At 21.9% G+C, this 57,671-nt stretch carries 70 protein-coding genes and 3 pseudogenes (2 of these 73 running past the window's edge); 18 read left to right on the top strand and 55 right to left on the bottom strand.

The genetic code is table 4. The features are described 5' to 3' along the window. From AACL24_RS07180 to AACL24_RS07055, 26 genes are all read right to left on the bottom strand, one after another. Positions 1 to 98, bottom strand: the start of a protein-coding gene (locus AACL24_RS07180; RefSeq protein WP_422398085.1) for an Mbov_0401 family ICE element transposase-like protein. It extends 931 nt beyond the left edge of the window; the window shows 98 of its 1,029 coding nt (coding positions 1-98); its start codon is at positions 96 to 98; its stop codon lies off the left edge, out of view. 298 nt (positions 99 to 396) lie between these two features. Further along, complete coding sequence (locus AACL24_RS07175; protein WP_339046650.1) at positions 397 to 1,635, bottom strand: IS256 family transposase; 1,239 nt, start codon at positions 1,633 to 1,635, stop codon at positions 397 to 399. Between the two features lie 275 nt (positions 1,636 to 1,910). Then, entirely contained in the window at positions 1,911 to 2,234 is a 324-nt protein-coding gene (locus tag AACL24_RS07170; protein WP_339049284.1) for a hypothetical protein, read from the bottom strand. 14 nt (positions 2,235 to 2,248) lie between these two features. After that, positions 2,249 to 3,433 carry a hypothetical protein gene (locus tag AACL24_RS07165; protein WP_339049283.1) on the bottom strand — a complete coding sequence of 395 codons (1,185 nt, stop codon included), beginning with the start codon at positions 3,431 to 3,433 and terminating at the stop codon, positions 2,249 to 2,251. Between the two features lie 175 nt (positions 3,434 to 3,608). Further along, a complete protein-coding gene (locus AACL24_RS07160; RefSeq protein ID WP_339046650.1) occupies positions 3,609 to 4,847 on the bottom strand; it encodes an IS256 family transposase in 1,239 nt (412 codons plus the stop codon). An 82-nt stretch (positions 4,848 to 4,929) separates the two neighbouring features. Further along, complete coding sequence (locus tag AACL24_RS07155; RefSeq protein WP_339049282.1) at positions 4,930 to 5,211, bottom strand: hypothetical protein; 282 nt, start codon at positions 5,209 to 5,211, stop codon at positions 4,930 to 4,932. A gap of 17 nt (positions 5,212 to 5,228) precedes the next feature. Further along, positions 5,229 to 5,444 (bottom strand): hypothetical protein, encoded by a 216-nt coding sequence (locus AACL24_RS07150; RefSeq protein WP_339047972.1) that lies wholly within the window; start codon positions 5,442 to 5,444, stop codon positions 5,229 to 5,231. Next, positions 5,416 to 5,604 carry a hypothetical protein gene (locus tag AACL24_RS07145; protein ID WP_339049281.1) on the bottom strand — a complete coding sequence of 63 codons (189 nt, stop codon included), beginning with the start codon at positions 5,602 to 5,604 and terminating at the stop codon, positions 5,416 to 5,418. Before AACL24_RS07145 ends, AACL24_RS07150 begins: the two co-directional genes overlap by 29 nt. Positions 5,605 to 5,638: 34 nt before the next feature. Then, positions 5,639 to 5,797 carry a hypothetical protein gene (locus AACL24_RS07140; protein ID WP_281747961.1) on the bottom strand — a complete coding sequence of 53 codons (159 nt, stop codon included), beginning with the start codon at positions 5,795 to 5,797 and terminating at the stop codon, positions 5,639 to 5,641. A gap of 16 nt (positions 5,798 to 5,813) precedes the next feature. Beyond that, positions 5,814 to 6,638 (bottom strand): hypothetical protein, encoded by an 825-nt coding sequence (locus tag AACL24_RS07135; protein WP_339049280.1) that lies wholly within the window; start codon positions 6,636 to 6,638, stop codon positions 5,814 to 5,816. Further along, the gene (locus tag AACL24_RS07130) at positions 6,638 to 6,823 is read right to left on the bottom strand and encodes a hypothetical protein (protein WP_339049279.1); all 186 of its coding nucleotides are present in this window, start codon (positions 6,821 to 6,823) and stop codon (positions 6,638 to 6,640) included. Before AACL24_RS07130 ends, AACL24_RS07135 begins: the two co-directional genes overlap by 1 nt. 3 nt (positions 6,824 to 6,826) lie before the next feature. After that, on the bottom strand, positions 6,827 to 7,024 hold the full coding sequence (locus tag AACL24_RS07125; protein ID WP_339049278.1) for a hypothetical protein: 198 nt from the start codon (positions 7,022 to 7,024) through the stop codon (positions 6,827 to 6,829). A gap of 2 nt (positions 7,025 to 7,026) precedes the next feature. Continuing rightward, complete coding sequence (locus AACL24_RS07120) at positions 7,027 to 7,272, bottom strand: hypothetical protein (RefSeq protein WP_339049277.1); 246 nt, start codon at positions 7,270 to 7,272, stop codon at positions 7,027 to 7,029. Continuing rightward, positions 7,272 to 7,409, bottom strand: a complete 138-nt coding sequence (locus AACL24_RS07115; RefSeq protein WP_339049276.1) for a hypothetical protein — start codon at positions 7,407 to 7,409, stop codon at positions 7,272 to 7,274. Before AACL24_RS07115 ends, AACL24_RS07120 begins: the two co-directional genes overlap by 1 nt. 412 nt (positions 7,410 to 7,821) lie before the next feature. Further along, on the bottom strand, positions 7,822 to 8,229 hold the full coding sequence (locus AACL24_RS07110) for a transposase family protein (protein WP_339045908.1): 408 nt from the start codon (positions 8,227 to 8,229) through the stop codon (positions 7,822 to 7,824). A gap of 23 nt (positions 8,230 to 8,252) precedes the next feature. Continuing rightward, on the bottom strand, positions 8,253 to 8,675 hold the full coding sequence (locus tag AACL24_RS07105) for a transposase family protein (RefSeq protein ID WP_339045912.1): 423 nt from the start codon (positions 8,673 to 8,675) through the stop codon (positions 8,253 to 8,255). 40 nt (positions 8,676 to 8,715) lie between these two features. Beyond that, complete coding sequence (locus AACL24_RS07100; RefSeq protein WP_339046799.1) at positions 8,716 to 9,054, bottom strand: transposase family protein; 339 nt, start codon at positions 9,052 to 9,054, stop codon at positions 8,716 to 8,718. Between the two features lie 337 nt (positions 9,055 to 9,391). After that, on the bottom strand, positions 9,392 to 9,685 hold the full coding sequence (locus AACL24_RS07095; RefSeq protein WP_339049275.1) for a hypothetical protein: 294 nt from the start codon (positions 9,683 to 9,685) through the stop codon (positions 9,392 to 9,394). Positions 9,686 to 9,687: 2 nt separating this feature from the next. Beyond that, positions 9,688 to 10,152 (bottom strand): hypothetical protein, encoded by a 465-nt coding sequence (locus AACL24_RS07090; RefSeq protein ID WP_339049274.1) that lies wholly within the window; start codon positions 10,150 to 10,152, stop codon positions 9,688 to 9,690. A gap of 2 nt (positions 10,153 to 10,154) precedes the next feature. Beyond that, on the bottom strand, positions 10,155 to 10,421 hold the full coding sequence (locus AACL24_RS07085; RefSeq protein WP_339049273.1) for a hypothetical protein: 267 nt from the start codon (positions 10,419 to 10,421) through the stop codon (positions 10,155 to 10,157). A 991-nt stretch (positions 10,422 to 11,412) separates the two neighbouring features. Further along, entirely contained in the window at positions 11,413 to 13,410 is a 1,998-nt protein-coding gene (locus AACL24_RS07080) for a RelA/SpoT family protein (protein WP_339049272.1), read from the bottom strand. Between the two features lie 13 nt (positions 13,411 to 13,423). Further along, the gene (locus AACL24_RS07075; protein ID WP_339047219.1) at positions 13,424 to 13,945 is read right to left on the bottom strand and encodes an adenine phosphoribosyltransferase; all 522 of its coding nucleotides are present in this window, start codon (positions 13,943 to 13,945) and stop codon (positions 13,424 to 13,426) included. 9 nt (positions 13,946 to 13,954) lie between these two features. Further along, positions 13,955 to 17,119: a protein translocase subunit SecDF gene (gene secDF, locus AACL24_RS07070; protein ID WP_339049271.1), complete on the bottom strand. Its 3,165-nt coding sequence runs from the start codon at positions 17,117 to 17,119 to the stop codon at positions 13,955 to 13,957. Positions 17,120 to 17,240: 121 nt separating this feature from the next. After that, the gene (locus tag AACL24_RS07065; RefSeq protein ID WP_339047184.1) at positions 17,241 to 18,185 is read right to left on the bottom strand and encodes an AAA family ATPase; all 945 of its coding nucleotides are present in this window, start codon (positions 18,183 to 18,185) and stop codon (positions 17,241 to 17,243) included. A 268-nt stretch (positions 18,186 to 18,453) separates the two neighbouring features. Further along, on the bottom strand, positions 18,454 to 18,861 hold the full coding sequence (locus AACL24_RS07060; protein WP_339045908.1) for a transposase family protein: 408 nt from the start codon (positions 18,859 to 18,861) through the stop codon (positions 18,454 to 18,456). 23 nt (positions 18,862 to 18,884) lie between these two features. Continuing rightward, positions 18,885 to 19,307, bottom strand: coding sequence for a transposase family protein (locus AACL24_RS07055; protein WP_339049270.1), 423 nt, complete (start codon positions 19,305 to 19,307; stop codon positions 18,885 to 18,887). A gap of 227 nt (positions 19,308 to 19,534) precedes the next feature. Here AACL24_RS07055 and AACL24_RS07050 point away from each other — a divergent pair. After that, positions 19,535 to 20,363: pseudogene (locus tag AACL24_RS07050) on the top strand (IS5 family transposase). Positions 20,364 to 20,502: 139 nt separating this feature from the next. On the opposite strand, the gene ruvA reads toward AACL24_RS07050, so the two are convergent. The 5 genes from ruvA to obgE all read right to left on the bottom strand — a co-directional run bounded on the left by ruvA (position 20,503) and on the right by obgE (position 24,943). Then, positions 20,503 to 20,967, bottom strand: coding sequence for a Holliday junction branch migration protein RuvA (gene ruvA, locus AACL24_RS07045; protein WP_339049411.1), 465 nt, complete (start codon positions 20,965 to 20,967; stop codon positions 20,503 to 20,505). 83 nt (positions 20,968 to 21,050) lie between these two features. Beyond that, the gene (locus AACL24_RS07040; RefSeq protein ID WP_338987551.1) at positions 21,051 to 21,773 is read right to left on the bottom strand and encodes a YebC/PmpR family DNA-binding transcriptional regulator; all 723 of its coding nucleotides are present in this window, start codon (positions 21,771 to 21,773) and stop codon (positions 21,051 to 21,053) included. A 12-nt stretch (positions 21,774 to 21,785) separates the two neighbouring features. Next, entirely contained in the window at positions 21,786 to 22,532 is a 747-nt protein-coding gene (gene nadE, locus AACL24_RS07035; protein ID WP_252319142.1) for an NAD(+) synthase, read from the bottom strand. A 2-nt stretch (positions 22,533 to 22,534) separates the two neighbouring features. Next, positions 22,535 to 23,626: a DNA recombination protein RmuC gene (locus tag AACL24_RS07030; protein ID WP_339049269.1), complete on the bottom strand. Its 1,092-nt coding sequence runs from the start codon at positions 23,624 to 23,626 to the stop codon at positions 22,535 to 22,537. Between the two features lie 30 nt (positions 23,627 to 23,656). Continuing rightward, complete coding sequence (gene obgE, locus AACL24_RS07025; protein WP_339049268.1) at positions 23,657 to 24,943, bottom strand: GTPase ObgE; 1,287 nt, start codon at positions 24,941 to 24,943, stop codon at positions 23,657 to 23,659. Positions 24,944 to 25,347: 404 nt separating this feature from the next. On the opposite strand from obgE, the pseudogene AACL24_RS07020 reads away from it, so the two are divergent. The 8 genes and pseudogenes from AACL24_RS07020 to AACL24_RS06985 all read left to right on the top strand — a co-directional run bounded on the left by AACL24_RS07020 (position 25,348) and on the right by AACL24_RS06985 (position 28,976). Further along, positions 25,348 to 26,178 (top strand): annotated as a pseudogene (locus tag AACL24_RS07020) (IS5 family transposase). A gap of 272 nt (positions 26,179 to 26,450) precedes the next feature. Further along, positions 26,451 to 26,594, top strand: a pseudogene (locus tag AACL24_RS15550) (IS3 family transposase); the annotation flags it as partial. 791 nt (positions 26,595 to 27,385) lie between these two features. Further along, complete coding sequence (locus tag AACL24_RS07010; RefSeq protein WP_339048665.1) at positions 27,386 to 27,874, top strand: hypothetical protein; 489 nt, start codon at positions 27,386 to 27,388, stop codon at positions 27,872 to 27,874. Between the two features lie 131 nt (positions 27,875 to 28,005). Continuing rightward, positions 28,006 to 28,161, top strand: coding sequence for a hypothetical protein (locus AACL24_RS07005; protein WP_339046449.1), 156 nt, complete (start codon positions 28,006 to 28,008; stop codon positions 28,159 to 28,161). After that, positions 28,151 to 28,342, top strand: a complete 192-nt coding sequence (locus AACL24_RS07000; RefSeq protein WP_339046451.1) for a hypothetical protein — start codon at positions 28,151 to 28,153, stop codon at positions 28,340 to 28,342. Before AACL24_RS07005 ends, AACL24_RS07000 begins: the two co-directional genes overlap by 11 nt. Before the next feature lie 5 nt (positions 28,343 to 28,347). Next, complete coding sequence (locus AACL24_RS06995; RefSeq protein WP_339047252.1) at positions 28,348 to 28,554, top strand: hypothetical protein; 207 nt, start codon at positions 28,348 to 28,350, stop codon at positions 28,552 to 28,554. Positions 28,555 to 28,573: 19 nt separating this feature from the next. Beyond that, on the top strand, positions 28,574 to 28,753 hold the full coding sequence (locus AACL24_RS06990) for a hypothetical protein (protein ID WP_339047250.1): 180 nt from the start codon (positions 28,574 to 28,576) through the stop codon (positions 28,751 to 28,753). Then, positions 28,728 to 28,976, top strand: coding sequence for a hypothetical protein (locus tag AACL24_RS06985; RefSeq protein WP_339049267.1), 249 nt, complete (start codon positions 28,728 to 28,730; stop codon positions 28,974 to 28,976). The genes AACL24_RS06990 and AACL24_RS06985 overlap by 26 nt, the downstream gene beginning before the upstream one ends. Positions 28,977 to 29,210: 234 nt before the next feature. Here AACL24_RS06985 and AACL24_RS06980 read toward each other — a convergent pair whose 3' ends face one another. Further along, positions 29,211 to 30,341, bottom strand: a complete 1,131-nt coding sequence (locus AACL24_RS06980) for an Mbov_0401 family ICE element transposase-like protein (protein WP_339047938.1) — start codon at positions 30,339 to 30,341, stop codon at positions 29,211 to 29,213. Positions 30,342 to 30,706: 365 nt separating this feature from the next. Between AACL24_RS06980 and AACL24_RS06975 the strand changes: the two genes are divergently transcribed. After that, the gene (locus AACL24_RS06975; protein ID WP_339049266.1) at positions 30,707 to 31,249 is read left to right on the top strand and encodes a hypothetical protein; all 543 of its coding nucleotides are present in this window, start codon (positions 30,707 to 30,709) and stop codon (positions 31,247 to 31,249) included. Here the strand turns inward: AACL24_RS06975 and AACL24_RS06970 are convergent. The 15 genes from AACL24_RS06970 to AACL24_RS06900 form a co-directional block, all read right to left on the bottom strand. Beyond that, positions 31,246 to 33,357: a hypothetical protein gene (locus tag AACL24_RS06970; protein WP_339048226.1), complete on the bottom strand. Its 2,112-nt coding sequence runs from the start codon at positions 33,355 to 33,357 to the stop codon at positions 31,246 to 31,248. The two genes, AACL24_RS06975 and AACL24_RS06970, sit on opposite strands and share 4 nt — an antisense overlap. Further along, positions 33,308 to 34,549 carry a hypothetical protein gene (locus AACL24_RS06965; protein ID WP_339047482.1) on the bottom strand — a complete coding sequence of 414 codons (1,242 nt, stop codon included), beginning with the start codon at positions 34,547 to 34,549 and terminating at the stop codon, positions 33,308 to 33,310. Before AACL24_RS06965 ends, AACL24_RS06970 begins: the two co-directional genes overlap by 50 nt. Before the next feature lie 145 nt (positions 34,550 to 34,694). After that, positions 34,695 to 36,755, bottom strand: coding sequence for a hypothetical protein (locus tag AACL24_RS06960; RefSeq protein ID WP_339047932.1), 2,061 nt, complete (start codon positions 36,753 to 36,755; stop codon positions 34,695 to 34,697). A 3-nt stretch (positions 36,756 to 36,758) separates the two neighbouring features. Further along, the gene (locus AACL24_RS06955) at positions 36,759 to 38,474 is read right to left on the bottom strand and encodes a hypothetical protein (RefSeq protein WP_339047485.1); all 1,716 of its coding nucleotides are present in this window, start codon (positions 38,472 to 38,474) and stop codon (positions 36,759 to 36,761) included. A gap of 14 nt (positions 38,475 to 38,488) precedes the next feature. Continuing rightward, complete coding sequence (locus AACL24_RS06950) at positions 38,489 to 39,670, bottom strand: hypothetical protein (RefSeq protein ID WP_339047107.1); 1,182 nt, start codon at positions 39,668 to 39,670, stop codon at positions 38,489 to 38,491. Positions 39,671 to 39,689: 19 nt separating this feature from the next. Beyond that, positions 39,690 to 40,067, bottom strand: a complete 378-nt coding sequence (locus AACL24_RS06945; protein ID WP_339047109.1) for a hypothetical protein — start codon at positions 40,065 to 40,067, stop codon at positions 39,690 to 39,692. A 16-nt stretch (positions 40,068 to 40,083) separates the two neighbouring features. Further along, the gene (locus AACL24_RS06940) at positions 40,084 to 40,272 is read right to left on the bottom strand and encodes a hypothetical protein (protein ID WP_174480113.1); all 189 of its coding nucleotides are present in this window, start codon (positions 40,270 to 40,272) and stop codon (positions 40,084 to 40,086) included. A 40-nt stretch (positions 40,273 to 40,312) separates the two neighbouring features. Continuing rightward, positions 40,313 to 40,471 carry a hypothetical protein gene (locus AACL24_RS06935; protein WP_339047113.1) on the bottom strand — a complete coding sequence of 53 codons (159 nt, stop codon included), beginning with the start codon at positions 40,469 to 40,471 and terminating at the stop codon, positions 40,313 to 40,315. 16 nt (positions 40,472 to 40,487) lie between these two features. Beyond that, a complete protein-coding gene (locus tag AACL24_RS06930) occupies positions 40,488 to 41,309 on the bottom strand; it encodes a hypothetical protein (RefSeq protein ID WP_339047930.1) in 822 nt (273 codons plus the stop codon). A gap of 119 nt (positions 41,310 to 41,428) precedes the next feature. Beyond that, positions 41,429 to 41,674 carry a hypothetical protein gene (locus tag AACL24_RS06925; protein WP_339047117.1) on the bottom strand — a complete coding sequence of 82 codons (246 nt, stop codon included), beginning with the start codon at positions 41,672 to 41,674 and terminating at the stop codon, positions 41,429 to 41,431. Further along, the gene (locus tag AACL24_RS06920; protein WP_174480256.1) at positions 41,674 to 41,835 is read right to left on the bottom strand and encodes a hypothetical protein; all 162 of its coding nucleotides are present in this window, start codon (positions 41,833 to 41,835) and stop codon (positions 41,674 to 41,676) included. Before AACL24_RS06920 ends, AACL24_RS06925 begins: the two co-directional genes overlap by 1 nt. A gap of 3 nt (positions 41,836 to 41,838) precedes the next feature. Continuing rightward, positions 41,839 to 42,132, bottom strand: coding sequence for a hypothetical protein (locus AACL24_RS06915; RefSeq protein WP_338961240.1), 294 nt, complete (start codon positions 42,130 to 42,132; stop codon positions 41,839 to 41,841). Between the two features lie 2 nt (positions 42,133 to 42,134). Beyond that, entirely contained in the window at positions 42,135 to 42,599 is a 465-nt protein-coding gene (locus AACL24_RS06910; protein ID WP_339047926.1) for a hypothetical protein, read from the bottom strand. A 2-nt stretch (positions 42,600 to 42,601) separates the two neighbouring features. Next, the gene (locus AACL24_RS06905) at positions 42,602 to 42,904 is read right to left on the bottom strand and encodes a hypothetical protein (protein ID WP_339047924.1); all 303 of its coding nucleotides are present in this window, start codon (positions 42,902 to 42,904) and stop codon (positions 42,602 to 42,604) included. A gap of 134 nt (positions 42,905 to 43,038) precedes the next feature. Then, complete coding sequence (locus AACL24_RS06900) at positions 43,039 to 43,557, bottom strand: hypothetical protein (protein ID WP_339047123.1); 519 nt, start codon at positions 43,555 to 43,557, stop codon at positions 43,039 to 43,041. A 775-nt stretch (positions 43,558 to 44,332) separates the two neighbouring features. Between AACL24_RS06900 and AACL24_RS06895 the strand changes: the two genes are divergently transcribed. Both AACL24_RS06895 and AACL24_RS06890 read left to right on the top strand, forming a co-directional pair. After that, the gene (locus AACL24_RS06895; protein ID WP_339049265.1) at positions 44,333 to 44,779 is read left to right on the top strand and encodes a hypothetical protein; all 447 of its coding nucleotides are present in this window, start codon (positions 44,333 to 44,335) and stop codon (positions 44,777 to 44,779) included. 1 nt (position 44,780) lies between these two features. Continuing rightward, on the top strand, positions 44,781 to 45,161 hold the full coding sequence (locus AACL24_RS06890; RefSeq protein ID WP_339049264.1) for a recombinase RecT: 381 nt from the start codon (positions 44,781 to 44,783) through the stop codon (positions 45,159 to 45,161). A gap of 161 nt (positions 45,162 to 45,322) precedes the next feature. Here the strand turns inward: AACL24_RS06890 and AACL24_RS06885 are convergent, their stop codons facing one another. The 3 genes from AACL24_RS06885 to AACL24_RS06875 form a co-directional block, all read right to left on the bottom strand. Continuing rightward, positions 45,323 to 46,561 carry an IS256 family transposase gene (locus AACL24_RS06885; protein ID WP_339049263.1) on the bottom strand — a complete coding sequence of 413 codons (1,239 nt, stop codon included), beginning with the start codon at positions 46,559 to 46,561 and terminating at the stop codon, positions 45,323 to 45,325. Positions 46,562 to 46,726: 165 nt separating this feature from the next. Then, positions 46,727 to 47,134, bottom strand: a complete 408-nt coding sequence (locus AACL24_RS06880; RefSeq protein WP_339045908.1) for a transposase family protein — start codon at positions 47,132 to 47,134, stop codon at positions 46,727 to 46,729. Between the two features lie 23 nt (positions 47,135 to 47,157). Further along, on the bottom strand, positions 47,158 to 47,580 hold the full coding sequence (locus tag AACL24_RS06875) for a transposase family protein (protein ID WP_339045912.1): 423 nt from the start codon (positions 47,578 to 47,580) through the stop codon (positions 47,158 to 47,160). A 67-nt stretch (positions 47,581 to 47,647) separates the two neighbouring features. On the opposite strand from AACL24_RS06875, the gene AACL24_RS06870 reads away from it, so the two are divergent. The 6 genes from AACL24_RS06870 to AACL24_RS06845 all read left to right on the top strand — a co-directional run bounded on the left by AACL24_RS06870 (position 47,648) and on the right by AACL24_RS06845 (position 50,344). Beyond that, positions 47,648 to 48,130 (top strand): recombinase RecT, encoded by a 483-nt coding sequence (locus tag AACL24_RS06870; protein ID WP_339049262.1) that lies wholly within the window; start codon positions 47,648 to 47,650, stop codon positions 48,128 to 48,130. Positions 48,131 to 48,232: 102 nt separating this feature from the next. After that, the gene (locus AACL24_RS06865; protein ID WP_339049261.1) at positions 48,233 to 48,955 is read left to right on the top strand and encodes a hypothetical protein; all 723 of its coding nucleotides are present in this window, start codon (positions 48,233 to 48,235) and stop codon (positions 48,953 to 48,955) included. Beyond that, on the top strand, positions 48,946 to 49,272 hold the full coding sequence (locus AACL24_RS06860) for a hypothetical protein (RefSeq protein WP_339047242.1): 327 nt from the start codon (positions 48,946 to 48,948) through the stop codon (positions 49,270 to 49,272). The genes AACL24_RS06865 and AACL24_RS06860 overlap by 10 nt, the downstream gene beginning before the upstream one ends. 152 nt (positions 49,273 to 49,424) lie before the next feature. Beyond that, complete coding sequence (locus AACL24_RS06855) at positions 49,425 to 49,619, top strand: hypothetical protein (RefSeq protein WP_339049260.1); 195 nt, start codon at positions 49,425 to 49,427, stop codon at positions 49,617 to 49,619. Between the two features lie 105 nt (positions 49,620 to 49,724). Beyond that, positions 49,725 to 50,012, top strand: a complete 288-nt coding sequence (locus tag AACL24_RS06850; RefSeq protein WP_339049259.1) for a hypothetical protein — start codon at positions 49,725 to 49,727, stop codon at positions 50,010 to 50,012. Positions 50,013 to 50,179: 167 nt separating this feature from the next. Then, positions 50,180 to 50,344 (top strand): hypothetical protein, encoded by a 165-nt coding sequence (locus AACL24_RS06845; protein ID WP_339049258.1) that lies wholly within the window; start codon positions 50,180 to 50,182, stop codon positions 50,342 to 50,344. 29 nt (positions 50,345 to 50,373) lie between these two features. Here AACL24_RS06845 and AACL24_RS06840 read toward each other — a convergent pair whose 3' ends face one another. The 5 genes from AACL24_RS06840 to AACL24_RS06820 all read right to left on the bottom strand — a co-directional run. Next, positions 50,374 to 50,880 carry a hypothetical protein gene (locus AACL24_RS06840; protein WP_339049257.1) on the bottom strand — a complete coding sequence of 169 codons (507 nt, stop codon included), beginning with the start codon at positions 50,878 to 50,880 and terminating at the stop codon, positions 50,374 to 50,376. 425 nt (positions 50,881 to 51,305) lie between these two features. Next, positions 51,306 to 54,221, bottom strand: coding sequence for a hypothetical protein (locus AACL24_RS06835; RefSeq protein WP_339049256.1), 2,916 nt, complete (start codon positions 54,219 to 54,221; stop codon positions 51,306 to 51,308). Continuing rightward, positions 54,148 to 55,503 (bottom strand): hypothetical protein, encoded by a 1,356-nt coding sequence (locus tag AACL24_RS06830; protein WP_339048653.1) that lies wholly within the window; start codon positions 55,501 to 55,503, stop codon positions 54,148 to 54,150. Before AACL24_RS06830 ends, AACL24_RS06835 begins: the two co-directional genes overlap by 74 nt. Further along, positions 55,497 to 56,978 (bottom strand): hypothetical protein, encoded by a 1,482-nt coding sequence (locus AACL24_RS06825; protein ID WP_339046120.1) that lies wholly within the window; start codon positions 56,976 to 56,978, stop codon positions 55,497 to 55,499. The genes AACL24_RS06830 and AACL24_RS06825 overlap by 7 nt, the downstream gene beginning before the upstream one ends. Before the next feature lie 4 nt (positions 56,979 to 56,982). Next, positions 56,983 to 57,671 carry the 3' portion of a hypothetical protein gene (locus AACL24_RS06820; RefSeq protein WP_339049255.1) on the bottom strand. 673 nt of this gene lie beyond the right edge of the window, so only the last 689 of its 1,362 coding nucleotides appear in the window; its start codon lies off the right edge, out of view — the gene reads right to left on this strand; the stop codon is at positions 56,983 to 56,985.

Genomic DNA, 57,671 nt, shown 5'->3' with positions numbered 1-57,671 from the left:
ATTCTTCTTTTATAAGTTACTAATTCATACATTATTTTTCTTGTTCGATATTGATAATCAACAATTTTATATTTCTTTTTATCTCTTGTATTTTTTATTCTTCAATCTCATTTTTCTCATTTTTTTCTTATATGTTCTAAAACTAATTTATCAATTTTTGCACTTTGGACATATTCCGTAATTAAATTTAATTAATTGTCAATAAAATTGTTTTAAAACTATTTAGTGTTATTGAATATAGAAATAAATATTTTTTGAAAAAATAGTTTAAAAAATGAGTTTACATTTTAAACAAAAAATTGTTAATAATATTTTTATATTAACTCGATAAAAATTTAAATTTTAAAAAAATATTGAGGCTTTTATGTAATCTGTGTATCTTTGTTTTACAAAGTACTAGTTTAGATTAATTCTATCTTCAAATTTTATCATAAAATGAGCAATTGCTGTATTTCAATTTTGAATGGGCATTGTTCATTTTTTTGTTATATTTTCAATTGCTAAATAAAATATTTTAAAAACTGCCATATCATTAGGAAAAACTTTTTTATTTCTGATAACTTTTCGTAATTGACTATTTACAGATTCAATAGCATTTGTTGTATAAATAACTCTTTTGATTTCTGTAGGATAACTAATAAAAACCATTAAATTATCTCAATTTTTATATCAAGATTTAGCAATTTGAGGATATTGTTTATTTCACTTATTTTCAAAGGATTCTAAAGCCTGCATTGCTTGTTCTTCACTACATGCAGTATAAATTGGTTTTAAATCTGCAACTAGAGATTTTCTATGCTTATATGAGACATATTTCAAACTATTTCTAATTTGATGAACTATGCATAATTGATGTTCTGTTTTAAGATAAACTGATTGTATTGCTTCTGACATGCCTGTTAAATTATCACTGCAGGCAATAAGAATATCATTTAAGCCACGATTTTTCATTTCTGTTAAATTTGCTAATCAAAATTTAGCACCTTCATTTTCACTAATTCATAAACCTAAAACATCTTTTTTACCTTCTAAATCAACTCCTAAAGCTATATAAACTGATTTATTAATAATCCTTTTATCTTGTCGTACTTTCACTACTATGCAATCAAAATAAACAATCGGATAGACACTTTCTAATGGTCGATTTTGCCATGCTTTTACATCATCAATAACATCATCAGTAATTTGACTAATAACACTTTCACTAATATCAGCACCATGATATAACTCTTGTAATTGCATTCTAATATCTGATAATGTCATACCTTTTGCATATAAAGAAAGAACTTGTTGATCAAAACCATCAAATCTTCTTTGTCTTTTTGCAACTATTATAGGATTAAAATTACTATTGCGATCTCGTGGTACATCAATCTCAATTTTACCTTGTTGAGTTATTATTTTTTTTGAACTTATACCATTACGAGCATTGTCACTATTACTATGTTGATTCTTTTCATATCCCAAATAATTTTGCATCTCAGAATTCAACATTTTTTCTACTAATCTTTTTGTTAATTCTTTATACAATCCTCCCTCTTTAAAAACTGTTGTTAAATCTTCAGTATTTTCTAATAATAAATCTACTGCTTTTGATATTGGATCATTATTATTAATATTTTGCTTTTTAGCCATCTGTAACTCACTCTTTCTAGTCATTTAATTATATTTACTAGAATTAATTAAACATAGTTATTTTTGTAAGTTACACAGATTACTAAACATTACCAAAATATTAAAAATATTTTTTTAAAATTTAAATTTTTATCGAGTTAATATAAAAATATTATTAACAATTTTTTGTTTAAAATGTAAACTCATTTTTTAAACTATTTTTTCAAAAAATATTTATTTCTATATTCAATAACACTAAATAGTTTTAAAACAATTTTATTGACAATTAATTAAATTTAATTACGGAATATGTCCAAAGTATTTAATGGTGTTACATTTCCTTTTAAATAATCATAAACTTGATTAATAGTAAAATCAGTTAAAAACTCTACACCAACAGCACTAATACTAGCAACTAAATCACTTGCACCTAATCCAAGTGCAAAACTTTCACTTAATCCACCAGTAAAAGGAGCAAGTGCTACTGCTATAACTTGTACACCAATCATTTCTAAAATTTCTCATCAAAAACTTTTATTTTCTTGTTGGTTACTTGTTCTAGTATGTTTTGGTTTATTTATGTTTAAAAGTATTGCTGTACTAGTTGTACCAATTGGCATGATATTAATTTCCTTTATTTAAGAATTATTTTAATTGGATTTGTTGTTCCTTTATAATTTAAGTCATTAACATTTGCAGTAATAGTTATATATAAGTCACCTGCTTTTTGTTTTTGATTACTTACATTAGTTTTACCTTGTGCATCACTAAAATATTTAATAGTTTGATTTGTTAAATTAGGATTTAATGATTTAAGTTCATTAGTACTTTTTATTTGTGTATTTAATTCACTATTATTGTTATTAACATTTGCAGTAATATCAGTTGTTAAATTTGTAATTTTAGTTTTTAAATCAGTTTTCTCTGCTTTAATAATTCCGCATAACATTCATCTTGATGTTGTTTCATTATTGGAAATATAAGGTATTGATTCTCCAACAACTTCACCAGCAACTTTATATGCTCTTCCTGCTTTATCATCTTTAATAAAGTCTACATAAATAATTGTTCTTTCTAACATGTATCTTTTCATTGCTCTTGGTGTTGCTAAAACAAAAGTCATTAGTTGTTGTTCATTTTTATCATTAGTAAAAATCATATAATCATCAAGAACGATTTCACATAATACACCTTTTACATATAAATTATTTCTATTTAAACGTAATTGTTGCGCTAACTGATTATCGGTGATTAAACCTTTATTATCTGCTAAATAAACTAAACTATCATAAAGACCATTAGTAATAAAAAATTTACTATTTGCAATGTTTCTAAATTGAAACAAAGTATTTCAAGCAGATAACATTGATTTTAAATATCCTATTGGCGTTGTATCTTCAATATCTATTTTAGTAGCAGATTTTGCAATTGCTTGTGTATCATCAATTGCTAATTTATCTGCTAAATCATTTGCAACTTCATATTGCATGCTATCTAATAAATTTTGTCCATTATTTGCATTTAAATCTACATCTGCAATAATTTCTCCTGCAAGATATTTTTTAGTTATTTTTTTACTAATTTTATCTGTATCAACATATGGTAATTCATATCTTTTACTTTTATCATCTCAAGCAATAATTTTTATTTCCGGTTTTTTTGGTTTTTTAACAATAAACTCAATATTTACTGAATCAACAATTTCAGTAGGGAAAAAGTTTGCCCATGGACTATTTGAAATTTTAAAAAACTCTATAAATTCTGGTGCTTCTACTAATCTCTCTGTATTATCTAAATTTTGATTAAATGGTACTGACATTTTATTTCTTCCTTTCGTTTATAAATAATTTTTCTTTTTATAATTAATTAAAAAATTTTCTTTATCATTTGTTTTATTATTAATAATTATTTGTTTATTGCCACCTGTATTAATTGTTTGTTTAAATATTGGTTGAGGCTTTTATGTAATCTGTGTATCTTTGTTTTACAAAGTACTAGTTTAGATTAATTCTATCTTCAAATTTTATCATAAAATGAGCAATTGCTGTATTTCAATTTTGAATGGGCATTGTTCATTTTTTTGTTATATTTTCAATTGCTAAATAAAATATTTTAAAAACTGCCATATCATTAGGAAAAACTTTTTTATTTCTGATAACTTTTCGTAATTGACTATTTACAGATTCAATAGCATTTGTTGTATAAATAACTCTTTTGATTTCTGTAGGATAACTAATAAAAACCATTAAATTATCTCAATTTTTATATCAAGATTTAGCAATTTGAGGATATTGTTTATTTCACTTATTTTCAAAGGATTCTAAAGCCTGCATTGCTTGTTCTTCACTACATGCAGTATAAATTGGTTTTAAATCTGCAACTAGAGATTTTCTATGCTTATATGAGACATATTTCAAACTATTTCTAATTTGATGAACTATGCATAATTGATGTTCTGTTTTAAGATAAACTGATTGTATTGCTTCTGACATGCCTGTTAAATTATCACTGCAGGCAATAAGAATATCATTTAAGCCACGATTTTTCATTTCTGTTAAATTTGCTAATCAAAATTTAGCACCTTCATTTTCACTAATTCATAAACCTAAAACATCTTTTTTACCTTCTAAATCAACTCCTAAAGCTATATAAACTGATTTATTAATAATCCTTTTATCTTGTCGTACTTTCACTACTATGCAATCAAAATAAACAATCGGATAGACACTTTCTAATGGTCGATTTTGCCATGCTTTTACATCATCAATAACATCATCAGTAATTTGACTAATAACACTTTCACTAATATCAGCACCATGATATAACTCTTGTAATTGCATTCTAATATCTGATAATGTCATACCTTTTGCATATAAAGAAAGAACTTGTTGATCAAAACCATCAAATCTTCTTTGTCTTTTTGCAACTATTATAGGATTAAAATTACTATTGCGATCTCGTGGTACATCAATCTCAATTTTACCTTGTTGAGTTATTATTTTTTTTGAACTTATACCATTACGAGCATTGTCACTATTACTATGTTGATTCTTTTCATATCCCAAATAATTTTGCATCTCAGAATTCAACATTTTTTCTACTAATCTTTTTGTTAATTCTTTATACAATCCTCCCTCTTTAAAAACTGTTGTTAAATCTTCAGTATTTTCTAATAATAAATCTACTGCTTTTGATATTGGATCATTATTATTAATATTTTGCTTTTTAGCCATCTGTAACTCACTCTTTCTAGTCATTTAATTATATTTACTAGAATTAATTAAACATAGTTATTTTTGTAAGTTACACAGATTACTAAACATTACCTATTGGTTGCTCTTTAATAATTTTTTTAATAGTTTCTTCAATTTTTGAATTTTCTATATTACTTGTTTTAAATTTTAAAAAATCATAAAATTCAGTTTTAACTTGATATTTTTTAAATATATTAATTATTTCTTTTTCTTTAATTTCTTGATTAAGTTTATTTAACTTATTTTCTGCTTCATTAACTTTATTTTCTATTTCTTGTGAAGAAGCATTATTTTCAGTTAAAGGTTCAGTTGTTTGTTGAACATTATTTTCATTTTCTAACATTTAACATTCTCCTAATCTTATCCCAATAATCAATCTTTAACTAATTGTGGCATTTCACTTATTAATTTTTTATAATCATTAACTGCATTTTCTAATGTATCAATATCAGAAAATTTAAAACAATTATCAATATGTAAATCAAAATCTCTATCAATACTAATATCTTGTTTTCTATATTTTTCATTAAATTCAATTTTTGTCATATTATTTTTCTCCTTTATTAATCTTTTCATTTAATTTTCCTAATTTTTTTTGATGTTTTATAATTTTGTTATTTGCTCTAACATGTTTTGGAGTTGTGATAAATCTTTTTAATAAAACAATAATTTCTCTGCAAATTAATGTTCCAACACTTGTTCCAATAATTATTAATTCATGTAAAAATTCTTTCATTTCAATATTTTCCTTTCAATTATTTATTTTTTAATTATTCATCAAATTGACCACCATTAATTCTTTCAATCATCGATTTTGAATTACTTATAATGCTTACTAATAAGGCAATTTCTTTATTTAATTGTTCCATTCTCTCTTTATATGTCTGAATTTCATTATTATAATATTCAAGTAATTTTTCTTTATTCATAAATTATTCACCTCCTTTATAAAATCATGTGATTATAATCTCAATTTAATGAAGCATTATCATGATTTAATGGAACTTCGCTCATATTATCACTACCATATTGACTAGTTGTTTCACTATTAATTGTGAATCTATTATCATTAATTAATCTTGCAGTTTCATTATTAAATGATGTTTCTTGCATTTCTTCAATATGATTAGTTGTTTCCATTGGTAGTAAATTATGGATTATTTCACTTGCACCAGCAATTATGGTAGGTACTGTATAAGCATTATTAAAATCATTATTAATACCCATAGCAACACCACTTGATATTAAACATCCACCAGTTGCCATATTACAAATCTTTCTTATTGTTTCAAATTTATTAGGTATTAACTCAGTTAATCCATTAATAATATTTGAAATACCATAAGCATTTAAACTAATATATGTATCTCAATCCATTAATGACTGATTATCTTGTTTATCTAATAATAATCATGGTGGACCCTCAGTTGTAGTTGTAGTAGTTATTGGAGTTGGTGTTGTTGGAATAATTGGAGTAATATTATTTTCTGTTCATTTACTATAATTTGCTAAACCAATTGTTCCTAAACCTAAAATAATTTTTTTAGAACTATTAATTAATTTAGTTTTAGTATTTGGCATTTGATTTAAATTTCATATATCTAAAGCTAATTTTTTACCAAATAATAAACTATTAATTGAACCTAAAACTGGATTTGCAATTACTTGACCATAATAAGCACTTGTACCAATCATTGCACAAATTGGACTTATACCAGTTCTAATTAATTTAGTTAAAGTATAATTTGATTGTGTATTTTCATTTGGCATTATTTAACTTCTCCGTTCGTATTCAATAATTTTTCTAAAACATAATGATTTTTATCAAATTCTTTAATAAGTCATTTTTTTGTTTCTATGTGATTGTTAGTAACAAGAATTAATCTTTCTATTATATAAATTAATTCTTTTTTATCTGCTTTATCAAAAATTACTTTTAAAATTTCATCTAACATATTTTATTCTCCTTTAATTTGTTTTAAATCATTTAATAGTTCTATAAATTTTTTTATCTCTTTTGAATGATAATCAATCATTAAATAATTATCATTTCAATTAAACATTACACATGTGTCACTTGCACAAAATTCAACATTATCAATAAAAAATAATTTTTCGTCTACATTTCATTTAATTAAAAATTCGCGCTTAGTCATGGTTATTGTCCTTTAATTTCTAATTTTTTAATTGTTACTTTAATTCAACCTTGATAAACATCATTATCACCAACTATTAATGCAATATTACTTTCGGGATCAGAAACAATTATATGTTTTGATTTAACATTTGGGTATTGTCTTAAAATAATTGTTCTAATATCATTACTTGTATGAATTGCTTTTGGAAATGGCGATAATATTTCAATTTCATCTTTATTTTCAAACAAAGTAGGTAATATAATCATTAGTCAAATTCACCTTTTTCTATTTTTTCAATTAATAAATTTAAAATATTTTTGTCAAAATCAGAGCTTGTATAATTAATTTTTTTAGTTCATTTAATTATATCTTTCATATATTTAAGTATTTTTTCTTTATTCATAATTTAACCTTTCTTTTCTAACTCTTTTATTTTGTTTTTGTTTACATAAGTTATTACATTTATGAGCAAAAACTCTACCATAACCACATTTATTATTCTTTTTAATTTTTATTATCATTATTTTTAAATGTTTCTTCTTTTTCATCAAAATACAATTTAGTGTTTGCTTCTATTCACTTCTCAAAAGAATTTAACTTTAATTTATTCATTGGACATATTCCGTAATTAAATTTAATTAATTGTCAATAAAATTGTTTTAAAACTATTTAGTGTTATTGAATATAGAAATAAATATTTTTTGAAAAAATAGTTTAAAAAATGAGTTTACATTTTAAACAAAAAATTGTTAATAATATTTTTATATTAACTCGATAAAAATTTAAATTTTAAAAAAATATTTTTAATATTTTTTTTATTTTAATGGTTTTATTTTATTAAAAATTTCACAAAGTAAGTTAAATCTTAAGTACATAAGTCTAAATTTAGATTTTCTACATTTATTTACTAAAATTTTGAATCTTTTCAATCAAGCAAAGACATGTTCAACTTTAATTCTAATTTTAGATACAATCTTATTGTATTTTCTTTCTTGTTTAGTTAATTTTTTATTTTTAGTTCTTTTAATTGGTATTATTGTATTTTTATAAATATTTTGTATACCTTGATATCCTAAATCACCAATAATTATTGTTTTTTCTGAAAATTCAAGATTTGAATTTTTTAATATTTGAAAATCATGCACTTTACCATTATCAGCAAAAATATCAACAATTTTTTTATTAAAAAAATCATATACAATTTGAAATTTTATAGAATACATTCAACTTTTACCAGAAAAATATTCTAACTGTAGTTTTTTTTAGTTGGTCTTTCAATTTCAATCTCAGTTGAATCAATTAAATAAAATTGAAATTCATTTGAATTTTCTTGTTTTTTATCAATTTTTAATTTATATCTTTCTTTTAAAAATTGGTAATCTTTGTGGTTACTAAGTTTATTTTCTACTCAAGTAATATTTCGAAAACAACTTGATGGGCTCATTTTAGATTTAATACTCATTTGAAAAAAAGTATAATATTCTTTTCAGTATAATAAAGTCATCATTAATCTTTCTTCTACTGAAAGTTTATTTTTTCGACCTTTATTTTTTTCTAATTTTTCTATTTCAATTAATTTTTCTAACATTTCATTAAAATGAAAACGTTTTATACCAAAATATCTATAAAATTCTTCATTTTTTAATTTTTTTAAATTTTCAAAAATCATTTTTATCAACACTTTTCTAAATTTATTGTTAATAACAAAATTATAAAATAAATTTTAAAATTATTAATTGACTTTTAAAAAATTTAATTACGGAATATGTCTTAAGTTTATTTTCTACTCAAGTAATATTTCGAAAACAACTTGATGGGCTCATTTTAGATTTAATACTCATTTGAAAAAAAGTATAATATTCTTTTCAGTATAATAAAGTCATCATTAATCTTTCTTCTACTGAAAGTTTATTTTTTCGACCTTTATTTTTTTCTAATTTTTCTATTTCAATTAATTTTTCTAACATTTCATTAAAATGAAAACGTTTTATACCAAAATATCTATAAAATTCTTCATTTTTTAATTTTTTTAAATTTTCAAAAATCATTTTTATCAACACTTTTCTAAATTTATTGTTAATAACAAAATTATAAAATAAATTTTAAAATTATTAATTCACTTTTAAAAAATTTAATTACGGAATATGTCTATTAGTCAAATTTACCATTTTTTTTCATATAATGATTTAGACAATACAATGATTCTAGACTTCCATTTTCGTATTTTTCTAATATATATTGTTCATTATTACAATCTAATTTACACTTCATTAATCAAATTCTCCTTATTTTTAGTTAAATTATTAACCATTATTTCTAAGCATTTCATACATCAATTTTTACTTAACCATATTCTTTTCTTACATTGTTTACATTTATTCATTTTTATTCATTTCATTTTTTAAATCATTTAACATTTATTGAACAAAATGCACGATTTTTAGGAATGTTTAAAGTGTTAAAGATTTGACCAGTTACAATAATTTCATCATTTTTGTTTAATAAAATACAGCGTCTATAAAGTTTTGGGTTATTAAAAATTAAAGTAACGTAGTTTAATCCATTTCATTGACCACGAACACTATAATATAATTCTTTATTACCTTTTTCGTAATATTTTGCTTCAATAGTGTTACTCAGTTTTACTGTTAATTTGACATAATTGACTTTATCTTTCATGTTTATACTTTCCTTAAATAATTATCAAAAATTAATATTTTTTTATGATTTTTTAAATAATATTGAATATGCTTATATGCATCTTGTTCATGTTTTGTTAATTTTATATTTCCTTTATAATTTGTTATTTTATTTTTATTTTTTGGGTGGTTTTCTAGATAATCTCAGTTAAAAACATCTTGAACTAATACCATTAATGCACCAATAATTTTAGGAGTTGCTAATGGATTAGTTAATAATTGTTTTGAAGTTAAAAAGAAATTTTCTACAATAACTAATATTTTTTTATCAATAAATTTTTCTTTAATTAATTTAAATTTTTCTTTATACATATTTTTAGTTCATAAAACAGTTAATGTATTAAATGTTTCATTAAAAACAATATTATTAGTTTCACTTGAATATATAACCATTCCATTATTACCAATTCCAGCAGGGTCAATTCCAATAATTAAGTCATATTGCATTATTAATCAAATTCTCGATTATTGATTTTTTTAATTAATGAATAATATATTGAATCATTACTTGCACTTCTATATCCATCATTTTCAATTTTATTTTTTAAATATTTAATTAATTTTTCTTTATATTCATTAATTATTTCTTTTTTAAAATCTTCTCTTAATTTTTCTATATTATTTAAATGTTCTTTTGTTATTTCTTGATTACGTTTTTTATTATATTCATTAATAATTTCTTGGTCTTTATAAGAAAATAGTTTTTGTTTATTCATATTTATACCTCCTACTTAACCTAACATTTAAAATACAGTCATAACAAATTGCTTTATTATTTTTGTCTCTTAAAAAGTTTTGTCTTGTTTTTATATCATCAGTATTAAAGAATAAATAATCTAATTTATGTTGTTTACATGTTCAACAAAAATACTTTTTCATAATAGTTCTTTCTAATATATTCTGTTGCTTGTAGCATAAAGAATATATATTTTTATTTTTATATTATTAATACTATTCGTTTTATTCATTCCAGAAATTCTGGGCTCAAAAATAAATTGTGAAATTTTAAAAAACATTGAGGCATTCGATTCAATATTTATTTAATTTGTGTTTAGCAAATTAATATTTTAATTGAACCGGCACCGCTCAATTTTTTTTACAAGTTTGAAATTTATTTTCTCGCCCAAAAAATTTTTTCAAAAAAAATAAAAAATAAAAGCAACACTTGCTCACTGGGGAGTGGCAAGGTTGGTTAAATAAAGAATAGAATTAATACAATAGGTCCCTACAACAGGTCTATATATACTAGTTTCCAATTCGCTCCCACCCCAAGAATTACCATTAATGGTTAGTATATTTTATTAGGTATCACTCCACTTTTTATTTATCCATGCAAGTCCACATGCTAGCTACTATTTTTAACAACTGTGTTGTAGTTCACTTTTTTAGTTCCTTAACACGTGTTGATAATAGCATTAAAGAGGGTTATTAATTATTAACTTTCTCCTACTTGGTCACTGCGTGTAGTAGATATTTAAAGGATGTTAATAATAAAAAATTTTAAAATTTTACAATTACAAAAAAAAGACAAGATTATTTCTTGTCTTTTCCTTAATAACTTTGAGAATAATTTTTTTTAAATGTATATTTTTTAAAATACGTCGAATATAAATTTAAATTTAAGGGTTAAAGAGAGTAATTTTGTCTAATTTTCATTATTTTTCAAATAATTCATTTTTGGAAATAAGTTACTAATATGATAATAAATTATTTCGTAACTTTGACAACCGCCCTAATACGTTCTTTACGCTCTGGCAAACTAACATTAGGACAAATTAAACGATGAACTTTAATACCTTGCCCTTTAGTAATATAACCCGCAATTGGTTCATCAGGGATAGGTAAACAACAATGAGCCAATGATGTTTTAGTATTGGGGGCATTTTCAATAATAATTTCATTATTACTACTTAAATTCATTGTTGTTTGTTGTTTAGTTTTTAATTCTTGAAATGTTACTGAATCACTATATAAAATAGTAGTAACCGCCTGTTCAATTGTATAAGTTCCATTAGCAACATCTAAGCAAAAATCTTCATACGTTTTATATTTTAATGATCTAATTCTTGACATAATAACATTACGTTTTGCAATTTTTCAACGAATGTGATTTTCAATAATATATTCTTCTATTTTTTCCTTTGTTTTTTTTATTTTCTCTTTGTTTTCTGTATCTTTAATTTTATTTTCTTGATTAAATTTTTCTTGCTGATTATTTAAATATTTTTTTATTTTATGTTGAGCAAAATTAGTCTTAACAATATTTAATCAATCACGAGAAGGGCGTGCAGTTTTAGCAGTTTTAATTTCAACAATATCACCTGATTTTAAAACAGTATTAATAGGAGAGTAAATACCATTTATTCTTGCACCTACTGTTGTTTCACCAATTTCAGTATGAACTTTAAAAGCAAAATCTAAAACAGTTAAACCAAATGGTAATGTTATAACATTACCATTTGGAGTTAATACATAAATTAAATCACTAAAAATATCTTGTCGAATTTCTTTTTCTAAATTATTATCTTTGGCAATATTATCTGCTAATATGTTTTCATCAACATTTGGATTTAAGTCATTTAAATTTAATATTTCTTGAAAAATATTTAATTTTTCATCAATTTCTGCTTGACGTTTCTTAGGATTTTTATTTTCCCCTTCTTTATATCTTCAATGCGAAGCTGCACCTGCTTCAGCAAAATCTTCCATTTCTTCAGTTCTAATTTGTAATTCATAAATTTCATTATCAAAAACAACAGATGTATGTAATGATTGATACATATTATTTTTTGGTGTTGCAATATAATCTTTAAATCTACCCGGAACAGGAGTAAAACTTTGATGAATATAACCCAAAATGGCATAACAACTATCAATAGAATTAGTAACAACTCTAATTGCTAAAATATCATGTATATCATCAAAATCTTTTCCAAAATAATACATTTTACGATAAATAGAATATAAGTGTTTACTACGACCATAAATTTTAAAAATTAAATTTTTATGTTGTGATAATGTTTTACTTAATTCTTTAATAATTTCATTAACTAATTTTTCACGTTTTTCACGATCCAAATTAATAAGGTTATCAATTTTTTTATACTCTTTAGGATGTAATACTGCAAAAGAACGATCTTCTAGTTCTGATTGTAATTTACGCATACCTAGACGATGAGCAATAGAAGCATAAACTTCTAAAGTTTCTTTAGCAATAATTATTTGTTTTTCGGGATTTAAAAAATTAATAGTTCTAATATTATGTAAACGATCTGCCATTTTAATAATAATGACACGAATATCATGAGCTAAACTTAAATATAATTTACGTAAATAATTAGCTTTAATTTCATTTCTTTTTTCTTTTGCAAAATGACTAACTTTAGTTACAGCTAAAACTAAATTAGCAACTTCCAAACCAAATTCTGCTACTAACTCATCAAAAGTTGTTGGTGTATCTTCTAAAATATCATGTAAAAATCCTGCTTGTATTGAAGAGACATCTAAATGTCATAATACTAAATTATATGCTGTTGATAAAACATGATAAACATAAGGATCACCATTCTTTCGATATTGATCTTTATGTTTTAATAATGCATATTCATAAGCTACTTTAATTTTTGTAATTTGCTTAGGATCTTTGATAAATGTTTTTGCTTCCGCTAATAATTGGTTAAAATCTTTACAAGTTAAATTATTCATTATTTACTACTTATTAAAACTGAATTATTTCTAACAGCGGAATATTATCAAAATGATGTTTATTAGCAAATTCAGAAAGCAAAATTAAAGTAGCAATGCCAACTGATTGAGCATTACTTTGTTTTATTAAATTAAGACAAGCATTAATTGTTCCCGAAGTTGCAATCAAATCATCAATTATTACTACTTTATCTTTTGTTGAAAGTACATTTTGCTGCATTTCTAATATAGCAGTACCGTACTCTAAATCATAAGTTACTTTATAGGTTTTACCTGGTAATTTACCTTTTTTGCGTGCAAGAACTAATTTGATACCCAACTTATATGCTATAGCAGCACCAAAAATAAATCCTCTTGCTTCAGGTGCTAAAATTGCTGTTGCTCCACATTTTTTAATAAAATCTACAAAAATATTAACAACACTTTGAAATGCTTCTGGATTACTTAATATTGGGTTAATATCTTTAAATTGGATACCTTTAATTGGAAAATCAGGAATATTAATAATAATTTTTTTTAATGATTCTTTTGTCATTGCAACCACCTATTCATTAATACCTTTAATAACATATTCATCTGCACCAATGAAATGTTTTTTAATTTTATTAATACGTTTTTTATATCTATAAACTCTTCATTTCTCAAAATAAATTCAAATAAAAGGAGCAATAAAGTAAGATGATACTAAACTTACTATACAACCTATTAATAATGATAAACTAACTATTCAGAAACTAGGAATAATAAACATAACAATTACTGATGTTATTAATACTACACCATTAATAACTAATGTTCTTGGTAAAACCTTTTGAACACTTTTATTTGAAATTTCAATTATTTCTTCTGTGCTAATAACTTGTGTTTGATTATTATTAATCTTAATTTCACGAATATTATCAAAAATTGACATAATACTAATTATTGTTAAAATCATTACTCCCAATAATATTCCAACAATTGAAGTAGAAATTACAATTTGGAAAATACTAATAATAGCAAGTGTCATTAGTAAACTAAAAATAATAGCTAAAATTAAAGGAATAACATAAGTTAATTGAAATCTAATAATAATATAAATTAAAATAACAATAAAAGATAAAGCAATTGAAATAATCATATTAACTAATAAATCTAAACCTGACTTAGCAACAACTAGATCAATTTCTCCTCATTGTAAAATAGATTCTTGTTTTCAATTTCTATTAATCTCCCCTAAACAATTCTTAAACCTTTGCTGCATACTTTGAGAATTTACTGTTGTTTGAACAATAATTTTAAACTGATATGGTTTTCCTTCACCACCAGCAATTAAGGAAAAATTAATATTTTTAAAATATTTACTAAATTGACTATTATTTTGAATTTCTTTACTAATAAAATCTTTTGCTAATTCTGCTTCTTTAATAATATTGTAACTAGGATCACTTGGATCTTGAGTAATTGTACCCATTCCAACAAAATCAGTTCGTTGATCAAAACCAGAACCAAAATTAGAACCAATTACACCATAAGTAATACCTGAAGCAAGAACAATAACAGCAGAACCTGAAAGAATTCATTTTGTTAATTTATGAAAATAATTTCAGTTACTTATTTTAAGTTTTGAAAAAACATTTTTAAAATTAACTAATATTTTTTTGTCTTTTGCTTTAACTATTTGAATTTTTAACGGTTTTAATGCATTAATTAATTCTTGTTTCAATTTATTAATTTCTTGTGAAAGATTTAATTTTAAATCTTTTACTTTTGACTTATAAACTGATCTTGATTTACTATGTTCTTTTTTTAATTGCTGCTTATCAACTTTAAATTTTTTAATTAATTCTTTAACTTTATTTTTATAACTAATTTGAAGCTGACATTTTTCTGAAATTAATTGTTTTTTTATTTTTTTATCACTACTTTTAATATTATTTGTATCTATTGAATTATTTAAAACTATAGTGCTTTTTCTACTAATATTATTAGTTCCTAAAAGTTGAGGTTTATTTTCTAACCAGTTATTTCGTAATAATGTTCATAACATTAATCTTAATAAGATAATTCCAAAAATAATTACACCAAAAGTAGCAATAGAAGTCATAATAATAAAACCTTTGATAGCACGAGTTCCAAATCAGAAAATAGTTAAATTAACAATTAAAATAATAGCGCTACAATCTAATGAAGAAGATAATGTTTTCTTATTTGCTGATTTAAAAGCACTAATCAAAGTTTTACCTTGCATATATTCATTTTTAAAACGTTCCAACAAATTAATAATTGTATCTAATAATAGTGCAAAACCAATAATTAAAGCAATTACGCTTTCAGGAGCAATTATGCCATTAATGAAAACAAAACTAACAATAGTAAATAATAAAAATAATGATATTATAATTAGAACAATAACTCCTAACATACGATAATAAAACAGAACAATAGTCATAAGAACAAAGGTAACTAATATAATAATAACAACTGCAATTTTTAAAGATGTTGCACCTAGCGTTGGACTAACATTAGCATAAGATAACATAGTAAAATTATTTTTTGACAATCCTGATGTTAAAACACTTTTCATTTGTTCAACTGTTTCAAGATTAAAAGTATCTGAATTAATTGAAATACTATTGTTAGTTACTTTAACTTCACCAACTCAATATGGAATATAACGATAATCAATAACATCTTCATGTAAAATATCTGAAACATCTGGTAAACGTAATAAATCTTTAATATAAGGCAATCATGCATTCATAGGTGAACCAACAATAGGAGAAGCAAAAGGATCAAAGCGATTAGCAGGATCATATGTATTTTTTTCATCATTAGTATCAACAGAAAGACTATGAACTGAACCTAAATTATCAGAATAAATTCAATTAATACCAAATTGACCATTTTGATTAGGATTTAATAGTCGTGCTAAAGTAGGGTCTTGTGCTTTAGCTCTAGCTAAAATATCAGTACCTTTACCAAGACCTGGTGTATTATTATCTAATAATGATGTTAATGATGCTTTAATCTTACCATCAGTATCATTTTTAAGATTATCAATTATAAAAGCAAGGGAGCGAATACCCTCCATACTACTTCGAATATAATCTAATAACTGACCAATATCTGAATAAATATAAAATGTATTTTCTTTGGCAGAAGTAAGTTCTTTTAAAACTGAATCATTTTTAACATCAAAAACAAGTTCTGGGCGATGAGTAACAGAATTATTAACAGCTTTAATAGCAGAAAAAACATCACTAGTTAATAATCTTTTATCTCTTTTTGTTCAAGTAGTAGCTTTGTCATCTTTCTTTTCGGTTGCTAATAAATCATTACCATCTTTATCAACAATATAAGAATAACCACGTCGTGATACACTGTGAACAAAAGTAGAAATATCAACTCCCGCATCTTTACTCAACGCTAAATTATACTTATTATTATTATTGCTAGTAATGCTTTCAATATAAACGTTACTAGTACCTAAAGGGTCAACTCTGTCTTTTAATAAATTAATAACATCTTTTTGTTTACCTTTACCCTCATATTGAACTTGTGTTTGATAACCACCAGCAAACTCAATACTTAATTTACTATTATTTTCAACATATTTAGCACTAAACACTACTGAAATTATTATTGCAGAAACAATAATTATTAAACTAAAAATCCTTAAAAAAAATCCAAGATTTTTAGTTTTTCTTGTCCTAGAAGAAGTGTTCATATTTCTTCACTCCTAAATCATTTTATTTGTATAAACATAGATTGTATATTATTTAAGCACTATATAAGAATACCAACATTCGTTATAAATAACAATTGTTTTACAGTAATATCAAAAATAATTATTTTCTAAATCAAATTATATTATTATTAATATACTCTTTACCAATAATTGTTATTTTACGACCCTTAGTTGTCTTAATAATTAAACCACAATGAATAAGTCAAGGTTCATAATGAATTTCAAGATTTTTTCTTTCTTCATTCAAAAGTTGACAAATAGTTTCAATACTCAAACTTTTATCTAAATTTACATTATTAAACAATGCTAAATATGCCAATTGTAAACTATTTAAACCTAAAGGATAAATTTGCAAAAAAAATAAAATTTGCAAAATATTAGTTTCATTTAAATCTACATTCATAACAACACAATAATTATACAATTGTTTAATGATGTTAATAATGAGTCGCGGAATATTACGACAATGATTAGCAATAATATTTATTATATTATTTTCTAATTTTCAATTTAAACTTAAAGAAACTTGTGAAATAATACTTTTAATATCCTGATAATTATAATCAGATAATTGTAAAATATTAGGAATACGACTTATCAACGCTTTAGTTAAGATTCCTACTTTATTAGTAGCACCAATAAATGTAAAAGAGGGTAAATTAATTTTAACAATTTTATTATTATAATCTTTACCAATCATAATATTAATAAAATTACCTTCTAATGCAGAATATAATACTTCTAATATTTCATAGTTAACAACATGAATTTCATCAATAAAAACTATATCAGATTGTTTGATATTTGCTAAAATACTAATAATATCGCTAGTTTTATTAATGCTTGTTCCTTCTAAACTATGAAAATTTACTTGCAATTCTTCTGCTATTAATCGTGCAATAGTTGTTTTTCCAATACCAGGAGGACCAATTAATAAAATATGACTTAAAGCAATATTTTGAATTTTACTACCTTTGATTAAAATTAGAATACGTTCAATAACATTATTTTGTCCAACAAAATTATTAAAACTACTAATACCCATATTTTATTTCCTTAATAGCTAATGCAATAATTTCTTCAACTTCCAAATCTCAATTAATATTTCTTAGGACATATTCCGTAATTAAATTTAATTAATTGTCAATAAAATTGTTTTAAAACTATTTAGTGTTATTGAATATAGAAATAAATATTTTTTGAAAAAATAGTTTAAAAAATGAGTTTACATTTTAAACAAAAAATTGTTAATAATATTTTTATATTAACTCGATAAAAATTTAAATTTTAAAAAAATATTTTTAATATTTTTTTTATTTTAATGGTTTTATTTTATTAAAAATTTCACAAAGTAAGTTAAATCTTAAGTACATAAGTCTAAATTTAGATTTTCTACATTTATTTACTAAAATTTTGAATCTTTTCAATCAAGCAAAGACATGTTCAACTTTAATTCTAATTTTAGATACAATCTTATTGTATTTTCTTTCTTGTTTAGTTAATTTTTTATTTTTAGTTCTTTTAATTGGTATTATTGTATTTTTATAAATATTTTGTATACCTTGATATCCTAAATCACCAATAATTATTGTTTTTTCTGAAAATTCAAGATTTGAATTTTTTAATATTTGAAAATCATGCACTTTACCATTATCAGCAAAAATATCAACAATTTTTTTATTAAAAAAATCATATACAATTTGAAATTTTATAGAATACATTCAACTTTTACCAGAAAAATATTCTAACTGTAGTTTTTTTTAGTTGGTCTTTCAATTTCAATCTCAGTTGAATCAATTAAATAAAATTGAAATTCATTTGAATTTTCTTGTTTTTTATCAATTTTTAATTTATATCTTTCTTTTAAAAATTGGTAATCTTTGTGGTTACTAAGTTTATTTTCTACTCAAGTAATATTTCGAAAACAACTTGATGGGCTCATTTTAGATTTAATACTCATTTGAAAAAAAGTATAATATTCTTTTCAGTATAATAAAGTCATCATTAATCTTTCTTCTACTGAAAGTTTATTTTTTCGACTTTTATTTTTTTCTAATTTTTCTATTTCAATTAATTTTTCTAACATTTCATTAAAATGAAAACGTTTTATACCAAAATATCTATAAAATTCTTCATTTTTTAATTTTTTTAAATTTTCAAAAATCATTTTTATCAACACTTTTCTAAATTTATTGTTAATAACAAAATTATAAAATAAATTTTAAAATTATTAATTGACTTTTAAAAAATTTAATTACGGAATATGTCTTTAATAAAAAATTATTAATTACTATTGAACTAAAACCTAATTTTAATAATAGACTTCTTGCAAAACCTATCTATTAAAAATTAAATTTTTAAAATAAAATTAAAAATAAAAAAGATAGGTAATCTATGATGTTTGATAAATTAAAAACTATTAACAATCCAGAATTATTAAGATTAACTGGTATAAATGATATTATTTTTAATAAAATTCTAAAAATTTTAAAGACAGAAGAAGTAAAAAAGTTTAAAAATGGTGGTACACCTAATAAATTATCATTAGAAAATCGTTTATTAATGACTTTAGAATATTGAAGAGAGTATCGAACTTATTTTCATATTGCTAAAAGTTATGGAATTAGTGAAAGTAGTTGCTATAGGAATATCAAGTGAATAGAAAATACTTTAATAAAACATCCTGATTTTCAACAACTTGATGGGCAAAAATCACTGTTAAATAATAATTTTAAAGATAAAACAGTTATCATTGATGTGACTGAAAGTACTATTCAACGCCCAAAAAAAGTCAAAAACAATATTATTCAGGAAAAAAGAAAAAACATACAATAAAAACTCAAGTCATAATTGAAAAAGATAGTAAAAAATTATAAGTTCTTATTTTTCTTATGGTAAAAATCATGATTTTAAAATTTTAAAAAATTCAAAAACGAAATTTTTATCAGAAACAACTATTTTAGTAGATTTAGGATATCAAGGTATACAAAACATACATAAAAATGTCTTATTACCTAAACGAAAATCAAAGAAAAACCCTTTAACTAAAGAAGAAAAGAAAAATAATAAGGCTATTTCAAAAATGAGAGTTGTTATTGAACATGTTTTTGCGATTCTTAAAAAATTTAAAATTATTAGTGAAAAATATCGAAATAGAAGAAAAAAATTTGCATTAAGATTTAATTTAATAGCTTCAATTTATAATTTACAATTATTAATTTAAATATATTTGATAATTTAATATTTTATTTTTTTATTTGAAATAATAATTTTTGTTGTATTTTAATGACAAAAAATAAAACATATTTTGAACAATAATTTTTAAAAAATATTAAAAGTGTTATTAAAATAAATTTTTAAACTTAAAAAATGTGATTAATATCATAGTTTTGCAAGAAGTCTAATGTATCAAATACTAAATCTGATTTTTCATTTTGACTAGTTGTTAAATTACTTACTACTTTAATATGATTACTAAAATAATTAATAATATTATTAGCAATTTTATGAGTTATACCTTTACACTGTTGCAATATCTTATAATCTTGTTTGCTTATAGCCAACTTAATACTATCAAGTGATAGTTGATTTAATAATCTTAAAGCAGTTTTTGGTCCAATATTACTAATATTAAGTAAGTGAATAAAAAAGGTTTTTATTGCTTTTGATACAAACCCAAAAAATTGTTCATAAGTTGGTTTTTGATGAAAATAAACATAAATTTTCACTTTAATATTTAATGGTAATGTTTGTAAATTAACACCTTCAATAATATATCCATGATCATTACATTCAAAAATAATTTTATTTTCATAAAATTCTTTAATAATACCTAAAAATATTCATCGATCACTTATTCCTCCTTTTCTATTCTTACTATTAATTAGATGAAAAAGAAAAATAAACCTTTTTATTTTTTAAAATTATGTTCAATTGAAAGCACATCATCATCATTTTCAATTGTTTCTAACAATATATCAATTAATTTAATTTGTTGTTGATCAGTAATGGTAATCAATTCATGGGGAATATTAACAATTTCGTTAGTAATAAAATCATTAATATTATTTTTTTCTAATAAATTAGTTACAGCATTTAACTGTTTAGGATTAACTTCAATATCAATGATATCTTCTTTTTTTTCAATATTAAAAATTTCAAAATCAATTATTAACTCCAAAATTTCTTCAACTGATAATAAACTTGAAAATTGAATTACCCCCGTTGTTTGAAATAAATATTGAACAGAATTAGTAGCAGCTAAATGACCACCCAATTTATTAAAATAACTTCGAATATTACTTGCAGTTCGATTTTTATTATCAGTTAAACAATGAATAATTATGGCAATATTACTTGGTCCATATCCTTCATAAGTGACTGCTTCATAATTAGTTGTTTCATTTTTATTACTAGCTTTATTAATAGCACGATTAATATTATCCTTTGGCATATTTATACGTCGTGCTTTTTCTAACATTAATTTCAATCGCGGATTATTTTCAACATTTGCACCACCTAATTTAACAGCAACATAAATTTCTCTTGATAATTTTTGAAAAATTTTACCACGTTTGTTATCTTGGGCATCTTTACGATGTTTAATATTTGCATATTGTGAATGTCCAGCCATATTCTCATTCCTTTATTTTTTTCTTGTTCATTTCGGAGCTTGCGGTACAGGTATTCTTTTGTGTGCACTATTCTGATGCATAAATTCAATTTTATTAATTACTGATGATGGTATTAATGATTTATTTCCTAGTAAATATTGATCTAATTGTTCATACTTAAATTGCATTTCCATTTCATCAGTTTGTCCATCTCATAAACCAGCAGTTGGCTTACGAATAATGATCTCTTCACTAACTTTTAATATCTTTGCTGCAGCAAAAACATCTTTTTTTAACAAATGAATAATTGGTAATAAATCAACACCACCATCACCATATTTAGTAAAATAACCAATGTGTCATTCATCACTATTATCTGTTCCTACAACTAAATAATTATGATTTTGTGCATATGCATAAAGAGCATTCATTCTTAATCTAGCTTTTAAATTGCCTAAAATTAATTTTGATTTTTCTATATTAATTTCAGTTTCTAATGTTTTTTTAAAACTTAAAAAAACATTATTTAAATTAACTACTTTGGCATTTAATTTATGAATATTAACTAAATTATTTGCATATTCTAAATCAATATCTGGTGAAAAACAAGGCATAATTAATGCTAAATGATCATTAGGAAAAGCTTTTTTAATCAATAATGCTACTACTGCTGAGTCAACACCACCACTTAAACCAACAATTAAACCTTTGGCATTTGCTTTTTTTACTTCACTTTGTAAAAATTTAATAATTTCATCTAAATATTGTTCTAAATTCATAATTATTCACTCTCTTTTATTTCTTCAGACATTTCAAAAATATTGTTATAATGTCCAGCAATTTTATTATGGGTTTTATCTAAAGTTTCAATGGCTTTATTAGTTGTATCAAAACCAGCCTTAACTTTTTCTCATCTATCAACCCAACGATCAAAATCATCTTTGAATAAACGTAATTTTTTTGCCATTTTTTCTAAATTTTTATTAAAATCAATATCTTTACGATTTTTATCAACTGTAAATAAAACAGCAGATAAAGTAGTAGGAGAGGTAATTCAAACACGTTTCTTAAAAGCATATTCAACAATATCATCAGCAAATTGTGCGTAAATAAAAGCAAATATTTCTTCAGAAGGAATAAACATTACTGCGCTAGAAATCTTATTTTTAATATTAATATATTTTCCAACTTCATCAATTCGTTTACGAATATCATTACGAAAATCTTTTAAATAATTTTCTTTAACTTTAATATCTTCACTTACTAAATACCTTTGATAGTTATCAATTGAAAACTTTGAATCAATAGCAATTCCTTCTTTTTCAGAATCTGTTTTTACATAGGCATCAACAACTTTGCCATCAATTGTTTTATATTGTCGTTCTCATAATTTTTGATTTGAACCCAACATATTAGTCAAAATTTTTTCTAAAACAAATTCACCAACATTACCACGTTTTTTAGTATTAATAAAAACTTCTTGTAAACTTTGAATATTATCATTAATTTTTCCTAAAACAGTTGATGATTCTTGTAACTTTGCTAAATCTTTAATAACATCTACTACTTGTCTTTGAATGACATCAGCATTGCGTTTATAATCATCTTCTTTTTTATCTAAATTTTTTTGAAAATTATCAATATTAGTCATTAAATTAATTAATTTTTCGGTTTTATCACGATCCGAACCATTTCATGATGTTTTAAAATCATTTAATTGTTCTTTTAAAGTTTCTACTTGCATTTTTAAAAAGTCTTGTGCAATTGGGTCGCTAGTAACATTCTGACTTTTTTTAATTTGCATATAAATTATTAAGCCACCAATACTACTAATAATTAAAATAACTACGAATAAACTAATTACTATTTCCATTTCCATTTCCTATTTTCCTTTGCCCTTTTTTTATTCTTCTTCTCAAATCATATCATAATTAAAAATCTTAACATGATCACCTTTTTTTATTCCTTGCTTTCTTAATTCATCATAAATTCCTAAATCTTGTAATTTAATTTTAAATAATAAAATATTATGATAATTATTTAAAGGATTTTTTTGATATATTACTTCAACGGTTTTACCAGAAATAGTTCATTGATTATTTGCAAATTTAGTAATAATAACTTGTGGAACATATTCTTTATTAATATATTCATAAAGAATATGTTCTTCATTATTTTCATTATTATTAACTTGGTGCAGTTGTTCTTTTTCAACGGCTTTAGCAATATCTTTAATTAATATATCCAAACTAATATGTTTCATAGCAGAAATTGCAATTATTGGTAATTTAATTTGTTCTTTTAATTTCTCTAAATTAGTTTGTGCATCTGGTAAATCAATTTTATTTGCAACAATTAAATGCGGTTTTTTTGTCAAATCTTTATTATAACTTTCTAATTCACTCATAATTAATTGATAATTTAAAAAATGATCTTGAGTCTTATCACTAATATCAATCATATGTACTAAAACTTGACAACGTTCAATATGACGCAAAAACTGTAAACCTAGTCCTTTTCCTAAACTAGCTCCTGTTATTAATCCAGGCAAATCCGCCATAACAAAATTATTATTTTTATCAACTCTAACAACACCTAAATGTGGATTAAGAGTAGTAAAAGGATAATCAGCAACTGTTGGAGTTGAAGCAGAAATAGCTCCTAATAATGTTGATTTACCGGCGTTAGGCAACCCAACTAATCCGGCATTGGCCAATAATTTCAACTCACAAATTATTTCAAAATGTTGTCCAGGCATTCCTTTTTCACATATTTTAGGTACTCGATTTATTGCCGAAGCAAAACGAGCATTTCCTCGTCCACCAAGACCACCGGCAGCAATTATTATTTCTTGTTTATCTTTAATAATATCACCAAGAATATTTTGAGTTTTGTTATCTCTAATAATAGTACCTAATGGAACTTTTACATAAGTATTAGTTCCTTTACGTCCATGCATATTTTTGGGTGCACCATTTTTACCATCTTCAGCAGTTATCTCTTTATTTTTACGTAAGTCTAATAGAGTATTCATACCTGAATCACCAATAAAGATAATATTACCGCCTCTTCCTCCATCTCCACCAGATGGACCACCTTTGGCTACATAAAGTTCACGACGAAAAGCAACAACACCATCACCGCCTTTGCCGGCAGTAACTTTTAATTTTGTTACATCTATAAAACGCATTTCTTACTCCTTTTTTATATTAATAATAATTCTTATTATATAGTGTTAACATTTTTGTGTAAAATACTATTTTATTTTTCATATAATTTTAGTATACAGATATTATTGTTAAAAAAATAATAATTTACTATATCTAGTTAATATTTTTTGTAAACTATTTTTCCTTTATGAAAATTAAAAAAATGTTTTTTTAATGTTAAATATCATTTAAGTTATTTTCATATATGAAAAATTATATATTAAAATAAAACTTATAGGTGTTTTTATTAATTTGCTTAAAATCAAATCAATAGTTTTTTTATTTAATTTTATCTTTGAAAAAATATATTAGACTTCTTGCAAAACCTATCTATTAAAAATTTAATTTTTAAAATAAAATTAAAAATAAAAAAGATAGGTAATCTATGATGTTTGATAAATTAAAAACTATTAACAATCCAGAATTATTAAGATTAACTGGTATAAATGATATTATTTTTAATAAAATTCTAGAAATTTTAAAGACAGAAGAAGTAAAAAAGTTTAAAAATGGTGGTACACCTAATAAATTATCATTAGAAAATCGTTTATTAATGACTTTAGAATATTGAAGAGAGTATCGAACTTATTTTCATATTGCTAAAAGTTATGGAATTAGTGAAAGTAGTTGCTATAGGAATATCAAGTGAATAGAAAATACTTTAATAAAACATCCTGATTTTCAACAACTTGATGGGCAAAAATCACTGTTAAATAATAATTTTATAGATAAAACAGTTATCATTGATGTGACTGAAAGTACTATTCAACGCCCAAAAAAAGTCAAAAACAATATTATTCAGGAAAAAAGAAAAAACATACAATAAAAACTCAAGTCAATAATTGAAAAAGATAGTAAAAAAATTATAAGTTCTTATTTTTCTTATGGTAAAAATCATGATTTTAAAATTTTAAAAAATTCAAAAACGAAATTTTTATCAGAAACAACTATTTTAGTAGATTTAGGATATCAAGGTATACAAAACATACATAAAAATGTCTTATTACCTAAACGAAAATGAAAGAAAAACCCTTTAACTAAAGAAGAAAAGAAAAATAATAAGGCTATTTCAAAAATGAGAGTTGTTATTGAACATGTTTTTGCGATTCTTAAAAAATTTAAAATTATTAGTGAAAAATATCGAAATAGAAGAAAAAAATTTGCATTAAGATTTAATTTAATAGCTTCAATTTATAATTTACAATTATTAATTTAAATATATTTGATAATTTAATATTTTATTTTTTTATTTGAAATAATAATTTTTGTTGTATTTTAATGACAAAAAATAAAACATATTTTGAACAATAATTTTTAAAAAATATTAAAAGTGTTATTAAAATAAATTTTTAAACTTAAAAAATGTGATTAATATCATAGTTTTGCAAGAAGTCTACTAAATTATCATTCAAAAATCATAATAACAAAGTTAACGATAGTCAAATAACTAATCTTGTTAATAGAAAATTTAAGAATAGGATTAAAAATGAAGTTATTGTTAGTGATTTAACTTATGTACAAGTTAATGGTAGGTGAAACTATATTTGCCTATTAATAGACCTATTTAACCGCGAAATTATCGGACATAGTGTTGGAGTTAAAAAAGATGCATCATTAGTATTACCTATCTTTTTTATTTTTAATTTTTAAAATAAAATTAAAAATAAAAAAGATAGGTTTTGCAAAAAGTCTAATAGCTTCAATTTATAATTTACAATTATTAATTTAAATATATTTGATAATTTAATATTTTATTTTTTTATTTGAAATAATAATTTTTGTTGTATTTTAATGACAAAAAATAAAACATATTTTGAACAATAATTTTTAAAAAATATTAAAAGTGTTATTAAAATAAATTTTTAAACTTAAAAAATGTGATTAATATCATAGTTTTGCAAGAAGTCTATTGTATATTGATTTTTTCAAAGATAAACTTTATTTGAGATTTATTTAAAGTAATTTAAAAAAATAAAATTTATTACTGACTTATTAGTCAACTACTTTTATTTAAATTAAAACATTAATAATATTAATTTAAATATATTTATTATTTTTTGGGCGTATAAAGTTAATGGTTAGATTTAAAAAGAAGTTAAATGAGAGATAATACTCTCATTTTTTAATTGTTAAACAATTATAATTAATTATTTTATTAAACCAGCACTTTATTAAAGTAATTAATTATTACATAACTAAATAAAAAATTATGTAGGCTATTGTGCTGGAATTAACCAATAGTAATTTTTCTGTTGCTCTTTGAAAATTTCAGAAATTTTGGTTCCCTTCCCCTAGAACCCCTACCCTCCAAGGCTTTGCTACCTACAGTAGCATAAGCCTTACGTATAGTAGATAAGTAGTTAGTAGTATATAAGCCTTTTATCACTGTAGGTGATAAGGCTTATACATAGAAAGGATACGTAATGATTAATGTTAATTTAGATATTAAAAATAAAATTAAAGAAACAACTAAAGGTATGTTATTAGAAATTGGTGAATATGAAACATGATTTCCTATTAAAGATACTATTATTGATGAAAAAAATAAAAAAATAGCATTAAAAATAATTGAAGATTTTTATTATAAATTAGGTAAAAAATCAATAACAAAAGATATTGAAAGTGTTAAAGGTAGTGATATTTTAAAATATATTAAAAATATTCCAAATATTAATACAAATGAAAATGAATTAATATCTTGTGAATTTTATGAACAATATAATAGTTATTATATTTTTAAAAATGATAAAAATCAAGAATGTTTTAAATATAACATTACATGAGAACAAGATATGAAAAGTTTTAAAATCAATAATCCATATAAACATAATGATTTAGCAATAAATTATATTGTTACACCAATGAAAGATATATCAACTCATAATAATAAAATATTTTATTTGAAGTATTAAAGGAAATTAAATATGTTATTAAATGTTGAAAAAATAAAATTAATTAAAAATTTATGTAATGAAAAATTACTTAAAAATCAAAAATATATTGAAATACAAGAAATATTAAAAATTATAGAAAGGAATTAATTATGTTGAATTTAAAAGAAGATAAAAGAATATATATAAAATATGAAGAAGAAAAAATATTTGGTTCATGTGATATTTGTCATAAAAATTCATCATTTGCAAATAGAACTTGTAATAAATGTTTTTATAAATTAATAGGTGAAAAAAATGAAATGTAATATTCATAATGAAAAATATATATGATTTTCTGAATTACATGAAATTGAAAATACATATTATTGTAATAAATGTATAGATGAAATGATTGAAGAAGATATGTATTTAACAAGTAATAATTGAGATTACTTATATGAATATTATATTAATGAATTACAATTAGAAAATTTTAAAGGAGTGTAAAAATAATGAATAGATTAGAATTACAAAATGCAATGAAATTAATAGAAAAATTTGAAGAATTACAAGAAGAATTTAATAGTAAATATGAAGATTTATACGTTGAAATTGATAATGATGGTGATTTAAAAATTAGTAGTGATTATTTTGACTTTGAAAATGTAAATAAATTACAACAAGCAATTATTGATTATAAAAGAATTATTAAAGGTTAAAAGAAAGTAGTGAATAAAAATGGTAGCAGCTCCTAAAAAGAAACCAGAAGAATTAATGATAAAACAAATTATTGTTCATTTAAGATTTACTGAAAAAGATTATGAAACATTAAAAGAAATTTGTGAAGAAAAAAATATGAAAATTAATGGATTTATAAGGAGTTTAATTAAAAATGCAATTAAACAATCAAAAAAATAATTTAATTTTTAAAAAAGAAACACATCAATATTTTATTCAAAATAAAGAATTAATATCAGTAAGTAAAATACTTGATTATTATTTAGGTAATTCATATTGTAAATGTAAATATTGTTTTAATATAAATAATGCAAGAATTCGTGGTAATTGTGTTCATAAAGTAGCAGAATTATATTTTAAAAATATAACTATTAAAAGGGAGATTGTCAAAAATCCGGAATAAATTAATTCATATAGTCTTATTATTATGTTAGACAAGAAATAATTTGGAATTTTATGAAATTGTATTTAAATAATATAATTTTTTTAACTTAAATGCAACTAAAATGATTATTTTTAAAAATTACTAAAAAATTAAAAAATAAATTTAATATTTATACACAAAAAAAATTCTTATTAAAACACATTTAATAAGTTTTATTCTATTTTGATTTTTAAAAAAAAGTTAAATTTTAATTTATAATAATTGCATCTCTGTATTTATTTTATTACATTTAAAAATAACCATTTTAATATAAATTGAAATATTATAAGTTCTATTACCAAGCATTTCTTTTAAAACATGTCAAATATTAGTTTCAGTAAAGCAACCAATATTTCATTTTGCACCTTGATTTTCAATACCTTGTTTATTATTTTTAAAATATTTTTTCTTTAATTTTTTATGATTATCTAATTCTTTATATAAATAATCAATTAATTGTTCATATTGACCATTATTAATTAAATTTTTACAGTAATTATATTCTTTTAAATATTTTCCTTTATTTCCCGCCATTATTCCAAGATATAATGTTCTAATTAAATGGAATTTATCTAAAACAAACTGTGCACCTAAATAATCTGCTACATCTTTAATTCATCCTGCACTATCACCACAAATAATTATTTTTGCTTGTTCAACATTTTCATAAAATTTTTGACAATGTTCTTTAACAAATTCAGCAGTTTTTTTAACTCCAATTGCTGTTCTTGTTGGTCTTATAATTGCTTTTACTCTTTTATTTTGTACTTTGTGATTAATATTATCTGTATATGTTACTATTAATCGCATAGAATGTTTTATACCTTTACGTTTAAAATTTCAAAATTTTCGATGACCGTCATCAATTGCTACAAAAATAGGTTGATTTTTTTCTAGTTTTACTTTTACTGGATTTGCTTCAATTACTTCTAAATTTTTAAAAACTCTATGAATAGTACTAACACTAATACCTGCTTTTTTACAAATAGCACAAATATCATGATATCTTTTTCCATCAGCAAAATATTGAATAATAGTTTGTTCAACATCTTCACCAATTCTTTTATATTTAGGTAATTCTAGTCATTCATCAACTAAACAAATACGAACTAATTTTTGTAATTTTTCATCAAAATATTCATAAATTCTTCTTTTATAAGTTACCATTCCATATAATGTTTTTCTAGTTCGATATTGATAATCAACAATTTTATATTTCTTTTTATCTCTTGTTTTAAATATTCTTCAATCTCGTTTTTCTCATTTATTTGTTATATGTTCTAAAACTAATTTATCAATTTTTGCACTTTCTTCTCTAAAATTTCATTTATAATTAAAATTCACATTTACTTCTCCTAACTATTTTAAAAAAATCTAAATTTATTGTAAATATATTTAAAAAATTAATTTACTTAATTATTATATAAATATATAAGTGTTATTTTAAATAAAATAAAAAATATTTTAAAAAATGCTTTCATATTTAAAATATAATAAACAATTTCAATATAATTAATAGTATAGGTCTCACAAAATAACGCCTTTAATTTAGGCGTTATTTTGCATTTAAAAGCATACTTGTAAAAATAATCAAAAATAAGTACAATTAAATAATAAAATGTTATGAAAAAGGGAATAAGATATGATAAATAGAGAAAAAGAGTTAAAAAGTATAAATAAACTGAAATCTTTAAAAAAGATTTTACAAAATGAATGTTATTTCTCAAAGTAAAAATTGTAATAACAAATGAAGTAATATTGTATTATTAGATTTAAAATCAAAAACATTTAGTCTTTTTCTTTGTGAAAATCATGCAATTAATTTAGAACATGAATTATTACCAAAATGATTAAAAACTTCTGAAAAATTGGGAAAAAATAAAAAGTTAAAAAAGGAGATTAAAATACAAGATAGTAAAGAGATATTAAAAAATATTCAAAATGAAGTTGAACAACAACAAGAAAAAATAAACTCTAAAATAAAAAAATGAATAAAAAGAAATTTCTATAAAATAACAACTATTATAGCATTAATTTTTGCATGTATTGCCTTAGGTTTTGCATGTAAAGACGGAAGACAAAAATTAAGTTTTTATTTAAAACCAGACCATACTGCAGTATTTGGGGGGACTATATGAGAACATCGTTATGATAAAAGTACAGTTTCATTTTATTTTGCAAATAATAAAAAAGATAAAACAGATATAAAATGAGATGGTAAGTATCCTACTGGATATTTTTGATGAGATTAAAATTCAACATTAATATATGATATTGTTTCATCATTATTATTAAATAATGAAATATTATTAATGTTTATAATTTTATTTTCTATTTCTAATAAAATATCATAATTTCCAGCACCAAAAATACCTGAGATTTCTATTTTATGTAAATTAGAAATTTCTTTTTCTATATTGAATTTAACTGTATCATTAAAATAATTTTTTTGAACAAAATTAAATCAATCTCAACTTGAAAAATATTGTTTTTGACTATTAAATAATTTTAATAATTCTAAAACATTATTAATTATACTTTTAACCATATACTTTCCATATTCACCATTACTTAAACTCATATCTTGTGGTAATAATGAAGGTATATTATTATTTTCTAGTTCATTAGTTAATGATAATCAATTAAATTGATTATTACTTAGTTTAAATCATTCATTTTGATTAATATTTTTGTTTTTTATTTTAATATTATTAAGGTCAGTAAAATCAAAATACTCAGATTTTAAAACAACATAAACATTTTCAAAATTTCATCTATCATGAGTTGATTTTCTTGTTGGTTTTGATTTTATTTCAAAATAATAGGGTAACAATAATTTATAATCATCATCTAAACCTTTATTTATTGATAAGTAAGAAAGTATATAATTTGATAACATCATAACTACTTGCTTAAATTTTTTTATTTTTGGATTATTAATAAAATCTGGATTATCTAATTTTCATTGTTCAAATAAATTAGTAATAACATCATGTGGTTTTTGGTTTTCAAATTCATTTCTTAATTTTGTAATATCTGGTAAATCATCATGTTTTTCGTCATATTTAGGGTCATAACCTTTAAAATTCGCTTGATAATTATAAGTATAACTTAACATGTCCATTAATAATTTTCCTAATGTTGTAAGTGGTTTAACTTTATCATAAGTTAATAATACACTATCAATATTATTAATTTTTCAATGAGTTTGTACCGTTTTACCTTGTGACATTTTTACTTTTTGGTTTTTACTTCCTCCAACTCCAACTTTATTAACTCCACTTTGTCAATCATTATATGCTAATATGTAATCACTTTCATTTTCTTTAGAAAACATAAAATATTGTTCTTTTTGAATATTATCTATTTGTTTGTCTTCATTAGTAGTTATAGTTTCAACATTTTTAAACTCAATTTTTTTAACATGTTTAAATTCTTGTGCTGGTGGATTAGGTATAATTTCACCAATATCTAAATATTCTAAAATAGAATTTTGATTAATGAAATTTTTAGCAATATTTCACTCTAAAATTTGGTCACTAAATCATTGTTGTAAAATATTAACTTTTGGTTGAGTTTGAATTGGTAAAGCATATAATGGAAATAATTGGTTATCATCAGCAATTAATAAATTTGGTGATACTTTTAATCCATCAATTTCACCATTTACTTTTATATTGCCAAATAACATTGTTTTAGGAAATTTTAAAGTTATACTTTTAACCTTGGTATCTTTTTCTAATGGTTTTTGTAATTTAATAATGATTGGATAACCATCTCTTGTTTTAAAGTCTTTAATTTTTATAATAGTTATACTTTTAGTACTTCTTGTTTTTGGATTTTGATAAGGTTGTGAATAATTATTAATGATATATAAATTATCAATATTATTTTCAGTTAATGGTTCATTGATAGATACAGCATATAACTTAAATTGATTTAATAAATTTATTTCTTGAAATATTAAATTTTTAATATCAGTCATACTATATTCAATTGTATTGTCATTAATATTAGTACTTGCTCTTTGATTTAATTGCATAGTAAAATCAGATGTTTCAACAGCAGTAGTTTTTAACACTTTATCAATATCAATAAATCCAATTTTAATAGTATTTGCTGAAAATTTTAAACTATTATTTTCATTATTTTTAAATAAACGTTCAATTTCATAAATATATATTGTTCTTTTTTTAAATTCATCGTATGCTCTATTAATATCTGGGTCACTAGTAGCACTCATCATATTAGTAAAATCATAAGGAATATTATCAATTAAATAATCATTTTCTACTTCTGCTTGATTAAGTTTAGTTTGTTTCTGTGGAAACTTCGTTTGTGGTTTGTTGTTGTTTTCCATTGTTTTCTCCTATTAATTGGTTATTTTCGGGATTAAATAATTTTAATTTAACTGTTAAATTATTAATTTCTTGTTCATCATTAATATTAAATGTTTTACTATTTAATAAATCTTTATCTAAACGTACTAATATTTGAATAAATTTAAGAATATCAATATTAAATTGCCATAATTTTTGTTCAATATAATTAATGGTTGAAATATTTACAGCTGTACTTTCTAGAACTGATTGTTGTGCAGATTTCTTTTGACTTGGTATATGAATACCACAACGTTTAAATATTTCATTAACATTTCAATCATATATATCAGTTAAATTTTTACCTTTAAAATTACTATTTGTCATATTGATATTTTCGTTTTGTTCATTATTATCTCCACCACTTTTAAATATGTAATTTTTAGTAACTAATGTTCTTACTGCTTCTTCTAATGTTGATTGAACATTACCATAAGTTTGACTAAATATAAATTTAGGTGAATTTAAAATGCTATCTAAAACAATTTGCTCATAAATAACATCTAATGCTTTAATTTTATCCATTACTTTATCACAATCTGCTAACTCATTTGCTTTATTTCGCATAATTGCTATTGGTATATAATTAATATTTAGTGTTTGTTCTTGTAATAGATTAGGATTATTAATAAATGATTTAAAATCTAATGGAAATTGTTTTTTATTATCACTAATACTATAAATTGCACGATTAATTGTTACTTCTTCATTGTTTAATGTATAAACTTCAAATAGTCTTACTGTTTGTGCATTTTGTTCATAGTTATCATAAAAAATAGTACATTGAATTAATTTACCAGTAATATCATAAACTCTTTGTTGAATATCTACTACTTGAAAATATAAGTCATCATTAGCAATATAAATTAAATAACCACTAATTCCTAATTTACTTAATTTAAAAATAGAATTTCAATTTTTTCTATAAAATTCTTGTTGAATTAAGTATTGTTTAATAGTTTCATTATTAATATCTAATGGAGCATTATATAAATTAGCATTATTTTCTGCTACAAAATCAGTGAAATAAGTTTCATGATTAAAATCATTAAAACCAAAATAATTTAAAATAGAAGCATGAGTACTTTTATTTTTATTGGTTAAAAATTTTACTTTTTCATTTTGATTATCACTAATATTTGTTTTATCTTTTCTTTTAAATAAACTTAACATAATATTCACCACCTTTCTTTAAAATATTTGATTAATTTTTAATATAATTTTTACAATAATAAATATAATTAAACCAACAGTTGCAGATGATAGAATTACTCCAATTAAAGCTAAAATAATTTTTATAATTTTAAAAAACATAATCTTATTCCTGTAATTCTTCTAATTTTCATACATTACCTTTTAAATTACCTTTTACAGTATAAATAGTAATCAATTTTGCATGTTGAACTGATAAAATTACTATATTAGCACTATCATTAAAGGTTTGTATTTGTACACCAGCAATTTTTTTATTAGTTATAATAAATTCTTGAATAGTATAAACTGGATTATATATACTTCAAGAATAATAAACTCTATAATGTTTATTCTCTTCAAAATCATAAGTAATTTGTCAATAATCTCATTTATTTTTTTCTCTTGTTCCTACTTCTTTTCAATTATTTATAGTTGGAGTTGGTTGTGGTTGTTTTTCTAATATTTCATTAATTGCTTGTAATATTTTTTTATTTTGAGTTTTTAATATTTTATATTCATTATTTTCTAATAAATCCCTACAAAGTAATGAATTTTCTTCATCATTTAATAAAATTTCATTTGTTTCAGTATTATATTTAAAATAATCATTTGAAAATTTTTTGTCTTTTATTTTTTCTTTTAATTCATTAACAGCCCCAGCAATAGTTTTATTAGTAGTTTCTAAATTAGGAATTTCTTGACCAATAGCATTCATAGAAAAAGCAATTGGAAATAATGCTTTTGTATCTTCTAATTTTTTATCTATTTCTTTTTTTTTATAATAATCAGTTAAATCAGTAGAACCACCAATAGCACTAATTTTATTATTTTCATCAATCTTAATATTTTCACCAGCAATTAATTTATTTTGTTTTTTATCTAATAAATTATTAGTTTCTAGTTTTGTATAATAATCACGTTCAGTATTTTCTTCTGCTATAAATTCAGTTGGTGTATCTATTCCTTGATATTGATATATTTTAGAAATAAATCCTGAATAATATGTTCCGGGTGTAGCACTAGCGCGAATTTTATAATTAACGCAAGTTAAATATAATCTAATATTATTAGTTTCATCTGAATAAAAAGTATCTAATAGAGTATATGATTTTATTGCAGATTCTTCATCTAATTTAAATATAGATTTTCTAGTATATTTATATTTATAAATATTACTCTCATAAATATAACCTCATATTACTAATATTTCTTTATTTAAATTATCAGTTGAAAGTTCATTAGATATCTCTTTTCATAATGGACTAGTTTCAATATTAAATCAGTTATTTTTAATATCATCAATATTTTGTTTATTAATCTCAATTTTATTTTCTAATAATTTGATATTATTATCAACTTTAGTTTCTAATAATTTAATACTATTTTCATTTGTAGTAATTCTTTTTTGTTGTTTAGCAGAAAAATCACAAGTTGGTGCATGTGTATAATCCCCAATTTGTGGATTATTTTGTAATGCGTCAGGTGGTAATGTACCAATTTCATCAGGTCAATCTAAAATCATAGTTTCAGTTTCTTTATCATAATCTGTTGCTACATAACCCTTATTAATAAAATTTGTAACAGGACCCCTATATATTTCATTTTCATTATCATCAACTAAATCATCATATAATTTCATTTGTTTTGATAATGTAAATTCTTTTTGTTCTTTAATTAATTCATCAACTTGATTTCTAGTATAAAATGCTTTTAAGTCAATTTTTTCAACATCTATTTCATCATCATTATAACTTGAAAATATTTGTTTTAATTCTGTTAATCTTGCTCATATTTTCATTCTAGTAGGTGCTAAATCTCAAACATTAATTGTTGGAATACTACTTGCACTAAATTGATTACCATTATTAAATTGAATAGTTGCATCAACATTAAATTCAATTGGTGTACGATTAAATACTCAATGTTCAACCATTACATAAACCATATCTCTTAATGTTTCTTTAATTAATTCATCTTTAAAACTATCAAAAGGAAATTTAGATAAAATAAAATCAAGATAGGCATTAATATCATTTTGCGCACGTATTCCAAATGTTTTAAATCAATCATTAACATTTGGTCATGTTTTTATATATTGCTGTGGTGTTTCTGTAATTTTTCCAGTTAATGGATATCAGTTATTATAATTTTCAAGACTGACACCAGTTCAAAGTTTATTAATCATATTTTATCATTCCTTAAAAAATGCTTTTTTATAATGTTTAGTTTTTGTTTTAGTTTTTCTATGTGTGATATGTTCAATTTCTTTTTGTATTTTATTTTTTCCTTTTTTTAAGTTTTTACTTTTTGTTACAACTTGACTATATGCAAATTTTTCTAAATGATGTAATAATCAAGTACCAAATAAAGTATTTACTGAAAACTTTAAACCAACATTTTTAAATGATTTATTAATATTTTCAATAGGATTATTAATAACATTTACTACTTTATGATAAGTTCTTATTATTCTAAATATTTCTCTATATACTTTAAAACTATCTCTAATTACTTGTTGTACAACTGGTGGAGCAAATGCTATTGCTTTTAATCATTTATTACGATTAACACCATAACCAATGTATCAACCACTATATCAACGATATCAATGAAATGGATGTATTTGAGTAACAAAAGTTTTTGCTTTAAGAATACTATCAACAACTGTAATTGGTTTATATTTAGGATTACGATGATAAATAGTAATTGCACATTTATCTAATGACAAAGGTTGAATTTTACAACCCATAAATACTGGTGAATTTAATGGAATTAATTGTGCGTGTTTAATTGCTCTTTTTTCTGCACTAGTAAATAAATCAGTTGCTTTTTCTTTTAATTTATTAATTTTTTCAAATGCTTGTTTTTCTAGTTTTTCAAATTTTTCTTGTAATTTATATATACTTTCTCGTATTTTTTCAAAATATGAAGTATCTTTTCAAAATTTATTTAAACCTTTTTTTAAATAAAATCTAATATCAAAATATTTAAAAATTTGATTTGCTTTTAAAACAAGTTGATGAATAATACTATTTTTAAAATTAAATTTAATAGCATTAGCACGAATTTTTTGTAAATCCAAAATTAAAGTTTTTCCATATCTATTTTCTGTGTGTATTGTATGAACTAAATTTAATCAATCATGTTGGTTCATAAATAATACTTTTTTTAAATCAGTATTATATTTTTTTAAAAAGTTATTTGCTTTTTCAATATCTTTGATTTTAAATTTAGGAGTTAATTGTGGACTTAATTTTATTAATGTATTTTGTAATAATAAATAATCTTTTAATTCTTGTGCTTCTAATTTTTGAAAATTATTTTTATATTGTCTTTCAGCAACATAACCTAAATTTTGGATTATTGTTTCACGATTTGGAGCAAAACTGTAATTAAATAAATAACGATTTTTACCAACAATTTTATCTGTTAAAATTTCTTTTCCACTTACTTGACTAATAATTTCTTGTAAATTTTTTGCTTCTTTAACACCTATTTGTTCTAATGTTTTAGTTTTTTGTGCTAAATTAATAAATTTAGTAGTACGATAACCACGACTAATTTTATTAATTCCAGCAAATGCTGGTAATATATTAAAAAAAGTATTTAATGGTGTTACATTTCCTTTTAAATAATCATAAACTTGATTAATAGTAAAATCAGTTAAAAATTCTACACCAACAGCACTAATACTAGCAACTAAATCACTTGCACCTAATCCAAGTGCAAAACTTTCACTTAATCCACCAGTAAAAGGAGCAAGTGCTACTGCTATTACTTGTACACCAATCATTTCTAAAATTTCTCATCAAAAACTTTTATTTTCTTGTTGTTTACTTATTCTAGTATGTTTTGGTTTATTTATGTTTAAAAGTATTGCTGTATTAGTTGTACCGATTGGCATGATATTAATGTCCTTTATTTAAGAGTTATTTTAATTGGATTTGTTGTTCCTTTATAATTTAAGTCATTAACATTTGCAATAATAGTTATATATAAATCACCTGCTTTTTGTTTTTGATTACTTACATTAGTTTTGCCTTGTGCATCACTAAAATATTTAATAGTTGGATTTGTTAAATTAGGATTTAATGATTTAAGTTCATTAGTACTTTTTATTTGTGTATTTAATTCACTATTATTGTTATTAACATTTGCAGTAATATCAGTTGTTAAAATTGTAATTTTAGTTTTTAAATCAGTTTTATCACTATTAATAATTCCACATAACATTCAGCGTGAAGTTGTTTCTTCATCTGTTATATAGGGTATTGCTTCACCAGTTACTTCTCCCCCAACTAAATATCTTCTTCCAACTTTACCATCATTAATATCTTGAACATATACAACTGTATTTTGTAACATATATCTTTTCATTGCTCTTGGTGTTGCTAAAACAAAAGACATAATTTTAGTTTCATTATTATCAGTAAAAGTCATATAATCATCCATTACAATTTGACATAGTACACCTTTGATATATAAATTTGTTCCATTTAATCTTAATTGTTGTGCTATTTGGTTATCAGTAATTAAACCTTTATTATCTGCTAAATAAACTAAACTATCATATAAATTATTAGTAATAAAAAATTGACAATTATTACTATTTCTTAATTGAAATAAAGTATTTCAAGCAGATAGCATTGATTTTAAATATCCTACTGGTGTTTTATCAGTAATATCTAATTTAGTTGCATATTTTGTAATTACATTTGTATCATTATTTGCTAAATAATCTGCTAAATCATTAGCAACTTCATATTGCATTGTGTTTAACAAATTTTGTCCATTTTCTGCATTTAAATCAACATTAGCAATTATTTCACCTGCAACTGCTTCTTGTTTAATTTCTTTTAAAATTTTAATAGTTTCAGCGTAACTAACATCTAATCCTTTGCTTTTATCATTTCATTTTAGTACTTTAATTTCTGAATTTTTTGGTTTTTTAACTATAAATTCAATTTTTGTAGAATTAACCATTTCAATAGGAAAAAAACTTGCTCATGGTGAATTTGATTGTTTATAAAATTCTATAAACTCAGGTGCCTCTACTAATTTTTCGGTATTATCTAAATTTTGATTGAATGGTACTGACATTTTTTTTATTTCCTTTCTGTTATAAATTATTTTTCTTTTTATAATCCAATAATGTACTTTTTATTGAATTTGGTTGATTTGTTATTATTGTTTGTGGTTTGCCACCTGTATTAATTATTTCTTTAAATACTGGTTGTTCTTTAATCATTTTTTTAATAGTTTCTTCAATTTTTGAATTTTCTAAATTATTAGTTTTAAATTTTAAATAATCATAAAATTCAGTTTTAACTTGATATTTTTTAAATATATTAATAATTTCTTTTTCTTTAATTTCTAAATTAAGTTTATTTAACTTATTTTCTGCTTCATTAACTTTATTTTCTATTTCTTGTGAAGAAGCATTGTTTTCAGTTAAAGGTTCAGTTGTTTGTTGAACATTATTTTCATTTTCTAACATTTACATCACCACTTTATTATTTATTTTCTTTATTAATCTTTTCATTTAACTTTGCTAATTTTTTTTGATGTTTGATAATTTTGTTATTTGCTCTAACATGTTTTGGAGTTGTGATAAATCTTTTTAATAAAACAATAATTTCTCTGCAAATTAATGTTCCAACACTTGTTCCAATAATTATTAATTCATGTAAAAATTCTTTCATTTGAATATTTTCCTTTCAATTATTTATTTTTAATTTTTAATTATTCATCAAATTGACCACCATTAATTCTTTCAATCATTGATTGTGAATTACTTATAATTTCTACTAATACAGATATTTCTTTATTTAATTGTTCCAATCTTTCTTTATATGTCTGAATTTCATTATTATAATATTCAAGTATTTTTTCTTTATTCATAAATTATTCACCTCCTTTATAAACTCATGTGATTATAATCTCAATTTAATGAAGCATTATCGTGATTTAATGGTACTTCACTCATATTATCACTACCATATTGACTAGTTGTTTCACTATTAATTGTGAATCTATTATCATTAATTAATCTTGAAGTTTCATTATTAAATGCTGTTTCTTGCATTTCTCTACTATGATTTGTTTCTATTGGAAGTAAATTATGAATAATTTCACTTGCACCAGCAACTATGGTAGGTATTGCATAAGCATTATTAAAATCATTATTAATACCCATAGCAACACCACTACTAATCAAACATCCACCAGTTGCCATATTACAAATCTTTTTTATATTTTCAAATCTATTAGGTATTAACTCAGTTAATCCACTAATAAGATTTGAAATACCATAAGCATTTAAACTAATATATGTATCTCAATCCATTAATGACTGATGTTCTTGTTTATCTAATAGTAATCACGGAGGACCCTCAGTTGTAGTTGTAGTTGTTATTGGAGTTGGTGGTGTTGGAATAATTGGAGTAATATTATTTTCACTTCATTTACTATAATTTGCTAAACCAATTGTTCCTAAACCTAATAATATTTTTTTACTACTATTAATTAATTTAGTTTTAGTATTTGGTCTTTGATTTAAATTTCATATATCTAAACCTAATTTTTTACCAAATAATAAACTATTAATTGAACCCAATATTGAATTATCTATTACTTGACGATAATAAGCACTTGTACCAATCATTGCACAAATAGGACTTATACCAGTTCTAATTAATTTGGTTAAAGTATATTTTGATTGTGTATTTTCGTTTGGCATTTTATTCTCCTTTATTTGTTTTTATCAGTTCTCTTATAACATCTAATAAGGAATCTACTACATAAGAATTTAATTCAAATTCATAATTTCTAATTTTAATTTTTTCCTTTTGCATTTGTTTAATCTCCTTTAATTTCTAATTTTTTAACTGTTACTTTAATTCAACCTTGATAAACATCATTATCACCAACTATTAATGCAACATTACTTTCGGGGTCAGAAACAATTATGTGTTTTGATTTAACATTTGGGTATTGTCTTAAAATAATTGCTCTAATATCATTACTTGTATGAATTGCTTTTGGAAATGGTGATAATACTTCAATTTCATCTTTATTTTCAAACAAAGTAGGTAATATTATCATTAATTATTCTCCTTATTTTTAATTTGATTAGCAATTTCACTTAATATTTTCAATACTTTATATTCATTTTTTAATTCTTTAATAATAAATATTAAAATTATTATTAGTGTTATACTGGTTATTAATATTGGTGCTATTAATAAAATTTTTCATAATATCATTTTTTACTCTTTTCATTTTTTAAATCATTTAACATTGATTGAACAAAATGCACGATTTTTAGGAATGTTTAAAGTGTTAAAGATTTGACCAGTTACAATAATTTCATCGTTTTTGTTTAATAAAATACAGCGTCTATAAAGTTTTGGGTTATTAAAAATTAAAGTAACATAATTTAATCCATTTCATTGACCACGAACACTATAATATAATTCCTTATTACCTTTTTCGTAATATTTTGCTTCAATAGTGTTACTAAGTTTTACTGTTAATTTCACATAATTTGCTTTATCTTTCATTTTTATAATTTCCTTAAATAATTATCAAAAATCAATATTTTCTTATGATTTTTTAAATAATATTGAATATGCTTATAAGCATCTTGTTCATGTTTTGTTAATTTTATATTTCCTTTATAATTTGTTATTTTATTTTTATTTTTTGGGTGGTTTTCTAGATAATCTCAGTTGAAAACATCTTGTACTAATACCATTAATGAACCAATAATTTTAGGAGTTGCTAATGGATTAGTTAATAATTGTTTTGAACTTAAAAAGAAATTTTCTACAATAACTAATATTTTTTTATCAATAAATTTTTCTTTAATTAATTGAAATTTTTCTTTATACATATTTTTAGTCCATAAAACAGTTAATGTATTGAATTTTTCATTAAAAATAATATTATTAGTTTCATTTGAATATATAACAATTCCATTACTACCTATTCCTGCTGGGTCAATACCAATAATTAAGTCATATTGCATTATTAATCAAATTCTTTGGATTGTATTTTATTAATTAAGAATTGAATAGTATCAATTGAACCTTTTAATTGATTTCGATAAAATCTTTCTTTTTCTTTTTTGTATTGTTCTATATAATGACCTAAAAATATATTTAATGAACAAATTAAATTTTTCTTATATTCATTAATAACTTCTTTTTTAAAATCTTTTCTTAATTTTTCTATATTATTTAAATGTTCTTTTGTTATTTCTTGATTACGTTTTTTATTATATTCATTAATAATTTCTTGGTCTTTATAAGAAAATGGTTTTTGTTTATTCATATTTATACCTCCTACTTAACCTAACATTTAAAATACAGTCATAACAAATTGCTTTACTATTTTTATCTCTTAAAAAATATTTTCTTGTTTTAATATCATTAGTATTAAAGAATAAATAATCTAATTTATTTTGTTTACATGTTCAACAAAAATACTTTTTCATTATGAGTTGAAATTTCCTTATACAAAGTAACTATATAATTAATTGGTAAATCATCATGTTTATATTGATTATTTATTTTAAAACCTTTTCTGTTTTCTTCTCACGTAATGTTATATTTAAAACAAGGATTAGTAATTTTAGTTTTGTTATCTGTTATTTCACCCATAAATCAACTATTATGCTGTTCATAAAATGTTAATGGTTCAAGTTTTATATCATTAAGATAATATTCTTTTGGAGCAGTTGGTTTATTAACAGTTATTTTTTGGTCTTTAATATATGGTTCTAATAATTTTATTAATTCATTACCACTTAATTCTCTTTTAATATTGTCTAAATTAAAAACTCAATATGTGTAACTGTTATCAACAATAAAAGAATTATTTTTAATCATTCATTTTGGAAGCGATAATTTATATTCAACATAATCAATAAGAATAGATTGTGGTTTATCTTTAATAATTTGTTCTTTTTTAAATTCTATTTTCATAATAATCCTTTCCTAATATGTTCTTTATGCTAGAAGCAACAGAACATATATTTTGATTTTTAGATTATTAATACTACTACTATTCGTTTTATTCATTCCATGAAAACTGGGCTCAAAAATAAATTGTGAAATTTTAAAAAACATTGAGGCATTCGATTCAATATTTATTTAATTTGTGTTAAACAAATTAATATTTTAATTGAACCGGCCTCGCTCAATTTTTTTACAAGTTTGAAATTTATTTTCTCGCCCAAAAAAATTTTCAAAAAAAAATAAAAAATAAAATCAACACTTGCTCACTGGGGAGTGGCAAGGTTGATTAAATAAAAAATAGAATTAATACAATAGGTCCCTACAACAGGTCTATATATACTAGTTTCCAATTCGCTCCCACCCCAAGAATTACCATTACTGGTTAGTATATTTTATTAGGTATCACTCCACTTTTTATTTATCCATGCAAGTCCACATGCTCTAGCTACTATTTTTAACAACTGTGTTGTAGTTCACTTTTTTAGTTCCCTAACACGTGTTGATAATAGCGTTAAAGAGGGTTCTTAAAAATTTTAAAATTTTACAATTACAAAAAAAGACAAGATTATTTCTTGTCTTTTTCCTTGTTAATAATTTTTATTTTATCTTTTAAATGTATATTTTTTAAAATACGTCGAATATTAAATTTAAGGGTAAAAGAGAATTTAATTTGTCTATCATCATTTTTAAATGGTAATTTTGGAAATAAGTTACTAATATGATAATTAATTATTTCGTAAATTTGACAACCGTCCCTATTAAAAATATAAATAATCAAATTAAAAATATTATTAAAGAATTATTTCCCGAAAATTATTTAAATTATTGTTATACATTATTAGAATATTTACCAATTAAATTTATTAATAATAATGAATATATTAGTGAAAAAATATTTAATTATGATATTGTTGCTGGAACACCAGATTTAATTTATAAAGAAAATAATTTAAATATAATAGTAGATTTTAAAACTTATAAAGTTTTTACTAAAGAATTATTAGAAAAATCAAAATTACAAATAATAGCATATTATTGATTATTAAAAAATAATAATTATGAATTATCAAATATTCATTTTATATGTTGAGTTAAAGAAAATGAAATTGAATTAATAAAAGTTGAAATAACAAATGAATTATTAATTGAATGAGAAAAAGCAATTTGAACATGAAAGGAATTAAAATAAAATGGCAAATGAATTATTAGTGAAAAATATTAATAATGGTAATGTAGAAAAATTTATTAGACAAAAAGGTATTATTAATAATTTAGAAATTCAAAAATTTAAAAGTAATGTATTAGCAATTTCAAATCAATATGGTTTAGATAAAGCATATCCAGATACTATTATTAATAGTTGTTATCAAGCAGTATTATTAAATTTACCTTTAGAAAAGAATTTTGGTTATTGTTATATTGTACCTTATTGAGATAGTAATACAAAAGTAAATAATGCTCAATTTCAAATGGGATATAAAGGTTATATTCAATTAGCATTACGTAGTCAACAATATAAAGAAATTAATGTAAGTGATGTTAGATTAACAGAGGACATATTCCGTAATTAAATTTAATTAATTGTCAATAAAATTGTTTTAAAACTATTTAGTGTTATTGAATATAGAAATAAATATTTTTTGAAAAAATAGTTTAAAAAATGAGTTTACATTTTAAACAAAAAATTGTTAGAGGCTTTTATGTAATCTGTGTATCTTTGTTTTACAAAGTACTAGTTTAGATTAATTCTATCTTCAAATTTTATCATAAAATGAGCAATTGCTGTATTTCAATTTTGAATGGGCATTGTTCATTTTTTTGTTATATTTTCAATTGCTAAATAAAATATTTTAAAAACTGCCATATCATTAGGAAAAACTTTTTTATTTCTGATAACTTTTCGTAATTGACTATTTACAGATTCAATAGCATTTGTTGTATAAATAACTCTTTTGATTTCTGTAGGATAACTAATAAAAACCATTAAATTATCTCAATTTTTATATCAAGATTTAGCAATTTGAGGATATTGTTTATTTCACTTATTTTCAAAGGATTCTAAAGCCTGCATTGCTTGTTCTTCACTACATGCAGTATAAATTGGTTTTAAATCTGCAACTAGAGATTTTCTATGCTTATATGAGACATATTTCAAACTATTTCTAATTTGATGAACTATGCATAATTGATGTTCTGTTTTAAGATAAACTGATTGTATTGCTTCTGACATGCCTGTTAAATTATCACTGCAGGCAATAAAAATATCATTTAAGCCACGATTTTTCATTTCTGTTAAATTTGCTAATCAAAATTTAGCACCTTCATTTTCACTAATTCATAAACCTAAAACATCTTTTTTACCTTCTAAATCAACTCCTAAAGCTATATAAACTGATTTATTAATAATCCTTTTATCTTGTCGTACTTTCACTACTATGCAATCAAAATAAACAATCGGATAGACACTTTCTAATGGTCGATTTTGCCATGCTTTTACATCATCAATAACATCATCAGTAATTTGACTAATAACACTTTCACTAATATCAGCACCATGATATAACTCTTGTAATTGCATTCTAATATCTGATAATGTCATACCTTTTGCATATAAAGAAAGAACTTGTTGATCAAAACCATCAAATCTTCTTTGTCTTTTTGCAACTATTATAGGATTAAAATTACTATTGCGATCTCGTGGTACATCAATCTCAATTTTACCTTGTTGAGTTATTATTTTTTTTGAACTTATACCATTACGAGCATTGTCACTATTACTATGTTGATTCTTTTCATATCCCAAATAATTTTGCATCTCAGAATTCAACATTTTTTCTACTAATCTTTTTGTTAATTCTTTATACAATCCTCCCTCTTTAAAAACTGTTGTTAAATCTTCAGTATTTTCTAATAATAAATCTACTGCTTTTGATATTTGATCATTATTATTAATATTTTGCTTTTTAGCCATCTGTAACTCACTCTTTCTAGAAAATTAATTATATTTACTAGAATTAATTAAACATAGTTATTTTTGTAAGTTACACAGATTACTAAACATTACCAATTGTTAATAATATTTTTATATTAACTCGATAAAAATTTAAATTTTAAAAAAATATTTTTAATATTTTTTTTATTTTAATGGTTTTATTTTATTAAAAATTTCACAAAGTAAGTTAAATCTTAAGTACATAAGTCTAAATTTAGATTTTCTACATTTATTTACTAAAATTTTGAATCTTTTCAATCAAGCAAAGACATGTTCAACTTTAATTCTAATTTTAGATACAATCTTATTGTATTTTCTTTCTTGTTTAGTTAATTTTTTATTTTTAGTTCTTTTAATTGGTATTATTGTATTTTTATAAATATTTTGTATACCTTGATATCCTAAATCACCAATAATTATTGTTTTTTCTGAAAATTCAAGATTTGAATTTTTTAATATTTGAAAATCATGCACTTTACCATTATCAGCAAAAATATCAACAATTTTTTTATTAAAAAAATCATATACAATTTGAAATTTTATAGAATACATTCAACTTTTACCAGAAAAATATTCTAACTGTAGTTTTTTTTAGTTGGTCTTTCAATTTCAATCTCAGTTGAATCAATTAAATAAAATTGAAATTCATTTGAATTTTCTTGTTTTTTATCAATTTTTAATTTATATCTTTCTTTTAAAAATTGGTAATCTTTGTGGTTACTAAGTTTATTTTCTACTCAAGTAATATTTCGAAAACAACTTGATGGGCTCATTTTAGATTTAATACTCATTTGAAAAAAAGTATAATATTCTTTTCAGTATAATAAAGTCATCATTAATCTTTCTTCTACTGAAAGTTTATTTTTTCGACCTTTATTTTTTTCTAATTTTTCTATTTCAATTAATTTTTCTAACATTTCATTAAAATGAAAACGTTTTATACCAAAATATCTATAAAATTCTTCATTTTTTAATTTTTTTAAATTTTCAAAAATCATTTTTATCAACACTTTTCTAAATTTATTGTTAATAACAAAATTATAAAATAAATTTTAAAATTATTAATTGACTTTTAAAAAATTTAATTACGGAATATGTCTAGAAATTAAAAAAGTAGATAGACTTAAGGGAATTGAATTTAATTGAATACAAGATGATTTAGAAAGATTGAAACAACCTATTATTGGTTATGTAGCATATTTTCAATTAGTAAATGGTTTTGAAAAAATTTTATATATGTCAAAAGAACAAATTGAAAAACATTTTTTAAAATATTCAAAAACTTATGCAAAAAATAAAGAATTTGTTGTTAGTGATTTTGATAGTATGGCATTAAAAACTGTATTAACTCAATTATTAAGAAAATGGGGAATTATGAGTACTGAAATGCAAATTGCATATGAAAATGACCAAGCAATTATTACTGAAACAGAAAAAATATATATTGATAATCCAAATACTAATAATGTAATTGAAAATAATACAAATTTTCAACAATTAGAAGCAAATATAAATAAATTAGATAATTTGGTATTTAAAAATGAATAAATGTAGAACATGTAATAAAAGAATTTGATTAAGTAAAAATTGATGTATTAAATGTTTAGAAATATTAGTTATGAATTTAAATAAAAATAAGGAGAAATAATAATGAATAATTATTTACTTTCAATTGACCCAAGTATTAAAAATACAGGATTTACATTATGAGAAAAAGAATATAAATATGATAAAAATTTAAATTATTGACCTACTAGAGAATATGTATATTGTGAAATTCATAATGATGAAAATGCTTCATTAAAAATTGTTGAAGAATGTAAAAATTGTTATGAAAATGAAATAATTTGAAAACCAATATTTCTTAAAAGTTATAATTTAAAAGAATATGATGGACAAAGAAGATTTTATTGAGATATAAAAGTTAATGATAATGAATTGGATTTAATTATTGAACGTGGTACTTTTCATAGTAAAAATGGAATTGGTTATGAAACTCAAGAACATTTAAGAGGTTTTATTGCTGGACAATTTAATAAATTATTAACAAAAGATATGTCAATTAGTCCAAGTGAATGAAAGAAATGATATGTAAAAAATGATAAATATTGTTCTGCTATTACATTTGTAAATGGTATAAATTATAAATGAGATAAAAATATTTCTTTGTTTATGTGTGAAAATTTAATAAAAGAAAATAATTGAAATATAAAAATATCAAATCATGATGAAGCTGATAGTTTATTAATTGGTTGATATTATTTAAATAAGGACAATAAAATGCAAAACGAAAAATACAAAGGACGAAAAAGCCCATTTAATTTCGAAATATTTATAGAAGAAAACAACAAGGAGAATAAAAAATGATTATAGTAACTGGATGACAATGTGATTATTATGAAAATAATATAAGATGTGAAGAATATAGTAAAATTAAACCACATAAAGATTTTAATAATAATAGAGTTTATTGTGAAAATCATTGAAAAATAGTTAATAAAATAAATCAAGAGAGAAAAGAATTTGCTATAAAACAATATAAACAAAAATTAATTGATTATTTAAATTTATGTATTGATATGGATAATAAAAGATTAATAACTAAACTTTATAATGAAAATCATATAAATGGTTCAATAGAACAAACAAATGTTATTTTACAATTAATAAAGAATGGAGTATTTGATTAATGAAAATATTTGCTATTTTATTAAGAATTATACTTGTACCAATATTTTTAATTTTAATAATTATTCCTGCAATAATAATTGGAATATTAAAATTTATATGAACTGGTAATTCTGAATTTACAATAAAATTAGAAAAAATTAAGGAGTAAATAATGCAAAAACAAAAACAAGAAAAAGTATTACTTAAATGTATTGTTAAAAATTGTAATAGTAAAGTATTAGTTACTTTAAAAACTGTAAATTTAGAAGATAGTGTAATTCAATTTTTTAATATGTGTTATTTTCATAAAAAACAATTTAAAAATAAAGTTAAAGAAATTAAAAATGATTATGAAAAGAAAAAATAAAAATTATATTCCTAAAGGTGAATATGGTTGTTGATATTGTGATTGAAAATTAAGATTAAAAGTATATAAAAATAAAAAACAAAAATTAAAAGAAAAGGAGTAAATATGAATTGATATGATTGAATTATATTTATAATATCTAATAGTATTGGTTTTTTTATAGGGACTATTTTAGGTGAATTAACTATTAGATGATGATATAAAAAAAGAAAAATTAAAATGACTAATGTTGATAAATTAACTTTAAATTGTTTGTTAATGGATATGGAAAAAATTATGAAATGTTCAGATTGTAAATTATGTGAAGAACATGATTATAATAAATGACCAAGTATAAATATTGATTGAGATAGTATTCCCGAATGAACTGATAATAATGAAAATAAGGAGTAAATAATGGTTTGATGAGAAATATTAACAATAGTATCAGTATCAGTAATATTATTTTTAATGATAATTTCAGTACTAACAGATGTTATAACTAAAATTATTAATTATTGATAATATAACTAAATTATCTATATTAAATATAGAAAATATGATATGAAAGGAAATAAATAATGACTAAAGAAATTGAAGAAAAAATTATAGAATTTACTAATCAAATAAGTTTAAAATTAAATAAAAATGAACAGCAAGTATTAAATGGAATTATTAAAAATTATATAAATATTAGTAAACATTTAATTGAATTAAATAATCAACATAATAAAAAACACAAATAGTATTAATTTATAATCCTTAAAATTAAGGATTATTTTTTAATTAGTAAATCTCTAATTTCTTTAAAATTTTTTATTTTAAAGTGTATCTTGATTAAAATATCTTCAAAATGATTATGAATATTACAAATTTTAAAATTTAATCCACCATGTGTAATTTTTAATTTTTCAACTTCTACATTATTTCAATCATTACTACAATTATAACGATAATTTGAATTTTCAGAAAAACTATTTTTACTTTTTTCTAAAAGCTCATCTTGAAATTCTATATATTTCATTAATTCTTCATACATTGAATTTAAACAATTATCACATTCTTTTAATATTTTAACAATTTTATATTGTTCTATTTCTAAATTACTTAAATCATTAATAAAAATTCCTAATTCATTTCCATTTTGAAAATTTATTATTGATTTTTTTATTTTTTTAAGATTTATACTATTATTTACATTATCAAAATGGGAAATTTTGATTTTGTTATTATTTATATCAGTATCTATTTTTTTATCTTTTTCTCATTTAAATTTAATCATTATATACCCCCGAAAATTAGATAAATTATATAATTTAATTTAAAATATATCAACAAAAAAAGTTACCAGTAAAGGTAACTTTTTAATTAGGTGCCAACCTAATTATTTAGAACTAATATAAATTTGAGAACTTTTTATTTCATATACTTACTTATGTAAGTATCAATAAATTATAACATTAAATATTTAAGATTATGGGGAAATATTATTTTCTTTTGTTATATAACAAACAACATCCTAATATTAAACCAAATATATTCAGTGGAATAAATAATAATAAAACACCAAGTGCATTATTATTATTGCATAATTTTACACCAAAAATTACTAATAATAATCAAATTATAACTCCAAATATTATAATTATTGCAATGATACCAGTATCCATTTATTACTCCTTTTTTATTTTAAATTATAACAAAATTTTATCTTACACTTAAAATAATTTTGTAAATATTGGATTTTATATTAGATATAAATCTTTCTCCAAAAAATATTCCTTGATTTAAATTATATCTTCCTTCTATTTTTGATAATGTTCCTTGCAAATAAATTGTTCATTTTAAATTATTATCTTTTATACTCATACCAATTGATTTTTTGTTTTCAATTTTTTTATTAACAGAAAGAGTTTTTTCACTTAAATTAAACTCATAATTATTAAAATTGTAATCAGTAGTAGTTTTACCATAAATATAACTAATACCTGTTCTATCTTGATTATTTGTATGAAATCACAAACTTTCATCTATATCATTTTGTGGCGAATCGTTTCTTAAAATTAAATCTTTTAAATCAATAGTTATACTTGTATCTTCATTTTTTGCTGGTCTAAAAGTTTCAGTTGTAGAAAAATTTGCTTCAAATTGTGCATTATGTATATTTTCAATAGTTTTAATATCATAACCATAATAAATAGTTATTGATTTATAATATCTTTTTAAATCATTAAAAGTTTTAATTAATAATGTAGGGTCTAATAATAATTTTAAATCAAATTCATAATTAACTAATTTATTTTGATTTGCATTTCATCAATTATCTAAATTATTTTTTACTGGTATTGAATTTGTATTTGTTAATGGTAAATTATTTGCTGTCATTTCTATTTTTAAATCCGGAATAATAATTATTGATTTTGCTATATTTTGTGGACTTGGTGGTAATATTTTTGCTGGATAACTAAATGTAGTTTCTTCACTTTCTTCATATTCATCATGATTTAATTTATATAAAGTAGTTCAATTAAAAGCATTACCAGTTAAATAACCCATATTATTATAACGAAATTGAGCAACTGATATTTCATTATAATCACCTTGATAAGTAAAAGGATTATCACTATAAAATGTATGTCTTTCTTCACCTTGATGTAAACTTTGAGTAACAATTGTATCAATAATATAAGCATAATTTGAACCATCAATAACTCCATTACTTGTAGGATTTCATTGACAATCTTTATCTTCATTTGTAAATGGTGAAGCTATATCTAAAAACTCTGTATCTTCTGCTAAAATATAAACTTTATTATTTTTCTTTTGTGATAAATCAACAGTTGATATTTGTTCTTTAGTTTCTAATTTTTTACCAGTAGTAGGGTCTCATGGATATACACTTACTCTATCACTTAATTTCATTGTCATAGCAGTTGTTGAAACATGTGAACCTAATAATTTACCAATAGTAAAATCATTATCATTTGTAAAAGCATTTAAAGGAATTAAACCACCATTACCAATAATATTTTCTAAATTACTTGTAAAAAATGCACTCATAAAACCATTAAAATATAACATTTTTTTATATTGTTGAACATTTTGAGTAATAACTCAACTACTTCAAATACCTAATGTTAAAGCATTTAATAATTTACCAATTAAAGGTATATCACTTAATGCAAATGGTAATCATTGATTTGAATCATAAGGCATTTGTATTAATGGTGAAAATACAACACTATTAAAATTTAATATTGCTGACATATATTTTTGTGATATTTTACTATAATCAACAGTTGGACTACCAATAATTAAATGAGTATCTGGGTCTTTATATTTAAAATTACTACTCATATCAACATTATAATTTCCAGTTAAATTATTTATATTTCATTCACTATCTCAAAAGAATTTAGCATTACCAATTGCTGTACCATTACTTTTTATTGCTTTATCTTTATCAAAAGAAAGCATACCTTTAAAATCTTTTGTTACAAATAAATTATCTTGAAAATTTAATGAAGTTTTTAATCATTCTGTAAAATTTTTAAAATTAGTAAATCCCGTAGGTTTTGCATCCATAATATTATAAAATGTAGTTTCTGGATGACTACTTGTTGTTATTTTATCATTTATACCAGCAAGTAAACCACCATTATTTTTAATATCAGTTGTAGATTTTTCATTATTACCAGCAATAAATAATCTTCTTGAAGCAAATACTTTACTTTCAAATATTTCTTCATTATTTTGTTGTATTGGTTTTTGTCCTTGAATAATAGGTCTTCCATAATAATAACAACTTGATAATAATTCTAATCCATAACTTTGTCTATGACTATATCTTACTCCTATATCACACATTAAAGTACGATTTAATGTTACTTTTCCTTGTTGAATAGTAGGAAAAGCATAACCACTACCAGGACTTGCATATTGTACAAAATCAAGTGTATTTTGACCACTACTAATTACTCTATCATTTAAACTACTAAAAGTTAATACTTGTATACTAAATGCACCATTATAAGGACTATAATAATTTGTTACATTTGAAATATATAATAATTGTCTATCTTGATTTTTACCAGAATTACCACCAATATTTTCATTTTCATCATTAAATACAACAAAAAATTGTAAATAATCATCAATTGTAATATGTTCTTCAAACATTACTAAAGTATACTGTCTTTTAGTTTGTACTGTTTTAAATATTTGATTATTTGGTAAATTACTAAAATCAACACCACTTGTATCATCAATTAAATAAGCATTTCAATAATCACCAATTTTATATTCTTTTGTATAAAATTCATCTTGACCTGTAGTTTTATGAGTATTTGGGTCTGTTATACCTTTATTTTTTTGATATATTTTTGTACTATTTTTTCAAATACATACAACTGGAGTATTACCAGTTAATATTAATTCATATTGTCCAAAATCACTTATTTTACTATTAATTGGTTTATAACCAGTTTCAGTTAAAGGTATAGCACCATTATTTATAACAAATGGAAATATTTTTCAATGACTTTGTCTTTTAATCAATATTTGTTGCATCTTTAATCTCATGTGAGCGTGTTTCATTAATTGTATTTGTTGATGTCTGCTCATTATTATTACCTCCTAAATCTTTATTTAATTTTTGATTTTCATTAATAATATTTTCTAATTTATTTTCAGCCATAAGTTGGTCAATATTATCATATTCACCAATTGCTTCAATGACTGTCATTGTGCCATTATTTAATCTTGAATTAATAATTTGGTCTTGTATTATTTGGTCAGTCATAGCAATTGGAATAAATTTAAAACTATAAGGTCTTTCTCCAATACCATTTCATAAATTTTCACTAATAAGTAATAAATCAAATATACGATAAAAATAAGCACTATAAAATGCTATTTTTATTTCTGTTGTCTCCATATCATATTTATTATTAAACATACTTTCTGTTTTATTAGTATAAACATCATTACCATGTTCATCATAATCATATCCAGCACCATTAAATATTACTTTAGCAGTACCATTATAATCTAATCAATATTCATTAAATTTAGGGTCACCTTGAATAATTTGCATACCACCATTACCATTTTTATCATAACCAGCACTACCAACATTAACAAACATATCTTTTTTAGGATTTTCTACAATATTGCCATTTTCTTGCATTTCTTTAACTGTTTCATTATCTAATGATGCAAATAAAGTAGTAACATTTAATTCTCTTTCTAATCTTTTTTGTCTAATTACACGATTTAAATCTCAAATTAAATCTCATACTGGTGTACAATCTGGATATGCATTTAAAGTTGTAGCATTACCATATAAATTTATAATTGGTAAATTAGTAATTTCAAAAATAGGTATATAATTAAATGGATTTTTAATTTCATAAGTTTTTAATGGAGTAATATTTGGTTTTAATTTAGTTCTTGTAGAACCTAAAATAATATCTTTATTATTATCTTTATATGTTTCATATTTAACTTTTCCATTTTGAATTGTTACTCAAGTTAAAGTTGCACTATCTGCTTGTTCATTAATAAAATAAAATTCAGCTGCTTGTTCTTGTTCATTATATTTAGCAACTCTACCACAAAAACTATTAGGTAATATTTTAAGTGATTTACTATTATCTTCATTTACTATAATCATTATAAATACTTTTCCCATTAAACTATTTTGTAAACCAAATTTATAAAATTTTTCTAATCATTTATCTTTTAAATTCATTTCATTTAAATAATCTAATATTTCTTTTTTACTTGAATTAAATAAAAAACCTTTACCTAATCATAATTTAGTTGATTTTTGAGCAATAATCATAGGTATATCAATATATCAATTTGATTTATCACAACTTAAATATTCCATTGTATTTATCATAATTCATCACCATTAAATTTATTTTTATTAATTAATAATTTATTATTAATACCATTAATTAATCATTTCATTTCATGCATTAAAGCATACATATCACTATCTCAAGTATCATCATGTAAATCTAACATTTTGGGAGTATTATTATTAGTATCTAATTTCTTTTTATCTAATCATTGCATTAAACTATATTGTCTTTTAGTTTCTAGACATTTTTCTCAATTAAAACTAATAATATTTTTAAGCATACAAATTGTTGTAAAATCAATTCTATCATTTAAATATAAAGTTAATTTATCTACTGCTATAAATTTTAATCATGTTATATTACGTTTTTTAACTCAACTTTTTAAAACATCAATAAATACTAATCCACCATTACCATAATCAACATAACAAGTAAAACCAAATATCATTGCTATATAACGTTTACTTTCATTTAAATAATAATTAATAATATCATTTGCTAAAGTATCAGTATCTTTATATTGCATAGTAACATTACTATGATAAAATTCACTTTCTTTATGCGCTCTTCTTCCATTTTCATTTTCACCAATAAATCATAATGAAGCAGCAGTTGGATGACCACTACTACTTGTTGCCATACCAATATCTAATCCACCAGTTAATCTTTGTACTTGAAAATCTAATTTAGTTCCTACTTTATCTAAATATCTTGCAAATATAGCACCAGTTAAAATACTAGGTACACCATAATATCAACTTTGTGCTTTAATAGGGTCTAATACTTTTAATTCTTCTAAATCATTAATCATATCTAATGTCAAATTATGATTATTTACTTTTCAATTTGAATAATGAAATAATTTAAATATATTATTATCAAATACTGATTTAATTTGTTCATTATTAGATTTCATAATTTCTAAGTTAAAAGGTACAATATTATTCATATATTCAATAAAATATTGATAAATATTATCTGGATTACAACTTTTAATTTTTATTCTTTTTTTAGCATTACCTAATGCAAATGTAATTGCTTGAAATTCTTGTTGACTAAATTCATTTGCTTCTTCACATCATTCAATTGCTAAATCAAATCCTTTTATTTCACTACGAGAAAGACCTTTTAAAGGTATTCTATCATTTGAATTACTATATACACCCATAACTCTAATAAATGATTTACTACCTTTAAATCTAAAATCTGCTTGTTTATTTGGATATTTTAAAGTAAAATCTTTATAATCATTAAAACTAATTATTATTAAAGCATTATATATTTCTTTAACTAAATCATTAATATCTTTATTAAGTTTTCTAAAACAATATATAGCAATTGATTTATTAACTTTAATTGAAATTGCTATTAATATTGCTAATTCTTCAGCAATACTATATGTTTTACTTGAATATCTACTTCCACTTAAATTATATTCACTATGAGTAAAATCACTTTTATTTAATAATCAATAACTAATTTCATGTAAATAAGTAAATTCTTTATTCATAATATTATTCCTGTAATTCTTCTAATTTTAAAAGTTGACCATATCTTACAGGGTCACTAACAATAGCAATTGTATCATTTTGCATTTGTAAAGAAACCATTATTCTATCATTAACTTTATCTCAATCCAAAGTTTGAACATCAGTATTTAACTCACCGTATAAAAATTCTTTACAAATAAAAGCAAATTTTTTAATGCTTGATTGACTTTCAAAATTATAATAAATTTTATACTTTTTATTAGTTATAAAATTATATCTAATATGATTTATATTAACTTTTGTTCCTACTTCTTTTCATTGTGGAATACTTGGACTTGGTTGTATTTTATTATCAACATATCTTTTGTTTACAGCATCTTGTGGTTGTTCAGGGTCTGCTATATAAATAATTCTTTTATTATTAGAAGTAATTAATCTTTTTTCTTTAGGTTGAATAATATTAGGCGAATTAGGGTCTATTTCTCATAATGATTCAACACTACTACCCTTAGCACTAATAACATTATTTTCAATTTTAATATTAGCACCAGCAATTAATTTATCTTGTTTTAATAACAATTTATTATCAGTTTCTTCTTTTTTATAATAATCAGTTAAATTAGGTATTTTATTATCAACATATTCTTTAGTTGTAGCATCTGTTAAAAATGTAGGTGTACCAACATCAATTATTCTTTTACTATTAGCATCAA

The organism is Spiroplasma endosymbiont of Colias croceus, assembly GCF_964020095.1.
Classification (GTDB): Bacteria; Bacillota_I; Bacilli_A; order Mycoplasmatales; family VBWQ01; genus Spiroplasma_E.
This window is presented reverse-complemented; position numbering and strand designations above follow the sequence as displayed.